This window comes from Actinomadura sp. NPDC023710 (assembly GCF_040639875.1).
Taxonomy (GTDB): domain Bacteria; phylum Actinomycetota; class Actinomycetes; order Streptosporangiales; family Streptosporangiaceae; genus Spirillospora; species Spirillospora citrea.
This window is the reverse complement of sequence record NZ_JBFAGB010000052.1, coordinates 1-55,833: the sequence shown is the minus strand read 5'-3', so window position 1 is coordinate 55,833 and position 55,833 is coordinate 1. Positions and strand designations below refer to the sequence as shown.

The window sequence follows — 55,833 nt, the reverse complement described above, 5'->3', positions numbered from 1 at the left end:
CCGTCCGGCGCGGGAACAGGTCGGCCAGCCCGGACAGCACGGGCCCGCCCACGATCGGCGGGATGTAGGTCAGCGCGTACATCAGGGCCGTGAGCAGCGTCGAACGCGTGTGGTCGTAGACCAGGACGGCGAGCGCGACCTGCGCGAGCTGGTCGCCGACGAACGACAGGGCCTGCGCGAGCCAGAGGGCGCGGAACTCACCCACCGCGAACACCTCGCGGTAGGTCGCCTGCTCATCCGGCGGACGACGATGCCGGCCGGTCTGCCTTCCCGCCACGCACGCTCCAGTTCAGCCCGCCCGGTGCCGGGCGCCCTCCCCTATTAACTCACGCTGCGTGGCAGTCGCGTGACCTACAGTGCGCATTTCCCGGATCAATATCCGAGTTCGTGCAGCCGCTCGTCGTCGATCCCGAAGTGGTGCGCGATCTCGTGTACGACTGTTATCCGGACTTCTTCCACCACGTCCTCCGCGGTGTCGCATATCCGGAGGATCTCGTGGCGGTAGATCGAAATGTGATCGGGCAGGACGGCCCCGTACCAGTCGCCCCGCTCGGTGAGGGGGACGCCCTGGTACAGGCCGAGAAGGCCGCGCTCCGGCGCATCGTCCTCGACGACGATGACGACATTGCGCATGTGCGCGGTCAGCTCGGGCGGCACACTGTCGAGGGCCTCCGCCACGAGGTCCTCGAACGCCTCTCGCGACAACTCCATCACACCGATCATTCTGCTCGACAGAAGGGGAACACGTGCCCAAGGTCCGCGCCGCGTCGACCCAGGCCTTCGCCGCCCTGCGCGCGCAGGCCGCGCGCGCCCGCGCCGCCTGCTCGCCCGTCACCCGCCGCGCCCGGCCCGTCCTCGGCAGCCGCTGGACGCGGTTCTCCCTCGTCGTCATCGTCGGGCTCGCCGGAGGCTACCTCGGCCTCCTCGCCGGCGGCAGCTACGTCACCCCCGTCGGCCCCGCCGACGTGCAGCTCACCCTCCACCCGTCCCTCCACGGGGGGACGACCCTGAAGCTGCCCCCGCTCGGCGCCCTCCAGCTCGACACCCACGGGGGCCCCGTCTCCCTGGAGGCCCGCCTCACCGACCTGCGTCCCGACCAGGCCAAGAAGCTGATCGAGGACGAGACCGAGCTCGACCGCCTCACCGACCAGATCGCCGGCCAGCTCCGGCACGGCCTGGCCGAGCTCCTCCTGCGCGCCGTCCTGATCGGCCTGGCCACGAGCTTCGTCGCGTCCCTCGCCCTCTTCCGCTCCTGGCGGCGCGCCCTGCTCGGCCTCGGCTCCGCCGCCGCCGGCCTCGTCGCCGTCACCCTCATCACCTGGGGGACGTTCAATCCCCAGTCCATCGCCGAGCCCCGCTACACCGGCCTGCTCGCCAACGCCCCCCAGGTCGTCGGCGACGCACGCAGCATCGTCGAGCGCTTCTCCGCCTACCGCGCCCAGCTCGCCCGGCTCGTCGGCAACATCTCCGAGCTGTACGCCACCACCTCCACCCTCCCCACCTACGAGCCCGACCCCTCCACCATCCGCGTCCTGCACGTCTCCGACATCCACCTCAACCCCGCCGCCTGGAACGTGATCAAGTCCGTCAGCACGCAGTTCAAGGTCGACGTCATCGTCGACAGCGGCGACCTGATGGACCACGGCAGCAAGCCCGAGGACAAGTTCGCCGACGAGATCTCCGGCCTGAAGGTCCCCTACGTCTACGTCCGCGGCAACCACGACTCCAAGGAGACCCAGAAGGCCGTCGAGCGGGAGAAGAACGCCATCGTCCTGGACGGCGCGACCCGCGAGGTCGCGGGCCTGCGCATCTACGGCCTCGGCGATCCCCGCTTCACCCCCGACAAGAGCACCCGCGACGACTACGTCGGCGCCGACCAGCTCCGCGCCGAGGGCCTCCGCCACGCCGACGAACTCCGCAAGTCGGGCAAACTCCCCGACCTCGTCCTCACCCACGACCCCACCGAGGGCGAGGGATTCTCCGGCGCCGCCCCCATGGTCCTCGCCGGCCACACCCACGCCCGCTCGACCAAGCTCCTGCCCACCGGCACCCGCCTCTTCGTCCAGGGCTCCACCGGCGGCGCGGGCCTCCGCGGCCTCGAACACGAGGAGCCCACCCCCATCGAGCTGTCCGTCCTCTATTTCAGCCGCGCCAGCCACCGCCTCCAGGGCTGGGACGACCTCCGCCTCGGCGGCCTCGGCCTCACCTCCGCCCAGATCGAACGCCACCTCGAACCCGCCCCGGACCGCGCCGTCACGCCCCAGCCCCCGGCCGCGTCCCCACCCGCGTCCCCGACGTCCCCGTTCCCCTCGGAGTTCCCGTCCGACTGGCCGTCCCGCACCCCGTCCCCCACCACCACCCCGTCCCGCACCCCCTCTCCGGGGTAACCGATTGCACGCCGCCCCGCCACGTCCTCTAGACTTGGCGAGTCAAGTGGCGCCCATCTCCGCCACCACGGGCCCCCTTCGTCTAGCGGCCTAGGACGCCGCCCTTTCAAGGCGGTAGCGCCGGTTCGAATCCGGTAGGGGGTACCACCACCGATAGGTGCAGGTCTCGCACCACTTTTCACCCGCCCCGCGTATGGGGGCGGCGGTCATCCACCGGCGGCCGCGTCGGTCTCCATCGTCCTGTGGCACGCCGGCGAGCTCTTGACGGCCCGGTCGAGCCTGCCCGCCGACGGGTCGGCCCGGCGGCCGGGGCCGCCGGGCCGAGGGGGATCCGTCAGGCCTTCGGAGTGCCGAGGGCGACGGGGAGGGAGAGCGGGCCGACGGTGAAGAAGGACGGGGAGTAGGGGATGTCGCCGGGGTCGATGCCGAGGCTGAGGTCGGGGAACCGCCGGTACAGCGTGGCGAGTGCCAGCCGGCCCTCCAGGCGGGCCAGCGAGGCGCCGATGCAGTACCGGGGGCCGTGGCCGAAGCCGAGGCGCGCGTTCTGCTCCCGGGTGATGTCGAACCGGTCCGCGCTCGCGCCGTGCTCAGCCGGGTCGATGCCGCTCGCCTGGTAGACGACGCCGACCGCCTGGCCCTTGGGGATGTGCACTCCGGCGACGGTCACATCCTGCGCCGTGAAGCGGAAGCTGGTCATCATGACCGAATGGCGGTAGCGAAGGGTCTCCTCGACCACGTCGTCCCACCGGTCCTCGGCCTTGGCCAGTTCGAACTGGTCGGGGTTCTGGGCGAGCGCCACGATGGCATGGCCGAGCAGATGGACGGTGGTCTCGTGACCGGCGACGAGCATCAGCCACAGCACGCCGACCAGTTCCTCGGTGGTGAGCCTGTCGCCCTCGTCACTGGCCTGCACCAGGCCGGAGGTGAGGTCGTCGCCGGGGTTCCGCCGCTTGCGTTCCACCAGGTCGTGCAAGTAGGCCTGAAGAGCGTTCTGGGTCGCGAAGGCCTCCTCCGGCGGCGTCGTGTGCGCCAGCAGGGTGGCGGTCCAGTTCCGCATCCGGGACCGGTCATCGGCGGGGACGCCGAACAGCTCGCAGATCACCCACATCGGGAGCGCCTCGGTGAAGGCGGGAACCAGGTCGACGCCGTCGCCGGCGGCCGCCACGTCGTCGAGCAGGGTGTCCACGATCTGCTGGACGCGCGGCTCCAGCGCCTGGACCCGCGCGGGCGTGAACGCCTTTCCGACCAGGCCGCGCAGGCGCCTGTGGTCGGCGCCGTCCTTCGTGGACAGGTGACCCCCCTGGACGATGGCGCGCAGCGGCCAGTCCTCAGGGATCGTTCCGTCGTGCAGGGCGGGCCAGTGTTCGGGATCCCGCAGGAAGGTCTTGTTGTCTCCGGCGAGGATCTCCTTTACCGCGTCGTGGGTCAGTGCCAGGTACGCGGCGACGCCACCGGGGAATTCCACCTCGACGACAGGGGCGATTTCTCGTAGCCGGACGCAGGTGTCGAGTGGGGCTTCGTCTGCGGCGGGGAAGGAGGGCAGGAGGGGTGACATTCGATCCAATCCGGGGGTGTGGGAGCGGGATGGGACTTACGAGGGTTGTCCTGTTTCGCGGCACGGCGCCGAAGCGCGCGGACGAGGCCCGTCACGCAGCCGTGGACGCGCCGCGGGCCGTCGCTCGCGTCCCGCGGCGCGGGGCCGCGGTCCTGACGCCGCCGCGCGGGCACCGGGCGGCGGGCGCGCTCAGCGCTGGGACACGGTCCTGGCGAGGACGTGCTGGACCATGGTGATCAGCACCAGCTTGGCCGACTCCCGGCTTCGCACGTCGCACAGCACCAGCGGCACGTCCTCGTCCAGGTCCAGCGCGATCCGCACGTCCTCGGGGTCCTTGCGCTCGGCGCCCTCGAAGCAGTTCACCGCGACCATGAAGGGGGTGCGGCGGTCCTCGAAGTAGTCGACGGCGCCGAAGCAGTCGGCGAGGCGGCGCACGTCGGCGAGCACCACCGCGCCGACGGCGCCCAGCACCAGTTCGTCCCACATGAACCAGAACCGCTGCTGGCCCGGCGTCCCGAACAGGTACAGCACCAGGTCGTCGGGGAGCGTGATCCGGCCGAAGTCCATGGCCACGGTGGTACTGGTCTTGCCGTCGACGCCCGTGGTGTTGTCGACGCCCACGCTCCGGTCGGTGAGGATCTCCTCGGTGCGCAGCGGGCGGATCTCGCTGATCGACCCCACCATGGTCGTCTTGCCGACCCCGAACCCGCCGGCGATGAGGATCTTCGCGGCGGTCAGCTGACCGCCGCCGGTGCCGGCAGCGCCCGGCTCGTGGACGGCGGTGTCAGAGTGCACGTAGTCCATTCAGCAACTTCCTTAGTACGAGCTCGTCCGGGACGTCGCCGGTGGGAGTCGGTTTCAGCACCCTGAGCACATTCTCGTCGCGCAGGTCGTCGATCAGGACCCGCACGACGCCGACGGGCAGGTTGACCTCGGACGCCAGGTCGGCGAAGGTGATCGGCCGCTGGCAGATCGCCAGCAGCCTGCGGTGCTCGGGGTCGAGCCGCGCCCGCCGGGAGACCGGCACGCCGGTCGCCTCCAGCACGGAGATCAGGTCGAGGCTGTCGTTGCGGAGCCGCGTCCGGCCCCGCGTGACCGTGTAGGGGCGGACGACGGGTCCCGCGTCCGCGTCGAGCCATCGGTCACTGCTCACCCGGTCTCACCTAACGCTCGACCCCGACAGCCGGGGAATGACCGGCGGCCGCTCGGCGAGTCCCTCGGCGAGTTCGGTCATCGCGTACACGACCGCACCCGCGTCCGCGTCCGGGGAGCTCAGCACGGCGAGGCACGCCTGCTCCCCGGCCGACACCATGAACACCAGCATCGAGTCCATCTCGATGACGCTCTGCATCAACTCACCGCCGTCGAACCGCCGGCACGCGCCGCGGGCGAGCCCCTGCACGCCCGCCACGAGTGCCGCCAGATGCTCGGAGTCCTCCCGGCCGAGGCCGGAGGAGCAGGCCACGACCAGCCCGTCTCTGGACAGCAGGACCGCACCGCCCACCAGCGCCGCGCCGCCGACCAGGCGGTCGAGGAGCCGGCGCACGTCCTCGGAGGTGATCGCGGGTTCCATCATCGCTCACCCTCGTCGTTCCGTCCGCCGGGCGGGGCCGGCGGCGGCTCGGCCCGCCCGCGCCGCCATCCGCTCTGCATCGAGGCCATGACCGAGCGGGCCCGCTCCGGCGAGCGCGCGTCCTGCCCGGAGGGCTTCTTCTCCTCCTGGGCGGGCGACGCGGCGTCGAGCAGCTGCGGGGCCAGGTTCGCGCGGCGCACGCGACGCGGCATTCCCGCATGGGTGTTCGCGGTCGTGGGCGCCGTCTGCGCGGGCTGCTCGGCGGACGCTGGCGCGGCCGTGCCGGGCGGCTCGGGCGGCGGCGGCATGCCGAACGGGTCCTGGTCACCGCGGGTCTCGGTTCTGCCGACGCGGTGTCGTCCAACGGAGTCCATCGCATACTCCTGGGTGTCGCGGCCGATGTTGTCCCGAGGGTCGGAAGCCGCCGGCGGCACGGTCCCGTCCGGAACGGTACCGGCCGGGGCGGTCGCAGGTACACCCGCCTGACGGGTGTCGGTGTCGTCCGCGCGGCCGGCCCGGTCCGCCGACACGACGAGCGAGCGCGGCAGGAGCACGATGGTCTTGAGGCCGCCGTAGGAGTTCGGCTCCAGCGCCACCTTGATCCCGTGCCGGTGCGCGAGGGTCCCGACGACGAACAGCCCGAGCTGGTCGCCGTTGGTCAGATCGAACTCCGGCTCGCGGCCGAGCTGCTCGTTGACGGCCGCCAGCTTGTCCGGGCTCATCCCCAGGCCGCGGTCCTGGATCTCCACCACGAACCCCTGGCCCACCAGCCCGGCGTCGATCTCGACCGGCGTGTTCGGCGGCGACAGGACGGTCGAGTTCTCGATCAGCTCGGCCAGCAGGTGGATGATGTCGGCGACGGCGGAGCCGATGATGGCCTCCTCCGCCGTGCTGACCACCTCGACGCGGGCGTAGTCCTCGATCTCGCCGATGGCGCCGCGCAGCACGTCCAGGATGCCGACCGGGTGGCGCCAGCCGCGACCGGGCGCGGCGCCGGACAGGATGATCAGACCCTCGGCGTGCCGCCGCATGCGGGTGGTGAGGTGGTCGATGGCGAACAGGTCGGCCAGCGCGTCCGGGTCGGAGGCCTTGCGCTCCAGCGTGTCCAGCATCGCCAGCTGGCGGTGCAGCAGCGACTGGTTGCGCCGCGCCAGGTTCTGGAACACCTGGTTGACCGCGGCGCGCAGCTCGGCCTGGCCGACGGCGGCCTGAACGGCGGTGCGCTGCACGGACGAGAACGCCGCCGCGACGTTGAACACCTCGGCCGTCCTGCCGACCTCCAGCGGCGGGGCCTCCGCCGCCACGTCGACCTCGTGCCCGCGGCTCAGCCGACGCACGACGTCGGGCAGCCGCTCCTCGGCCAGGGCGCGCGCGGTGCGCTGCAGGCCCAGCAGGTCGCGGCTGATGCGGCGGCCGAAGCGGAGCATGAGCAGCGCCGTCAGGACGATCGCGACCAGGCCGACGGCGCCGATGACGGCGAGGCGCAGCAGGGTCTCGTCAGAGGTCTTCTTGGCGTCCTCGGCGCCCAGCGCGCGCGACTTCCCGAGCGCACCGTCCACCGCGCCGATGGACGCCCCCGCGGCGTCCTTCCACATGGCCGGGCTGACCTGCAGCCTTGCTCCGGGAGGGGTCGCCAGGATGCCGTCCTCCACCGCGGTGAAGGACGTCACGGCGGGGGACGACAGCGCCTGCCGGAAGGGAGCGGCGGTGGCCCGCTTGAGCTGGGAGAGGCTCGAAGTCTCCAGGAACCGCCGCTCGTACACGAGCTTGCTGATCGCGGCGTGCTCGCCGGCGGTCATCCGGCCGCCGTCGCTGAGCACGCCGCCCACCAGCGCCACCTCGCGCCCGAGCAGCTCGATGGCGCGCGACATGTTGGCCAGGTGGTACGACTGCTGGAGGCCGTCGCCGGCGACCAGCACGTTGATGTACTGGAAGTGCGCTTCGAGGACGTCGTTGTAGGCGTTGAACGCCTCCAGCCTCGTCATCGCGCGGGAGTCGACCTGGCTCCGGAGAACCTTGATCCGGTTGAGCTTCCCCATCAGCACCGAGAGCCGCTGCTTCATCGGGCCGGTCAGGGTGGCCTGGAACTCGTCCGAGCGCACGGCCTTGTTCATCTGCACGATCGTGCCGTCCATCTTCGTGCGGACGGCGTCCATCGACGTGCGCGGCAGGAGGGTGTTGCGGCTCAGCCAGACGACCGACTCCTGCCGTTCCTGGGCCAGGGTCACCAGCAACGGCTGCGCGGCGCCGCCGTAGATCTCGTTGGTGGTGTCGAGGTTGCGCTGGTTGATGGCTTCGGACGCGGTGCTCTGCGCCGCGAAGGCCCACAGCGTGACCAGGGAGATCATCGGGATGATGATCAGGCCGGAGAGCGAGAACCGGATCGAGCGCCTGCGGCGCGAGCCCTTCACCGGGCGGACCGGCCGAGGTCGGCGCGGATGTGGCTGATGAGCTCGGTCATGGGTGGTGTCGTCTCCCAGACTTGGTGATGCACCGGACAGCCGAATCTCGTGTCACCGTAGCCACCGACTTGATCATTTGTCCGAGATTCTGTGGATCTTGCCGACCGTTCGGTGGAATCATGTGCCGACGTTCGGTGACCCCTGACGGTCAACGATGTCTCGGAAGAGGGGAACTCACGTGACGCCGCTGCGGGACGAATCGACCGACCGGCTGGACTGGCTGATCGACGGGCTCGTCAAACGCGTGCCGCAGGTGACCAGGGCGGTGGTGCAGTCGGCGGACGGGCTCCTCATGGGGGCGTCCGCCGGCCTGAGCCGGGAGGACGCGGAGTACCTGTCCGCGCTGGCCGCCGGCCTGCAGAGCCTGGCGCAGGGCGCGCGGAGCCAGTTCGACGCGGGGGAGGTGCATCAGACGATCATCGAGATGCGCAACGCGTTCCTCTTCGTCACCGCGGCGGGCGAGGGCGCCTCGCTGACCGTGCTCAGCGACGCCAGCGCCGACCCGGCGCAGATCAGCTACGAGATGACCCTCCTCGTCGGCCGAGTCGGCGACCACCTCGCCTCCCGCCCCCGAAACCACACCGGCGCCTGAACCCGGTCGCGCCGCCCAGCACGAGGGGGCGGCCAGAGCTCGGCCATCCGTACACCGGCGTTCCCCACGCCCGTGTTCCAGATGCCGCCGACCATGCCCGGCGCCGTCCCGGCGACGATGGCGTCGAAGACCGGGGACCCGGCCTCGCGGACCTCACCGGCGACCCCGCGGCCCTACTCGACTCGGGTGTTCCATTCCGACCCCGCACCGCCGCCCGCACTCAGCCGCCCGGCAGTGAATCCCGGATTCGGGAAAGGGGCGGATAGCGGGTGCGGAGATCTCGGCCCTATCCGGCTGCCCACCCGAACTGCAACCGGACGAGCGGCCGCAGCACCGGCTCCCCGGTGAATATGGTGCTCATTTTCGCGACCGCCGTTCTGGTAAGATTGCGGTGCAACATATAACTGAAAAGCCTCCCGGCTCTTCAGTCGTTCCGCGGAAGCGGGCGCGAAAAGGGCCGGGGACATGTTCCGGGATCCCTTTGCGCGCCCCAACAAACAAGGGGTTCCCGTGAAAAGGAAAAGTTGGCGCCCGCGAGAGTTCCTCGCAGGCGCCCGCAGGCATCTGGAGACGCTGTCAAGCGATCTCCGTGCGGCGGACAAAAAAGTGCTCATGATGGTCACGGCCGCGAATGCGGCGGGCCTCGCCAACGGCTACATCCTGGTGCTCGTGGGCGTGACCAAAAACGTGGGGCCGATCACGACGTCTTGCGTCGCGGTGCTCTTCGGAACGCCGGTCTTCTGGTTCTTCTTCAGGCCGACGCTGCGAAGTCGCTGGGACGTATGGATGCCGTCCATCCTCCTGGGCCTCGCCATGGGGGCGAACAATCTGGCCTACCAGTACGTTCTGAGGTGGGTTCAGTTGCAGCTCCTGCAGCCGCTCTCGTTCTTGTTCAGCGCCATCTTCATGGTCGGCCCCGATGCCGTGCGGGACGTCAGGAACGGGAGATATTCGACCGTCATGTGGCCGGTCCTGGGAGTGCTCGGCATCTGGGCCCTGGCGACCGACACGGTCGGCGGCGCCGGCGGAGGGGTCTTCACCGATGCGATCCCGCACGTCCATGTCCTGGGCCTGCCCGTTCCGATGTGGGCGCTGGGCCTGGGAAGCCTGATCATCACTGCGGCCAGCTACGCCTTCCACAACAGGAAGATGGAGGAGTACAAGGAAGCCGGCGGGAAGATCAACACTCTCGCCGGCATTCCCGCCCTCGCCATCCTCGGAGTGGGCGCGTGGGCACTTGAGGGCGGCTGGTCGGGCATGACCGGTGGGGGCTGGCCGTATCTGCTGATCTGCGCGGGCAGCGGATTCTTCCTCGCGCTGTTCAGCGGAGTCGTCATGGTGAAGGCCTACGGCAGGGGCCTTCGCGCGTCGACGACGGCGATGCTCCTACCGCTGCGGACCCTCCTTGGGACCTTCCTGGGGATGGTCGTGGCGCAAACGGCCCCCGGCCCCCTGGGGTGGGTGGCGATCGGCCTGATCCTCGTCGCCTCCTGCGGGGCGGCGGTGATCCAGAGTCGGCAGGCCGACTCTGCATGACCCGGCGGCGGGGAGGCTCACCCTCCCCGCCGTTCGCATGCCGCCGTTCGCATGCCGCCGTTCGCGTGCCGCCGTTCGCGTGCCGCCCGGCGCGGCCCTGGAGGAGCCGGCCCGCGCCGGTCGATCCCGGGATGCGGGCGTGGACATATTCGGTTGGCCGGACTGCCTACCCCGGCTAATGTTCGTCGCACCTCGCGGCTGCTGAACCTCGGGGCTTCCATCGCCTACGAGCGATGTCCCGTGCGTCCGCTCTGGACGATCACGTGTGTGAACCATGCCCGAAATCCAGCAGCCACCAAGGAAGAGCTCATGACCGCACCCCGACAGGACCCGCGCCTCGTCCGTACCGACGACGACTGGCTCCAACTCCCCAACCGGTGGGACGTCCCGGTCGACATCTGCGCCGGCGTCGACGTGCCGATAGAGCCCAGCGCGGTCGAGGAGATCCTCACCGTGCTCGAGACCGCCGACACCCTGGCGCGGCTCGCCGACGCGACCGGACATCGGCAGGCGAGCATCGACCGTGTCGCGCTCACCCCGGACCTGCACAAAGGCGCCGGGATCCCGATCGGCACCGTGCTGCGGACCAGCGGTGCGCTGATCCCGCAGGCGGTCGGCAACGACATCAACTGCGGCATGCGGTTGGAGACGACCTCGCTCACCGTCGACCAGGTTCGCCCCCGGCTGGACGCGCTGGAAGGGCGGCTGCGGCACCTGTTCTTCGAGGGCGGCCGGCGGATCGCCCTGTCGGGGGTCCAGCGCGAGGCCCTGCTGCGCGACGGGCTGCCCGGCCTGCTCGGGGTCCCGCGGGATTCCGCGAACGGCATCTGGTCGCAGCACCGGCCCGAGGACGGGCGGCCGGGCCGGATCCACGGCGAGCGGTACCCGACCACGACCGCCGAGTCGTTCCGCGACTGGATCGACAGTGCGGGCGGCACCAGCTACGACAGCATCATCGGCGGCGTCGGCGGCGGCAACCACTTCGCCGAGTTGCAGTACGTCGCGTCGGTCCACGACCGTCAGGCCGCCTACGCCTGGGGGTTCGAGCTCGGCCAGGTCGTGCTGATGGTGCACAGCGGCTCGCTGTCGCTGGGGCACCAGGCGAACTCCGACGGCCTGGAGCTGGCCAGGAAGGCGTGGCCCGCCTCCGTCCCGATGCCGGACAACAAGATCCTTCCGATCCTTTCCGGTGAGCGGAACGAGGCGGCGCTGCGGCGCTATCTCGACGCGTTCGGCAATGCCGCGAACTTCGCGGTCGGCAACCGGTTCTTCCTCTCGCTCATGCTGCGCCAGGGACTCGCCGCGGAGTGCGGCGACCTCACCGGCGATCTGGTCTACGACGCCCCGCACAACCTGCTGTGGCGGCACGACGACGGGTCGGTGGTGCACCGCAAGGGCGCGACGCCCGCGGGCGGGTACGCCGACATGGCGGGTGGACCGTACGCGATGTGGGGCGAGCCGGTCATCGTGCCCGGGTCGATGGGGGCGGCCAGCTACGTGCTGCGGGGGCACGGCAATCCGCGGACGCTGGCGAGCGCGTGCCACGGCGCCGGCCGCCGCGTTCCGCGCGGGGCCGCGTCCCGGGCCGGCGACGCCGAACTCGACGCATTCCTCGCCGAGTTCCGCGTGGTCACGCCCCTCGACCACCGCGATCCCGCGGTCACCCGCCGCGCGGACGTCATGGCCGCCTGGCGGCGCGACCTCAAGCAGGAGGCGCCATGGGTGTACAAGGACATCGGCCCCGTCGTGTCCAGCCTCGGACGGGCCGGCGTCGCGGACCCGGTCGTCGAGCTGCGGCCGCTGCTGACCGTCAAGGGATGACCCGCCGGCGGGTCCGGCATCCGAACGGCGAATGTCGGACTCGCCCCTTCACGCCGGTGGCCTCATGGTCGCTCTGGAGGCCGTCCCTGCGGCTGTCCCACGCCTGGAGCCGGATGGCCCCGTCAGTACGCTGACCTCTGCCAGACCGCCGACCGCCGCCGCAGCGGTGAGACCTCAAGCCGACAGGCACCCGCGAGGAGCCGACGCATGCACTCTGCCCCGAATGAGGGGACTCGCCCCGACGTCGCGCGGGAGCGGTTGCGGCACGTCTACTGGATCGGCGGCGGCAGCGGCGCCGGCAAGTCCACCATCGCCCGGCGCATCGCCGACGGGCACGGGATGCACCTGTACGACACCGACGCGGTCATGCCCGACCACGCCCGGCGCATGCCCGCGGAAGAGGCTCCCTACCTGCGCGACTTCGCGGCCATGGACATGGACGAGCGGTGGGTGGCCAGAAGCCCGCGCGAGATGCTCGACACCTTCCACTGGTACCGGGGCGAGGGGTTCGCCCTGATCGTGGAGGATCTGCTCGCTCTCCCCGCCGACCGTCCGGTGCTGGCCGAGGGGTTCCGGTTGCTGCCCGGGCTCGTCCGGCCCCTGCTCACCGAGATGGACCACGCCGTGTGGCTGCTGCCCACTCCCGGGTTCCGCCGGACGGTGTTCGACGGCCGGGGTGGCCCGGCGTGGGGGTTCGTCGCCAAGACGGGCAATCCGCACCACGCACTGCAGAATCTGCTCCAGCGCGACGCCATGTTCACCGACCGGCTGACCGAGCAGACCCGGGACCTGGACCTGAACGGGCTCAAGGTGGACCTCACCGTCACCGAGGAAGACCTTGCACGGCGAGTCTCCGCGGCGTTCAACCTTCGGAAGTAGGCGGTCACCACGCGGCCGCCCCGGGCGACGCCGCCGTCGCGGCGATAACGAGCGTGCGCTTCTGCTCTCCTCGAAGGTGACGGTCGTGGCCGAAAGCCGCCCCTCACCGGTCACCCTGGACGGAATGGTGATTTCTGGAATGATTCATTCTGAGTGCACGGAACATCACTCACCGCAGTAGTGGTCGACCCTACGACGTGGGAGACGGCGAGAGGGCGGGAACGGGACCGTGATGCCGCGACCGGAGCTGGTGCTGAACCGGCGATATCAGCTCGTGAAGGTGCTCGGTCAGGGTGGCATGGGGCAGGTCTGGTCGGCCCGCGATCTGGAACTGGGGCGGCAGGTGGCGATCAAAGTCGTCGCCGAGGGCGTGCCCGCGGACGCGGCGCCGGAGCTGATCGCCCGGCTGCGGCGCGAGGCCAGGACCGCGGGGAGGCTCCAGCATCCGGGGATCACCGCCGTCCACGACATCGGCAGTCATGACGGGGCGCCGTATGTGGTGATGGAACTGCTCGACGGGCGGAGTCTCCGGGAACTCCTGGACGACAGCCCCCAGGGCCTGCCCGTCGACCAGGTCGTGGAGCTCGCGATCAAGGTGGCCGACGCACTGGCGTACGCGCACGCCCAGGGACTGGTGCATCGCGACATCAAGCCGGCCAACCTGATGGCGCTGACCGGGGGCGGCGTGAAGATCTGCGATTTCGGGATCGCGCGGTTTCCCGACACGACGACCCTCACCGGCTGGGGTGTCCCTGGGACCCGGGCGTTCATGGCACCCGAGCAGTCCCCGGGCGTGGTCGACGCCCGTGCCGACATGTACTCGCTGGGCCGCACTCTCCAGGTGCTGCTGACGGGCGGGCCGGCATCCACCGCATCACCGGACGACGTATCCCGCGGACTCGCGGCCCGACCCGACATCCCACCGCGACTGAGGCATCTGCTGCTGCGGCTGCTCGCCTCCGATCCGGCCGCAAGGCCCGACGCCGCCACGCTCCGCGACCGGCTCGCCGCGCTTCGCGACGACCGGGACGGTCCCGTCGGCGTTCGGTCGCTTCCGGCTCGTGTGCGGGAGACCGTCTCGGACGGACACCCCGGCGACGCCTCCCCGCGGCCGAGGCCGAATACCCGCACGACGGCGAGAAGGCAGCCACCTGACCCGGACCTTTTCACGTGGCCCGAAGTCCGCGAACCGCGGGCGTGGCTCGCGCCGACCGCGATGGCGTCCGCTCTCGCATGGTTCCTGATCACCGCCGGCCAGGTCTGGTACCAGTCGCCGGCGGATCGGATCGTGTTCCCCCTGTTCCTCATCATCGTCGGCACGTATTCGCTGGGCGCGATGACGATCTCCGAGTGGGATTACCCGGACCAGCGGACTTCCCCCGGGAAGGAGGACGAACTGCCGGACAGGCCAGGCCTCTTCGGAGGGCTGCTGATCGGGTTCGCCCTGCTCGTGGCCATGGTGTTCTACGGCGTTCGAGTGGTGATCGGTGCCGGTGGCGATCGCTGGCTGATGCTGGTCTGGACCCTGGCCGGCCTGGTCTCGTTCGTCACCGCCTTCAGCACCAGGTGGATCCACTCCTACGAATCCGGGATGCGGTCCTTGATGCTGCGCAGCCTGGCGCGGTGCCGGGCGATCGCCGAGACCATGGCGAGCACGATCTGGTTCGGCGAGCCCTACGAAGACCCCCGGCTGCCGGACCTGCGAGATCTGCTGTTCGAACTTCCGGCCGCTCGCTTCTTTCGCCTGGAGAAGGGCCCCTTTCCCGTCGCCGTCGTGTGCGGGCCCAAAGTGCTGCTGGTCTCCACGACGACGTGGACCTCAGGGGTGTACCGGGATGTCGGTTACAAAGAACTGCTGCGAGACGGGCGGTCCTTCTCCTCGGGCGTGCGGGAGATCGAGCAACTCGGCAGAGCCCGGAGCGACTGGGTCTACCAGGTCAACAAAGGGCACCGGGGCTACGCCCCGTCGTATTCCGACGTCGAGGCCGTGCTCGTCGTCGGGCGGCCTGCCGACGACGCGGGTGAGGTGGTGCTGGGCGACGGCCCTTCCCTGTCCGTCTCGTTGATCAGATGCACGACGCCGGCCGGTTTCACCGAGGTCGTCCGCTCGCACTTCCGGAGGGCCGACCGCATCGATCTGCCGACGGTGGCGAGGATCCTCGACCACTACGACCGGACACAGAGCCCAGGCCAGGACGCCCGGTGATCGGATCCTGGCCTTGCGCCGCCCGCCGGCTCGCCCACGACAAGGGGTGTGACGATGGATGCTGCCCGCGTAGCAGCGGCGGCCCTTGTCATGGGCCTGCTGTCCACGCGTGCCTTCCGCACCTACCGGAAGCAGGCCTGAAGCAACCGGTCCGGCCGTGGGAGGGCACGGCGAGCGTGCCGGGCATGGCGAGGCGTCCAGGATGACCTTGCGGCGCGGCCCTCTCGGTCTCGGCCGCCGCGGAGGTCTGGGTACTCGTATGGGGGTTTCTACCCTCTTCATCCTGGACGCCCGGGAGCATGCTGGTGGGAACGCGGGATCTCACCGCAGCTCCCGCGCCGAGGAGAGCGATCCAGGCGCCGGTACCGGCCGCTCCGCCCGCGGGCGCACGCACCCGATCACGCACCGCGCCCGCCCGCCGCGACGACCCTGGCGGACGGGGAGGCCCGGTACCGGGGGTCACGATCTTCGGCTTCCCGATCCCGGTTGGAGCGGTTCGATGACCTACAGCTCGGAAGAGTTCCCCCTCTGGGGCGGTGTGGCCACCGTGATGGTGGAGAAACCCGACCGTCTCGGCGTCGCCCGGCGAGCGGTCGACCATGTGATCGATGACATCGACGCCGCGTGCAGCGCCCTTCGCGACGGTTCCGATCTGGCACGGGTCAACGCCGCCGCCGGCCGTCCGGTACGGGTGGGCGCCACCTTCGTGGCGGTGTTGTGGACGGCCCTGCACGCCGGCGAGCTGACCGGCGGTCTCTTCGATCCTCTCGTCGGCGCCGACGACGCCGACGACGCCGCGATCGTGATCGACGATCCGCCCGGAACGGTCACGATTCCCGCCGGAACGGCCCTGGACCTGTGGAGCATGGCGGTGGCGTTCGCCGCCGACCGGGCCGCCGAGTCCGCCGCCGGACAAGCCGGGTGCGGAGTCTGCGTCTGTCTCCCCGGCAGCGTCGCCACCGCGGGGCCGGTCCCGGATCCGGGGTGGCCGGTCCACGTGATCAGCGGCCGCGGCCGTGGGCCCCGCGGCGAGCCGTGCCACGCGGAGAAGATCATGTTGCGGTCGCCGGGGCTGGCCATCTCCTGCCCGCCCGCGCCGGGCCGCACGGCGGCGCGCCCACGGGGAGGCGCGGTCGCCGCCGATATGCGGCCGCTCGTGCGCGGGCAGCGGCCCTGGCGCACGATCTCGGTCATCGGCATGGGCTGCGTCGCCGCCAAGGCCGCCAGCATCGCCGCGCTCGCGTCCGGAAACGCCGCTGCCACCTGGCTGGGGTCCCGGGAGTTGCGAGCCCGGATGACGGACGCCGACGGCCACGTGACCACCGTCGGACGGTGGCCCGCCGTCTGCGTCTCCCGGCCCGTCACGCTGACGCGCGAACCGGGCGTTCAGCCGCTGATCGCGTACGCGACCGCGCCGTCCAGGGTCAGCTTCGCACCCGAGTCATAGGCCGCGTCGAACACCCGCCCCCCGAGCCCGCGGCGGGCCCGGGCCGCGCAGTCCCGGTGGCTGTGCCTGAAGACCTGCAGTCCGAGAGGCGGGATGTCGAAGGCCCGCAGGAGCCGGTTCGCCGCGCCGAGCAGCCGGGCCGCCCGGTCGTGATCTCCCTGCGCGCAGGCCGTCCAGGCAAGGGACTCCAGGCACTGGCTGAGTCCCCACCGGTCGCCGATCTCGGTCAGCAGACCGGCCGCCCGGCGCATCCTGGCCGCGGTCAGGCTCGGGTCCTCCTGCCACCAGGCCGCGTACGCCAAGGTGATCAAGGCGTACGCCTCGAAGATCGACGCGTGGTGGGCCTCCGCCAGGGCGAGGAGTTCCTCCCCCAGGGCCGCCCCCTGCCCCGGGCTCTGGGCGGCCATGCCGAACGAGGCGGCGTAGTAGAGGTTCACGGCGACGGCATGCAGGTCGCTCCTGGCGCGGTGGCGGGCCCGCGCGTCCTGGAGCAGCGCGAACCCGTGAACGGTGTCACCGCCGGCCAGCACCGCGATCCCGCGTGCCTCAAGACCGAAGGCGAGCGCCTTCTCGTCTCCGCTGCTCCTGGCGGCGGCGCCGCACTCGTCCGCACGCCGTCCGGCCGTGTCGAGATCGTGCTGGTAGGCGGCGAACAGCGCGTCGGCCCACAGCGCCTTGACGCGGCCGTCGTCGGTCGGATGTGACAGTTCGAGCGAGCGCTCCAGCCAGTGGCGGCCCTCCTGGACGGCACCCGCGAGCAGCCACGCCGACCACAGGCTGACCGCGATCCGCAGTCCGGAGGGGACACTGTCCTCCCGCAGGCACAGATCCAGTGCCAGACGCAGGTTGGGCATCTCCGCCAGCGTCGCCCGGTAGCGATCGAACTCGTCGGGCACCAGCAGATCGATCCGGTTCCGCTCGGCCAGCCGCCGGTAGTGGTCGCGGTACCGGCGGTGCAGTTCCGGCTCGTCCTCGTACGCCAGCCGCTCGCGCCCGTAGGCGCGAACGCTCTCCAGCATGCGGTAGCGGCTGCGGAGACCGCCGCGCTCAGTGATCAGTATGGACTTGTCGATCAGCCCTGAGATCAGGTCGAGGACGTCCTCGGACTCGATCCCGTCGCCCGAACAGACCGCTTCGGCGTCCTCGAGGTCCGCCCCGCCGGGGAACACCGACAGCCTCGCCCACAACCGTCGCTCGCCGGGCGTGCACAGACCGAAGCTCCAGTCGAGGGTCGCGTACAGGGTCCGGTGCCGTGGCAGGACCGTGCCGTCGGGGCCCGCGAGCCGGTCGAAGCGCCGATCGAGCTCCGCCGCCAGTTCCGCCAGCGGTATCGTGCGCAACCGCGCGGCGGCGAGTTCGATGGCCAGGGGGAGCCCGTCCAGGCGCCTGCACAGCCGGGCGAGCGCGGGCGCGGTCTCCGCGTCCAGCGTGAACCCCGGCCGCGCCCGGGCCGCCCGTTCGGCGAACAGGTGCACCGCATCGCTGTGCGTGATGTCCTGGACGGCGGCGCCGACCGGCGGCACCGCCAGCGGCGGCACCACCAGCACTTGTTCGCCGTCCACTCCCAGTGCCTGCCGGCTGGTGGCGAGGATGCGCAGCCGGGGCGCACCGCCGAGCAGCCTGGCGGCCAGTTCGGCGCACTCCGGGAGCAGGTGCTCGCAGTTGTCCAGGACGAGAATCAGACGTTTGTCGGCCAGATGGTCCACCAGGGCCGGAAGGGACCGCCGGCTGTTGCCGCGCAGTCCCAGAGCGGCCGCCACCGTCGTCTCCAGCAGCTGGACGTCCTGCATCGTGGCCAGATCCACGATCTCGACCCCGGCCGAGAACCAGCTCCGCAGGTCGGACGCCGCCCGGCGCGCCAGCCGGGACTTGCCGACCCCGCCGGCGCCGGTCAGGGTCATCAGCCGCGTTCTGCGCAGCAGGTACCGCACCTCCGCGATCTCCTGGACGCGGCCGACGAAGGCGGAACGCTCCCAAGCCCTGTCCGGCACGATCTCCCGTTCACCCATGGCGCCTCGTCACCCGGGGGGCCTGCGCGCCGGCCGCCCGTTCGTGATCGTTGAGCCAACCGGCGATCTGGACCCGGGAGTGGAAACCGAGCTTGTTCATGATGTGCTCGATGTGCCCCTCCACCGTGCGCTGGGAGATCACCAGATCGGCGGCGATCCTCCTGTTGCTCGCCCCCTGCGCCACCAGCTGCGCGATCTGCGTCTCCCGAGGTGTCAGGGGGGACGGCACGTCGAGGTCGCGGTCCCCCGTGTCCGCGGGCGGGGTCTCCTCCAGCGCGTAGGCGAGCCCGTCCTCGGCGGACATGCCGGCTCCGCGCTCGGTCTCCGACCGGAGGGCGGACGAGCCGAGCGCCCGGCGCGTGTCGTCCTCGCACGCGTCGTGGTACCGCACCAGGTGCCCGTACCCGGACAGGACCGCGCCCACCGCCTTCCACACGGCCCCGGCGATCCCGAGCAGCCGGGCCGCCCGCGTGAACTGCCTCTCGGTGGCGGCGACCCAGGCCAGCACCTCCAGGTTGACCCCGATGCCGAGAGGGTCGTCGAGCGAACGGTTGAACCGCAGGCTCTCCCGCTCCATCGCGGCGGCGCGCGCCGCATCGCCCTTCCGCCACACCTCCACGCCCAGGGCCATCATCGCGTACGCCCTGTGCCACCCTTCCCCGTGCGCCTCGCACACCGCGATGCCCCGTTCGCCGAGGGAGACGGCGCGTGTCGAGTCGCCCAGGAAGGAGTGCGCGAGCGAAAGTCTGATCAGCGCCAGCGCGTGGCCCACCGGGTCCCCGGTGGCGGTGTGGCGCTCCACCGCCTCCTCGTAGAGGCCGATCGCGGTGTCGGCGTCCTGCCGGTACATGGCGATCATCCCGGAGTACAGGGCGACATAGCCCAGGATCTCCTCGCGTCCCCGCCGCTCCCCGATGGCCCGGCTCTCCTTCAGCATCGCGGCGGCGTCGTCCAGGTCGCCCTGAATTATCGCCAACCAGCTGTTGGACCACAGCGCCCTGGCACGGATCTCGCTCTCCCCGGAGTCCAGGGCGAGCGCCCGGTCCATCCAGCGGCGTCCCTCGGCCAGGTAGAAACTGGTGATCCAGTGGTAGAGCAGGTCGGCGGCCATCCCCAGGCCGACCTGGATCTCGGCCGGGTCGGCGAGGCAGCTCTCCAGCGCGGTGCGCAGGTTGGCGTGCTCAAGCTGGAGCCTGCCGAGCCAGGCGATCTGGTCGGGGCCGAACAGCCGGGCGCGGGCCTCGGCGGCCATTCCCCGGTAGTAGTCGCGACACGCGCGCCGGATCCGCGGCGCCTGCCCGGATTCGGCGAGCCGCTCGCGGCCGTACTGCCGGATGCTCTCCAGCAACCGGTACCTGACCACGCCCACGTGATCCTCACGGCTCAGGATCGACTTCTCCATCAGGGCGGCGATCAGGTCGACGATCTCCGCGCGGTGGATCCCGTCCCCCGAGCACACCTCCTCGGCCGCCTCCAGATCACAGCCGCCGGTGAAGACCGACATCCGGGCCCACAGCACGCGTTCCTGCTCGGTGCACAGCAGGTGGCTCCAGTCGATCAGCGCGCGCAGCGTCTGGTGCCGCGGCAGCACCGCGCGCGAGCCCCCGGTGAGCAACCGGAAACGATCGCCGAGCCGTTCCAGCAACTGCTCCACCGACAGCGCCCGGAGCCGCACGGCCGCCAGCTCGATGGCCAGGGGGAGCCCGTCCAGCCGCCGGCAGACGCTCTCCACGGTGGCCCGGTTGGCGTCGGTGACGGCGAACTCGGGGACCACCGAGCGGGCGCGGTCGGCGAACAGCTGCACCGCTTCCGGCATCGGCCGCGTCCCGGCCGTCCCGTGTGCGTCGAGGGAGCTCAGCGACAGGGGCGGGACCGGGAACGTCCGTTCGCCCGCGATCCCCAGCACGTGCCGGCTCGTGGCCAGTATCCGCAGTCGCGAAGCCGAGCGCAGCAGCGTCTCGGCCAGCACCGCGCACTCCTGTTGGAGGTGCTCGCAATTGTCCAGCACCAGCAGCGCGTGCTCGTCCCTCAGGCGTTCGACCAAGACGTCCATCGGCGGGCGATGGGAGTGATCCCTGATCTCCAACGCCTCCATGATCGACGCGATCAGCAACTCCGGCCTCTCCACCTCGGCGAGTTCGACCATCCACACGCCGTCCGGGAACGCCCGCCGGAGCACGGTCGCCATCCGCGTGGCCAGCCGCGTCTTGCCGACCCCGCCGACTCCCGTCAGGGTCACCATCCGCGATTCCGACAGCATGCTTCTGGCCTCCGCCAGCTCCTGCCGCCGGCCCACGAAACTCGTCGTGTCCGCGGGCAGCCGCGACGATCGACGTCCGCCTGCCGCGTTCGATGCCGCTGAAGCCATCACCGCCCCACACGGCGCATTTAGCACCTGTTACGCACCCGAATACCTCCAATCTAGGCACGCCGCTCACCGATCCATCGCCATGAGCTGGTCAAAAGGTCCTAGGCAGGAGTGGGAGCCGTCAGGCGGTCCATGAGCTGGTGCATGCAGGAGCGGAACCAGGCAAGGGCCGCCGGGTCCATGGCGCTCACCATCCCGTGGCCGCGGGCGAACACACCGGAACTGATGAAGCCGTACACGCACCAGACCATGGGGGACAGGACGAAGTAGGGGTCGATCTCGGGTGGGACCGCATCGCGGATTCTGCGGGTGCACATCCGGAGGAGGGGACGCTGGTAGCGGTCCTCCAGATCGCGGATGTCGAGGGCGTCGGCTCCCCACCGGTGCATCCACACCGCATGGATGAGCGGGTGAGAGACGTGGTAGTCCAGGTAGGCGTCCAGGATCTGGTGAAGGGCGGCGCGAGGGGAATCGGTCGTGTCGACCGCCTTCCGGAGCGTCTCGTACTCGTCCTCGTGAGCGCGTTCCATGATGTCCAGGTAGAGCTCGCGCTTGCCGCCGACCAGGTCGGTGAGCCGTGCGGCCGGTACGCCCGCGGCGTCCGCGATGAGGCGCAGATCCGTCTCGTCGTACCCCAGCGCGGCGAAGAGCCTGGTGGCCGCCTCGATGATCCGGCCACGCGCCGCAGCATCGTCCATGCCCTCACGCTACGGCGGGCCGCGCGACGCCCTTCTACCCTGGAGGTAAAGGAACCGGAACGGGACCGAGCACGGCGCGCCCGCCCTGGGTAAGGGTCTCCCCATGAGCAAGGTCAAGCGGCTGCCCCGGCGCGTGTACGAGCCGGAGCTGGCCCGCCTCCAGTCGGACCTGGTGAATCTCCAGGAGTGGGTGCGCAGCGAGGGCGCCCGCGTCGTCGTGGTCTTCGAGGGACGGGACGCGGCCGGCAAGGGCAGCACGATCAAGCGGGTCACCGAGCACCTCAATCCCCGCGTCGCCCGGATCGTCGCGCTGCCCGTCCCGACCGACCGCGAGCGCACCCAGTGGTACTTCCAGCGCTACGTCGAGCATCTGCCCGCCGCCGGGGAGATCGCCCTGTTCGACCGTTCCTGGTACAACCGGGCGGGCGTCGAGCGCGTCATGGGCTTCTGCTCCAAGCAGGAGTACACGCGCTTCCTCCACCAGTGCCCCATCTTCGAGCGGCTGCTGGTCGAGGACGGGCTCCTCCTGCGCAAGTACTGGTTCTCCGTGAGCGACGCCGAGCAGGAGCGCCGCTTCCGCAGCCGCCTGGCCGACCCGATGAGACGGTGGAAGCTGTCGCCGATGGACCTGGAGTCCATCACCCGCTGGGAGGACTACTCCCGTGCCAAGGACGAGATGTTCGTGCACACCGACATTCCCGAGGCGCCCTGGTATGTCGTGGACGGCGACGACAAGCGGCGCGCACGGATCAACATGATCGCCCACCTGCTGTCGACGATCCCCTACCGCACGGTGGAGCCGCCGCGGCTGCCGCTCCCCGAGCGGCCGCCCCCCAAGGGCTACGAGCGGCCGCCGCGCGACATGCAGACCTACGTCCCCGACCACTCCGCCTCCCTCCTCCGATGACGGCGGTCCGCATGCCCCGAGCCGCCGCCGGTCCGGTTAGCGTCGCCGCATGCCGCTGACCGTCGCCGGCCGCTTCGCCGCGTACGGGCCCTCGCACTGGGCGGCGCTCGGGCTGTTCGCGATCGGCTGCGCCGGCCTCGTGCTCGTCGGCCGCGCCCAGCGGGCGGAGACGGAGCCGGGCGCGGGGTTCGGCGGCCGGGCGCGGGGCTTCGGCAAGGCGTACGCGCTGGCGATCGTGTACGTGATGATCGGCACGCAGGTCCACACGCTGCTCCCCGGGGAGTGGCGGATCGGCGGTTCGCTGCCTCTCCAGCTGTGCGACGTGGCCTGGCTGACCTCGGTCGGCGCTCTGTGGACGCTCGGCCGGCGATGGTTCGCGCTGACGTACTACTGGGGCCTCACCCTGTCGGTCCAGGGCCTGCTCACCCCTGCGCTCAACGGCGCGGACTACCCCGGCATCGACTATTTGGGCTTCTTCGGGATGCACCTGATGATCGTGTGGTCCGCGGTGTACCTGACCTGGGGGCTCGGGATGCGGCCAGGCTGGGGCGACTACGGGTTCGCGGTCGCCGTCACCGTGGCCTGGGCCGTCGGCACGTTCGTCTTCAACCTGGGCGCGGGGACGAACTACGGGTACCTCAATGAGAAGCCCGGCACCGGTTCCGTCCTGGACCTGATGGGTCCCTGGCCCTGGTACGTGCTGGTCGAGGCGCTGGTCATCCTGCTCGGCTGGGCTCTGATCACCTGGCCCTGGACCCGCGGGAGCCGGACGCGCCGATCCCCCGAGGCGTCCCGTCAGCGGCTGTAGTCCAGGAACAGCGTGCCGTTCTTCCCCCGCTCGACCTCGGCCAGCCCCCACGCCTGGACGCCGTCGCCGTCGAACACCCGCCGGCCGTGTCCGACCACCGACGGGGCGACGACCAGCCGCAACTCGTCGACGAGCTGGGCCCGCAGCAGCGAGCGGGCCAGTTCGACGCTGCCGTGGAGGCCGATGTCGCCGCCGGGCTCCTGCTTCATGGCGGTGACGTAGCCGTGGACGTCGGTGGTGACTCGGGTGGTGTTCGCCCATTCCTTGCTGAAGGCGCTGGAGGTGACGACGTGCTTGTGGGTGCCGTTGATGAAGTCGGCGAACGGCTGGAAGTCCGACGCGGGCCAGTGCCCGACCCAGTAGTCGTACGTCCCCCGCCCCAGCAGGACGTCGTCCTGCTTGGCGATGACCCGGCCGAGGTAGTCGACCATCTGGGGACCGTCGTCGGCGAGCCAGTCGCCGTCCTCGTAGGCGACCCCGTCCAGCGACATCAGGTGGTAGAGCACGACCTTGCGCATGTGGTTCCTCCGGTGATCGAGCGTGTGGGACGGCGGACGCGGCGCGGCGGCGGGTGCCGCTACTTCTTGACGGGGTCGGATCCGGCCCGCTTGACGATCTGGTCGCCGGGGCTCACCGACTCCCAGAGGGAGCCTTCGACGCGGACCTTCCTGGTCTTGCCGTCGGTGAAGGTGACCTTGAGGTAGTGGTAGAGGTTCGACCCGTCCGGCATGTTGCGGGACTTGCCGGCGACGACGCCTTCCCACGCCTCGTCCTTGTGCACCCGCCGTGACCTGAACATAAGCCCGCCTGCCCTTGGTGATGACGTTCTCACTTGCTGTGATCAGGTTAGGGCGCCGTGATCCCGCGGGGCCTCGGTCGCTGGAGGGGTCTTGTCGATGCGACTTCAGGGTGAGGGGCGGGGGCGGACGATACCGAGGTCGTAGGCCATCACGACGGCGTGGACGCGGTCGCGGGCGCCGAGCTTGCGCAGGACGGAGGAGACGTGGGTCTTCACGGTCGCCTCGGCGAGGGACAGATATCCGGCGATCTCGGCGTTGGAGGCGGCCCGGGCGACCAGCGTGAGCACCTCCACCTCGCGGTCCGTCAGTTCGGCCAGCCGTCCGGGCCGGACGGGTTCGGTCGGCTGGACGGCCACGAACCGGTCGAGGAGCCGGCGCGTCACGGTCGGCGCGAGCAGCGCCTCGCCCCGGGAGACCACCCTGACGGCGTCGGCCAGTTCCGGCGGGCGCACGTCCTTGAGCAGGAAGCCGCTCGCCCCTGCCCGCAGCGCGGCGTAGAGCGGCTCGTCCAGGTCGAACGTGGTCAGGATGATGACCTTGGGCGGGTCCGCGGCGGCGGTGATCTGCCGGGTGGCGGCGATGCCGTCGGTTCCGGGCATCCGCACGTCCATCAGGACGACGTCGGGGCGCAGCCGGGCGGCCTCCCGGACGGCCTGCTCGCCGTCGCCCGCCTCGCCGACGACCTCCAGATCCTCACGGGCATCGATGATCATGCAGAATCCGGCCCGGACCAGGTCCTGGTCGTCGGCGACGAGCACCTTGATCGTCATGGAGGCTCCCTCGGGGGCGGCCGGGCACGGCCCCGGACCCCCGGCCGGGTCGGGTCCCGCCGCCGGCGGCCCGCCCATCATCGCAGCGCGCCCGCGCGCCCCGGCGATGTCCCGCGAGAGGAGCGCCGCGGTCACCGGGTCGTCGTCTCCCAGAACCCGCAGCCGTGCTCCGCCGCGGCGTCGACGGTACGGATCGCACCCGGCGCGAGGCTCAGCGGCGCGGTGCCGGGCCGCCAGCGCGGTGCGCCCCGGTGGTTCGGGTCGCCGGAGCGGGCGAAGGTGCCCCAGTAGCCGACCATGGTCCGGGCCAGTCCCTTGCGGTCCCGGTTCACCAGCAGGTCCCTGCCTCCCAGGTCGAAGAGGTACGGCAGGTCGGTGGCGTGGGCGGCGCCTTGCGGGACGTCGGGCACATGCAGGCCGTTGACGTTGGGCGCGTTCTCGTCGGCGAACTCGTAGGAGTACACGGTCGTGCGCGCGGCGAGGTCCCGGGCGCCGGCCAGGGTGGAGCAGGCCCAGGACGCGTCGGTCAGGACCGTCGCCCAGGCCAGCCCGGCGGACGGGTACCGCGACAGCGGGTACCGGGCGGCGACCTTGCGCGCGTCGGCCCCGAACGCCTGCTCCAGCAGCCGGGGATAGGTCGTGGACGTGATCAGCTTCGGGTCGTACCGGATCGCGCCGGCGACGAAGGAGCGGGCCTCGTCGTGAGTCCCGCCGATGAGCACCGGAACGTGGGCGAACGCGCCCGCCCGCAGCGCCGTCGCCGGATCCCGCGGCAGCAGCTCGGTCCCGTAGGCGAGGTGGTCGGAGAAGGACGGCGAGTGCGGAAGGAGTTCGGCGTTGGTCTTGCCCCGCAGGCATGCCAGCGCGTCCTTGCCGGTACAGCCCAGCTCCTCGGCGGCGGCCAAGCCGTCGTCCTGCCCCTGGGCGACGGGGACGTAGGGCCGGTCGGCGGGCGCCCCGGGGAACAGGCCGCCGGCGGGCCAGCGCAGCCCGCACGACCCCGACGAGATGATCGCCTTGCTGATGAGCCCCTCGGCCTCGGGCGAGGTGAGCAGCGCGCAGGCCGACATCGCCCCCGCCGACTGGCCGAACACGGTGACGTTGCGCGGGTCCCCGCCGAACGCCGAGGCGTTGCGCCGCGCCCACCGCAGCGCCGCGATCTGGTCGGCGAATCCGAAGTCGCCCGAACCCGCGAGCCCGGGGAGCCCCAGGTAGCCGTATATCCCGAGCCGGTAGTTCACCGTGACGACCACGGCCTTGCCCTCGGTCGCCAGCCGGACGGCGTCGTAGTCCTTCCCGCTCCCCTGCGTGAAGCCGCCGCCGTGCCACCACACCATCACCGGCAGGGCACCGTGCTGTTCGCGCGGGGCGGTGACGTTGACGTAGAGGCAGTCCTCGCTGGGCGGCTTCTCGGTCTCCGGCGACGAGTCCTGCATGCAGTCGTTCCCCGGCCGTCCGGCGTCCCTGACACCGCTCCAGGGACGCGGATTGCGCGGCAGCGTCCAGCGGCGGGCACCGGTGGGCGGCTCGGCGTAGGGGATGCCAAGGAACTGCCGAGACTTCCCCTTCACGACGCCCCGCACGCTCCCGGAATCCACGCGCACGGTCAGCGGCGCTTGCGCGGGTTCATGCGCCGAACGGCACGCCATCAGCGCCCCCGTGGCCGAGACCGCCGCGAGCACCGTGGACACGCTTCGGACACCAGGGGACACGCTTGTGAGACCCGCCATCATCACGACCACCCGTCTGATCACGTCCGCCGTCCGGCGGCACCGGTTCGAGAGCAAGGACGGGATGACCCGCCGATTCGACGCTAGGGAACCCGGCGCCCCGTGGCCTCAGCCTGACGTTCGGTCTTGGACCCGCGACTTCGGACGGAGCGGCGGGCCCATCCCCGCCCACAGACGTAGGTGCGGCCCTGGACGTCCCGACCGTCCCGGCGAACGGGCTCGCGTCAGATCCAGCCTTGTTGCCAGGCTCGGTGGGCGGCGGCGTGGCGGGTGGGGGCCTGGAGTTTGGTCATGGCGGTGGAGAGGTAGTTGCGGACCGTGCCGGGGGCCAGGTGGACCTGGGCGGCGATCTCGTTGACCGAGGCTCCGGTGCGGGCGGCGCGCAGCACCTCCAGTTCGCGGTCGGTGAGGGGGCAGGCGTCCTCGGTGAGGGCGGCCGCGGCGATGTCGGGGTCGACGTAGCGGCGGCCGGCGGCGACGTCGCGGATGATCTCGGCGAGCCTGGACGCGGAGGTCGTCTTCGGGACGAAGCCGCGGACGCCGGCGGCCAGGGCGCGGCGCAGGACGGCGGGACGGGCGTGCCGGGTGACCAGGACGATCTCGGTCGGCAGTGCGGCCCTGATCTCCTCGGCGGCGCGCAGGCCGTCGGCGGGGGGCATCTCCAGGTCCAGGACCGCGATGTCCGGAACGTGCTCGCGGGCCAGGCGGACCGCGTCGGTGGAGGTGGACGCCTCGGCGACCACCGCGAGGTCGTCCTCCAGCGCGAGGAGGGACGCCAGGGCACTGCGGAGCAGGTCCTCGTCGTCGGCGATCAGGAGTCGGATCATCGGCCCTCGCCGTTCCCGGCGGGCAGGGACGCCGTGAGTTCGAAGCGGTCGGCGTCGCGGGTCCAGGTGAGGTCGCCGCCCGCGGCCCTCAGACGTTCGGCGAGGGCGTTCAGGCCGGTGCCGGGGGCGGCGCCCGGCTCGGACGCGCCGTCGTTGCCCACCCGGAGGCGGGCGACGCCGCCGGTGACGCGGTAGTCGACGGACGCGCGGTTCGCCCGGCTGTGGCGGAGGAGGTTGGTGGTCGCCTCCCTCATCACCAGGCCCAGGAGGTGGCGGGCGGTGTCGCCGACAGCGGCGGGCTCCGCGGTCGTGCGGGCGTCGATGCCGGCGGAGGCGAGGATCCGGGTGGCGTTGGCGATCTCGTCGTCCAGGCTGGTGCGGCGGTAGCCGAGGACCACCGCGCGGGTGTCGCGGAGTGCGTCGGCGGCCAGTTGCCGGACGTCCCGCATCTCGGTGGCGGCCCGCGGCGGGTCGGTCTCGGCGAGCCGGGCGGCCAGTTCGCTCTTCAGGGCGATGACCTGCAGGTGGTGGCCCTGGATGTCGTGCAGGTCGGCGGCGAACCGGAGGCGCTCGTCCTTGACGGCGAGTTCGGCCGACAGGCGGCGCGCCTCGTCCAGCCGTCCCGCGATGTCCCAGGCCCACAGGGGGCCGAGCATGGCCCAGACGACGAACGCGGTGATCCCGGGCGGGAACAGCGCGGCGTACGCCAGGTCGCCGTCCCCGCTCAGGAGGCTGACGGCGCCGCCGGGCAGCGCCGCGGCGAGGACCGCGCCGGCGATCAGCCGGCGGCGGTGCCGGCGGTCGAGGTAGGTCGCGGCGACCGCCGTCATGATCGCGGGTGCGATCGGCCACAGCCCGTAGTTGCGCACGGCGAGGGGGCAGACGGCGAGCACGAGCGCGGCCAGCGCCCCGGCGGCCGGCCCGCCCGCGGGCGGACGGGGCCGCGCACCGGCCGACAGCCGCGCGTTCAGCAGGGCCACGACCGCGGCGACCTCGACCGCCAGCGCGGCGGCGCTGAGGACGCGCGGCTGGATCGGCACGTCGCCGTCCAGGATCCATTCGCCGGTGAAGAGGATCAGGACGCCGACGTTGGTGCCCGGCACCGCCCACCAGGTGTAGCGGCGGAACCCCGCCAGCCCCGTCTCGTCGGCTCCTGTGCGCACGCCGTCATTGTTCCAGCGGACGGCCTCCCGGGCGGGGGTCATTTGTCCGGTATCCGCATGACAGATGTCATCCGCGCACGTGGTGGTCCGTCACTACCGGGGACCTTCGCGCTGCCCGAGGGTGAGGGCGTCGCCGACCGGAGGAGGAACACCGTGCAAGAACAGGAGATCGCGCACCATGGCCGGGGCCGCGCGCTGCTGCGACGCTGGCCCACGGCGGTGGCCCTGGCCGCCGCGGCGCTCATCGTGGGCGGCGGTCTCGGAGACCTGGACGAGGCGGTGTCCGGGTTCGGCGAGCTGATGCTCCTGCTGCCCCTGGAGTACCTGATCCTCGACCGGATCGGCCGGCGCGGAGCGTCCTGGCCCGTCGTCGGGTCCCTGGTCGTGGCCATCGTCGCGATCGACATTCTGGACGTGGTCCCGCTGTCCGCCGTCATCGTGGCCGCCGCGCTGGTCCTGCTGGTCTGGGGAGTGGTGGCCGGGACGCCGGACGGGCGGGCGATCTTCGGGGCGCAGGCCGCGGGGATGCTCGGGTTCGGTGCGATCGCCCTCGTGGGCCTGGCGGTGGACCCCGACCTCGGCCGCTACCTGGTGGCGGCCGGCTGGCTCCTCCACGGGGTGTGGGACGTCGTCCACCTGAAGCTCGACAAGGTCGTCTCCCGCTCCTACGCCGAAGCCTGCGGCGTGGTGGACGTGGCGGTCGCCGCCATGCTCGTCTTCCTGCTCTGACCGCCACACGGCCCCGCGGAGCCGATCTGGATCAGCACCGGCCCGCGCCCCGGGAACGGAAGGCCGACGAGGACCGGAGGGGGGAGGTGGACGGTGAGGTGACGGTGTCGCCGAGGGGGGTGCGGGTGTAGAAGGTGCGCCCTGCGTGGCGGGCTTCGGTGATGAGGCCGTTGTCCCTGAGCACGGCGGCGTGGCGGGACAGCTGCGAGGCGGAGATCCCGGTGCGCCGCAGGATGGCGGTGGTGGGAGTGCCGAAGGTGACGGTGGCGAGGATCGCCGCGCGGGTGCCGCCGATCAGCTTGGACAGCGCGTCCGGGACGGGGCCGGGCGCGGGGGTGTGGTCGATCGGGTAGACCAGCAGCGGCGGCAGGTCCGTGTCGGCGAACGCCACGGGCGAGCCGGAGCAGAACCATGACGGGATCAGAGTGAGACCCCGGCCGTCCAGATGCACGCTGTGCTTGATCGGGTAGGGGGTTTCCAGCACGCGGTCGCGCGGGTGCCAGATCGCGGCGGGGAACAGGTTCGCGAGCATCGTGTGGACGCCGCGGGTGGCGTGGACGGCGGCGAGCCGGGTGCGTTCGGTGGCGATCCGGTCGGTGATCGCGGGCCAGAGCGGGACGAGTGCGCTGTTGAAGTAGGCGCGCATGGTGTCACCGAGCAGGTGCAACGCGGAAAGGCGGCCCTGGGCGAGTTCGGTGCCCCAACTGGGCGCTCCGCTCCGCGTGGTGAGCCGGTGCAACTCGCTTCCGATCCGGCCGCGAGGAGTGGAGAGGACGGCGTCCAGACCTACCTCGAAGCCGTACATTCCCTCATAGGGCGTTAGGAAGTCCGGAAAGTAGGACGAGGCCGGCACCAAGGGCAGCAAGTGGCGGTGGACGCGCAAGCCGAGACTCTGCCCGGAAAGGGCTGCCAGAGTGTCGGCCCGCCACTGCGCCACATCGGCCGGAGACGCGCCGGGCGCGCTTCCGGGCTGGAGTTGGTGCAGGCTGAGCACCAGTTCCCACTGGAAGTGCGGGTCGGAGCAGACCCGGACGCGCGCCAGATCCTGCATTGTGAAATGTACCGATAACCGTGACATCGTTCCCCCGGTCGCGGTGACCACTCCGGCCAGTATGGTGCGGGCCGGCCTTTTGCGCGAGGATACAAACGGGTGGACCGGCTGACAGTTCTTTGTCCAAGCTGATATGCGTCCGAACCCGGACGATCATTCAGAACACAAAGAGCCAGGAGAGAACATGTCGAATCCGATGACGCGGTTCCGGGCGGCCGGGGTCGTGCTGGCGGCGCTGGCCGGTCTGGGCATCGCGCCCGCGCCGGGGGCGAGCGCCGAGCAGGCGGCGGCGACGGGCTACATGCACCTCTGCCGGAACAACAACGGTACGGCGTGCACCGCCTACTCCCCCGCGGGCGCCTGCCGCCCGATGGCGCCCGCGGTCTTCAAGTCCGCGATCAACGGCTCGAACCAGGGCCAGTACGTCTACCCTTCGCACAATTGCCAGGGTCCGGGCCGGTACCTGCCGCCGAGCGCTCACGTGAACGATTACACGATTCGCAGCTACCGGCACAGCTAGGCCTCCGGTGGGTGGTCCGCGGTGGTGCCGCGGACCACCCACCGTCTCCGGGCCGGCGACGGACGCCGCGATCGGGCTATTCGTCGTCGGATTCCGTGGGGGCCAGGTCGGTGGAGGTGCCGGTGAGGGAACCGTTCGACGAGCCCGGGGACATGCCGCTGGACGCGCCGCTCACCTCGTTGATGATGTCGCTTCCGGGGCTGCCGTCGCCCTTGGCGAAGTTGAGGGAGCGGTCCATCTCCAGCCAGCTGTCGTTTCCGGCGTCGTCGCCGCTGTTGTAGGTGTTCAGGGCGTTCACCCCGATGCTCGGAGGGTTCGTCGCCGAGGCCGAGGCGGTGTGCGCGCCGAAGGAGGCGAACGCGGCGATGGCGAGGAGGGACGCGATGAGGAGGCGGTACATGATGTCCTTTTCAGGCTTTCGCGGGGCTCGGCTCGGGAGCTGCGAAGCGTTGTGCGAGCCAGGAGCACACCAGTAGCTGGAGCTGGTGGTAGAGCATCAGGGGGAGGACGACCGTGCTGACACGGGCGTCCTCGAACAGGACGGTCGCCATGGGCAGGCCGCTCGCCAGGCTCTTCTGGGAACCGCAGAACAGGATCGCGACGTGGTCGGGCCGGGAGAAGGCGCCGAGGCGTGAGACGAGTCCCGTGGCGGCGAGCGCGAGGGCGAGCAGAGCCGCGACGACGAGGGTCAGGGCGCCGAGTTCCGCCGGCGCGAGGTCGTTCCACACACCGTTGACGACGCCTCGGCTGAAGGCCGTGTAGACCACGAGCAGGATCACCGCGCGGTCGTAGCGGGACAGCGCCCGGCGCCGGGCGCGGACCTGGTCGCCGATCCAGCGCTGGGCGACCTGGCGGAGCAGGAAGGGCAGCAGGAGCCGGACCGCGATATCGCGGACGGTGCCGAGCGAGAACCCGCCGTCGCCCGCCGAGAACAGAGAATCGCCGCGATGTAGAGGTCGATGTGCAGCCGCGTCAGCGTCGCGGAGATGGTGCGCATTGGCCCTCTGCTTCTGGTGACGTGCCGCCATCGGCCAGCGGACGGGGTCAGGCGAGAAGGCCCGCCGGCTCCGGATCGGAGTGGTTGCGGCTGATGTTGCGCTCCAGCAGGGCCAGCGACTCCCGGACCCCGACGCTGTTCGCGGTGTGCTCGGGCAGGCGGCCGTCGTCGCGCTTGAGCCGGACGATCGCCTCCTCCATGGCGCTCTGGGCGGCGAACAGGCACGGGGTGCTGTAGATCGCGACCTTCACCCCGAGCTCGGTCAGCTCGGGCAGCGAGATGCGCGGCGACTTCCCGCCCGCGATCTGGTTGAACAGCAGCGGCTTGTCGCCGATCACCGACCGGACCCGGCGGATCTGCTCGACGCTCCGGACGCCGTCGACGAGGACGACGTCCGCGTCGGTCCGCGCCAGCGCCTCGGCGCGGGCCAGGACCTCGTCCTCCTCTCCGGCGTCGGTGCGGGCGACCACGACGAGGTCGCGCCGGGTCCGCAGCACCATGTCGAGCTTGTCGAGGTACTCCTGCAGCGGCAGGATCCGCTTGCCGTCCACGTGCCCGCAGCGCCGCGGCCGCTGCTGGTCCTCCAGGATCACGCCGGACGCGCCGATCAGCTCCAGCTGCTCGATGACGTGGCAGGCGACCTCGGGGTCCACGTAGCCGTCGTCGATGTCCACGAGCAGGTGCCGCCCGGGGAAGGCGAGTCGCAGCCGCTGCACGAACGCGACGATGTCGGGCCAGGCGATGAAGCCGATATCCGGAAGGCCGTAGTGCGACGCCGCGAAGCCGAAGCCGGACACGAAGAGTCCGTTGTAGTGCTGTGCGGCGACGGAGGCGGAGAACATGTCGAAAACCCCGATCAGCGGGGTGGTCCCCTCCGACAGGATCTCGCGTCGCAGCTCTTCTCCGTAGTTCACCTTTCTCTCCTTTCGTCGTGTTGGGCGCGGGCGACTTGTCCGTCTAAGACGGAACGCCACACTTTGTGGCGAGCACACGGCAGTCGGTATTCCGTGTCGTGAATAGTTACCCATGCATCAAGCAAAACGCGGGTAAAGAAAGTCGAGGGAAGAGGTAAAAAGGTAAAGGATTCAGTCCGCTTTGAAGGACATTAGGGGGAATTGCTCTTTTACTCGCCGAAGCCGTTCACGGAAGTGCGCTTGACCGTGCCGGCCCCGTCAAGAACGCCCCGCCGTCCGCCGTCGAGCGGATGCTCCCGGTGAACACCAGGTGAACGCACCGGAACCGACGGATTTCTATGCCCCTCGAAATACACATTGAATATCTAGTGCTTTTCACGTGCTAGAAGGAGGCCGTTTCCCTCAACTACTCTCCCGTAGCTGTGGTCCCCGCGAGAAGGCCAATACGCCGGCGCATGCACAGGAGCATGCGGGTCCGGCTCATGTCGGTCGCCGCCATCTTTCTCGCGAACGCATTTCCCCGCAAGCCCGCCAAGGAATTCATGGCGAGCGCGGCCCGCCGTGCGCGGGACAGGACGGCCCCCGGCGGCATGAACCCCCCGATTGGAGAACCGTCATGCGCAAACTGCTCCAGGCGACGCTGGTCGCGTGCGCCCTCGCGCTCGCGATGTGCGGTGTGACGTCCGCGAACGCCGCCGAGCCCGCCGGTGAGGGCGGGGTGCCGATCATCGGCGGCCACAACGCCACCGAGACGTACTCCTGGATGGTGTCGCTGAGCAACGGCTGCGGCGGCAGCCTGGTCGCCGCCCAGTGGATCGTCACGGCGAACCACTGCGGCGCGGCGTCGCAGGCCCGGATCGGCTCGACGTACAAGAGCTCCGGTGGCGAGGTCCGCCAGATCGACCGGCGCACCACCCGGTCCGGTACCGACCTCACGCTGATGCACCTGTCCACCCCCGCCCAGTCGGCTCCGGTGAAGATGGCGCAGTCCAACCCCGCCGCGGGCACGCCCGTGCGGCTGCTCGGCTTCGGCTGCATGAGCTGGCCCAGCTGCAGGACCGCCTCCGTCCTCCAGGAGATCGACCTGACGATCCTGTCCAGCGGCCGGTGCGCGGCCGGCGGCGGCACCGCGAACGACGTGTGCGTCTCGGGCGACCGGACGCACTCGGCCTGCCACGGTGACTCCGGCGGCCCGGCGGTCGTCGGCACCCGCGGCGACTGGACGCTCGTCGGCGAGACCCACGGCCCCGGCGACAACATGGGCGAGTGCGCCACCACCACGCTCTACACCGGCATCGCGCCGTACCTGTCGTGGATCAACCAGCAGATCGGCCGTTGACCCCGGTCCCCCACCCCCGTAGGAGTTCCCCCATGTCACTTCGCAAGATCATGGCGGCGCTGGCCGTCACGCTCGGGTTGTCCTTCCTGGTGCCCGCGCTGGTCGTCGAGCCGGCGTCGGCCGCGGCCCCGGCCGCGGTCCGCACGATCTACTACGACGCCAGTGCCGCGCAGGAGTTCAGGGCGGCCGTCGACCAGGGCGCCGCCGCCTGGAACGCGGCCGTGCCCGCGATCCAGCTCAGGGCCGCGACCGGTGCGCAGGCCACCGTCAAGGTGTACGCCGACAACGGCTGGCCCCGCACCTACATGAACGGCTTCGGCCGCGCCACCATCTATATGGGACGCGAGGCGGTCAACGACGGCTTCTACCCGCCGAGGATCGCCGCGCACGAACTCGGGCACGCCCTCGGCCTGCCCGACAACCGCAACGGACGCTGTGACTACCTGATGTCCGGCCACAGCTCGCCGACGTCCTGCCAGAGCACCACCCCGCACTCGACCGAGGCGGCCCAGGTCACCCGCAACGCGGGCGGCCTGGTGCCCGCGGCGCTCAGCCGGGAGACCCGGTACGCGGACTGCTTCGTCTTCTGACCGTTCACCTCTCTCCTGACCGCGCCGCACCGCGGGCACACCGGCAGCACGTGCCCGCGGTGCGGCGCGTCCGGCCCTCCCCCGGGCGTCGCGGGCCCGCGGAGTCGTCCCAAGCTGGTGGCGGCGGGCCTCATCGGGTAGGGAGGAACAAAAGGGGAGTTCGGTCCTGGCCGAATCGCGGGGCGGGCTCCCGGTCGTCGCGGGGGCGAGTCGATGCGAGGTGGGTGGCGATGTGCAGGTGGATGGCCTACTCCGGGGATCCCGCCCTGGCGGAGGCCCTGCTCTTCCGGCCGGCTCATTCCCTGATCAACCAGAGCCTGCGCTCCCGGCTGGGAGCGGAGACCACGAACGGGGACGGCTTCGGCATCGGCTGGTTCGGGGAGAGCCGGCTCCCGGTCGTGTACAAGAGCGTCCTTCCCGCCTGGAACGACCCGAACCTGCGCGAGATCAGCCGGGAGATCCGCACGCGGATGCTGTTCGCGCACGTCAGGGCCTCGACCGGCGCCTCGGTGCAGCGCAGCAACTGCCATCCGTTCCGGCACGGGCAGTGGCTGTGGATGCACAACGGGGCCATCGCGGACTACCCCAGGCTGAAGCGGGACGTCATGCTCGCGGTCGACCCGTCGCTTTACCCCGAGATCGAGGGCACGACCGACTCCGAGGCCCTGTTCTACCTGGCGCTCACCTTCGGCCTGATGGAGGATCCGCCGGGCGCCGTCGCCCGCACCATCGGCCTCGTCGAGGACCTCGGGCGGCGCCGCGGAGTGCCCGATCCGCTGCAGATGACGGTGGCCACGAGCGAGGGTGAGTCGATCTGGGTGTTCCGCTACTCCAGTCTGGGACGCACGAGGTCGCTCTTCTACTCCACCGACATCGCCCAACTGCGCGGGCTCTATCCAGGGCTGGACGTCCTCCAGGGGCTCGGGACAGACGCGCGGTTCGTCGTGTCCGAGCCGATCCACCATCTTGAGGGCGCGTGGAGGGAGGTGCCGGAGAGCTCGTACGCGATCGTGCGGCCCGGCACGCACGAGCTGCACCCCCTCGTCCCCGTCCGGACGCGCCAGGAGACCACCGCCTGACCGTTCCGGCGGCGGTTCCGGCGGCGCTCCCTCAGGCGGGCTTGGCCGGGGCGATCAGCCGCCAGGCACGGGGGTGCAGGGTCCAGGTACGGCTGGTGTAGGGGCCCGACACCTCGCCGTCGCTGTTGCTCCGGAACTCCTGTCCGCTGATCGTGACCTTGCGGGCCGTGGTGTGCAGGACGTCGTCCCGGTAGCGGTGGCTGCCGTCGCGCAGGTGCAGGGCGTAGGCGATGCGCGCGACGGGTCCGGTGGCGGCGGAGACGACCAGTTCCAGCTTCCCGTCCCCGGGATGCGCGTCCGCGGCCAGCTGGGCGGAGCCGCCGGCGATGCCGGGCGCGTTGCTGAGCGCGACCATCAGGAACTTGCCCTCGGCGACGAGTTCGCCGTCCGCCTCGACACGCTGCCGCCACCCGGAGTGGCGCAGGCCCGCGATGATCGCGCCCAGCGGGAACGCCGCGACCTTGAGCCTCCTCTTGAACCGCGTCGCGCTCTCCGCCGCCGAGGCGCCGATGCCCACGTGCACGGCGTTCAGCGTGACGCGGTCGTCCTCGTCGACGATCATGTCCAGCTCGCGGTGCCCGCCGTCCAGCAGGAGGCGGACGGCCTCGTCGGGGTCGAGCGGGATGCCGAGGTTGCGGGCGAGGTCGTTTCCGGTGCCCATCGGCAGCAGCCCGACCGTCCGGTCGAGCTCGCCGCGCCGGTGCAGGGTGCGGACCAGGCGGTTGATGGAACCGTCCCCGCCGGCGGCCACGACGACCGCCTTGCGGTCCTGGTCCAGCGCCTCGTCGAGGTCGTCGGGCGCGACGCACGGGCAGACGGTGACCTCCTGCCCGGCGTCCCGGATCAGCGCGGCGACCCGGTCCAAGGTCTGGGCGTCGTGCGTTCCGGCCTTGGCGTTGGTGAAGAGAATCATGGTCCTCAGATCGGCCGTGCGGAGCCTCCGGGGGGCATGGCACGGCGACGGAGGCCTGGGGGGTTCCCACACCGCTTCTGCCTTCCCTCCCGCGTCCGGATGATGCAGGTCGCGGGGTGTCGGACGGGTCACGGCGTCAGGGCGCCGGGGAGTAGCTCTGCAGGTCGCCCTGGCGGGCCTGGACCGGGGCGTTCAGGGACCCGCTGCCCGCGTGCTGGAAACGCAGGGTGAGCGGAACGAGCTCGCCGGACTGCAGCGGCTTCCTGAGCCCGCGCAAGATGATCTTTGGCGCCGGCCCGACCTGGACGTCCCGGCCGGCCGGGAGGGCGATGGTCCCGCCGACGATCTCGGCGGACGCGGCCTGGGGCGAGGAGACCGACGTCAGCGTGTCGGTCCCGGGCCGGGGGGCCGGGCTCCCGGAGGCGTTGAAGCTCTCGACCTCGCTGGGCGAGTTGACCATGGTGAGGTAGACGGGCGCCGACCCGCCCTGCGCGATCGTCCGCCCTTCCTCGCCGCCGAGGACGAAGAGGTTGCGGATGGCGACCTGCCCGATCTGCCCGGCCACCCCGGCCGCGGGCGACACGTCGGTCTCCGTGGGATCGTCGCTGCAACCGGCCAGGAGCGCGCTCGCCAACAGTACCGGCGCGGCCGTGACGAGCGCGGCGCGTGCGGTCCGAGCGAAGTTCATCGTCTCCCCGATCTGACGTCACCCCGACCTGCCGAAGATCCCGCAGGGCGGAGCGGACCAAACCCTCGCGGACGTAAAGCCGCGGGAACCTCCGCACGAGCGGCGCCGCGCCTCCCCGGCCTCCTCACCGGGTGACGCGGATCTTGGATTGGCCGTGCGGGAGCTCTTCCCAGTCGTCCATGAAACGGGCGGTGAAGCCGTGGCTTTCGGCCAGGGACGTCAGGGTCTCGGTGCGGTAGTAGAAGTCCTCGCGCAGCACGTGGTGCTCGGTTCCGTCGGTGCGGTCGAAGGTGAAGTCGAAGAATCCGCCGGGGGCCATGACGCGCCCCACATTCGCGAGGCATTCGTCGATGACCTCCAGCGGCGAGTGGCTGAAAACGCTGTGCGCGTGCACGACCGTGAAGTGCTCCGCCGGGAGGAAGCGCAGTTTCAGGTCGCCGACCAGCGTCAGGTGCGGCAGTTTCTCGCGGAGGTCGTTGCGGACGAGGGTGTGCTGCGCGGCGAGCAGGATGTCGGGCGAGATGTCGATGCCGTAGTAGTTGCCGGCGTCGAGGTGGTCGATGAACCGCCAGCCGGCGCGCAGGTTGCCGCAGCCGATCTCCAGGAGGCGGTCGTCCGGCTTGAGACCGTGCCTGAGCAGGTAGTCGAACTGCATCTGGCCGAGGGCGAGCCAGCGTTCGCGGGTCGGGCTGCCGACGGCGGCCTCCGGGCTCCTGGCCGCGTCCGCCTTCATGACGGCCCGGTAGTAGGCGACGTGGTCACGGCTGGAGACCCGGAATTTCAGATCTCGTGCCACTCGTGACAGATATGTGCCGATCTTTTCCGGGTTCTGCGCGGCATAGCGAAGCCGGTACGCCAGGCTCGCGCGATTCCGGCTGGTGGGCGGCAGTGCTTTCGTCATCGGGCTCGTCCCCCAAAGAGCACCTGCGGTGATGCCCCGTGACCTACCCGTCCGCCGCGTTCCGTAAAAGCGGGGACGCGGCGGACGGGGCGAGCACGATCACACGTGGACCCGCGGAAGGTCGAAGTCATCGAAAAGGGACGGGTCCATAAAACTCGAAATGTGCGCGATTCCGGAATGGGTGGGAGTGATGACCATGATGGAATGCGCGTGCAGAACGCCGTCGTCGCCGCGCAGGTACGCTCCGAAGGCGGGCTGGCCGTTCGCATGGACGGGGACGAGCAGGTTGGGATCCCGGCCGGAGGGCAGCCGGGCGGCGAGCAGCCGGCCGATGGCCTCACGGCCGCTGAACCAGTGCGGAACGGGCGGCATCTCCCAGGCCGCCTGCTCGGTGAGGAGCCGGGTGAGCGCGGGGATGTCGACCGTCTCGAAGGCCCTGGCGAACCGGTCGAGCAGCTCGCGGCGCCCCGGCTCGTCCGGCTCGGTGATCTCGTCGCTGGCGGGGACGAGCCGCTCCAGGCGGGACCGGGCGCGCAGCAGCGTGCTGTTGACCCCCGCACCGGTCATCCCGAGCATTCCGGCGACCTCCGCGGCGGGCCATCCCAGCACGTCCCGCAGGACCAGCACGGCCCGCTGCCTGGCCGGCAGGTACTGCAACGCCGCGATCAACGCCAGCCGCAGCCCGGCCCGCTCGGCGACGACCGTCGCCGGATCCTCCGGCACCCCGCCGACGAGGCGGTCGGGCAGGGGCCCCAGCCAGGGCACCTCCGGGACGCGCGACCCGGGCGGCGGCACGTCGTCGGTCGGCGACGCGAGACCGGACGGCAGCACCCGCCGGCTGCTGTGCTCCAGGGCGTTCAGGCAGGCGTTCGTCGCGATCCGGTACAGCCACGTGCGCAGCGACGCCCGGCCGTCGAAGGTCGCATACGACCGCCACGCGCGCAGGTACACCTCCTGGACCAGGTCCTCGGCGTCGTGGACGGAACCGAGCATCCGGTAGCAGTAGGCCAGCAGCTCCCGCCGGAACGGATCCGTCATCCGCCCGAACTCCTCGGGCCCGGCATCTCTCTCATCGGTCTTCATCAGGACGCACCTCCCCATGTACTGACCGGAGGCCAGGGCCGGACTCGTCGGCTTCCGCCCGCTGAATATCGCCCGCGCGGCCGGTTTGTACAGGCGATGGCGAGCCTCGCCTGACTACCTGGAGGGAACGCGCATGGCGCAGAGGACAAGCGGCAGGCTGCTCGGCCTGACCGCGACGGCGTCGCTGATGGTGGCGCTGGACGCGACGGTGGTGACGACCGCGCTGGCCAGGATCCGGCTGGACCTGTCCGCCACCATGGAACAGCTCGAATGGACCGTGAACGCCTACGGCCTCAGTTTCGCCGTCCTGCTGATGACCGGCGCCGCGCTGGGCGACCGTTTCGGGCGCCGGCGGATGTTCGTGAGCGGGCTCGGCCTGTTCACGGCCGCCTCGGCGGCCTGCGCGGCGGCGCCCGGCATCGGCTGGCTGATCGCCGCCCGCGCCGTCCAGGGGTGCGGGTCCGCGCTGGTGATGCCGCTGGCGATGGCGCTGCTGAGCGCCGGGTTCCCGCCCGAGCGGCGCGCCCGGGCCCTCGGCGTCTTCGCCGGGGTCACCGGCCTGGCGGTGGTGGCCGGGCCGGTGGTCGGCGGAGTCGTCACCGAGGGGCTGGCCTGGCAGTGGATCTTCTGGCTCAACGTGCCGATCGGGCTGGTGGTCGTCCCGCTGGTGCTCCGGTACGTCCCGGAGAGCCGGGGCGGCGGCGCCTCCTTCGACCTCGGCGGCGTCCTGCTGGTGACGGGCGGCGCGCTCGGGCTGGTCTGGGGCCTGATCCGCGCCGACGGCTCCGGCTGGGACGCCTTCGAGGTGGACGCCGCGCTGGCGGCCGGGGCCCTGCTGCTGGCGGCCTTCGTCGCGTGGGAGCTGCGCGTCCGGGAGCCGATGGTGCCGATGCGGCTGCTGCGCTCGCGCGGTTTCTCCGCGGGCAACGCCGCCGGGCTCCTCATGTACGCGGCGCTGTACGGCTCGCTGTTCTTCATGGCCCAGTTCCTCCAGACGGTGCTCGGGGCCGGGCCGATGACCGCCGGGCTCCAGCTCGTTCCGTGGACGGCGACCGTGACCGTGGTGGCGCCCGCCGCGGGGGCGCTCGTGAACCGGGTCGGGGCTCGTCCCCTCACCGCCGCCGGACTGGCCCTGCAGGGCATCGGGCTGGGATGGATCGGCCTCACCGCCGGGCCTTCGACCGCCTATCCGGAGCTGATCGCGCCCATGGTCGTCGCGGGGGCCGGGATCAGCATGGCGATGCCCGCCGCGCAGACCGCGGTCATCAACTCCGTCGCGGCGCGGGAGATCGGCAAGGCGTCCGGCGTCTTCAACGCCCTGCGGCAGCTCGCCGCGGTGCTCGGCGTCGCGGTCGCCGCCGCGCTGTTCACCGCCAAGGGCGGCTACGGGACCGCGGAGACCTTCTCCGACGGCTTCGGACCCGCCCTCACCCTCACGGGCGCGCTGTCGCTGGCCGGTGCTCTCGCCGGCCTGTTCATGCCCGGACCGGACCGGACGGCCCGGACGTCCCCGGCGCCGCCGGTCCCGCGGCGCGCCCCCGAGCCGACCCGCTGAGACGCGGAGACGCCGCGCCGTCAGGCGGGTTCGCGGCTCACCGGAGTCCGGCGGCGTAGTCGGCGAAGCGCTCGTCGACCTGCTCCGGGGTGAGCCCGAAGTCCGCGAGCGAGTACCGGTGGGCGGGTTTCGCCGCGCCGGTGGAGCTCTCGCCGTGGAGCCTCGTCATGGCGGCGCGGGCGTCGTCCGTCAGCGGCAGCCCGAACTGCGCGTAGACGGACTCGACCGTGCCGATCGGGTCGCGGACGAAGTCGTCGTAGTGGACGTCCGCGAACCGCGCGGGGTCGTGCCGCCCCCGTTCGGCGCGGAACCGGTCGAGGCCCCGGCTCCACAGGTCGAGCTGGTCGCGGCCGATCGTGGCGCCGGTGAACACGTCCGACCATCCGGCGGTGGCGTGCGCGGCGAGGCTGCACATGGACGCCATCGCGGTGCGCGGCCTGCGGTGCGTCTGGACGATCAGCGCGTCGGGGTAGACCTCCAGCAGCGCGTCCAGCGCGAACAGGTGGCTGGGGTTCTTCAGCACCCAGCGCCGGCCGGGGTCGTTCAGGCCGATGAGCCGGAGGTTGCGCCGGTGCCTGCGGTAGGCGTCCGTCCAGTCCTGCCCGGCGAGCCAGGACGAGTAGGTCGGCAGGTGCGCCAGGCACTCGAACGAGATCGACAGCATGCTCTGGCGGAGCAGCTGCCAGCACTCCTCGACCGAGTCCGCCGAGATGTAGTGGACGCCCATGAACTCGGGGTTCTCCACGTGGTGCCGCCGGTATCCGGCGTCGATCGCCTGGAAGACCGGGTCGTCGGCCCAGGTCCCGCGCGGCGGCCGCGGCTGCGGCACCTCGGCGAGCCACAGGTCGAGTCCCTGGTGCGCGGGGTCGGCGGTGAGGAGCCGGTGCAGCGCCGTGGTCCCGGTGCGGGGCAGGCCGGTCACGAAGATCGGCCGCTCGACGGCGACGTCCGCGTGTTCGGGGTGCCGCCGCCAGGCCGTCTCGGAGAACTGCCGGGCCACCAGGGCGCCGCGCAGCAGCGCGCGCTGCGCCTTGTTGCCGAGCGGTGTGAGCCCGGCGTCCCCGGCCAGCGACTCCAGCAGCACCTTCAGACCGTCGAGGTACTCGTCGCCGCCGAAGTCGTCCGTTCCGGTGATCTTGCTGGCCGAGGCGTGGAGGTCCTCGACGGTCCCCACGCTGTCGCGACCGTTCGTCATCGGTCCGCCCTTCCTAGTGGTGCCACTCGCCGGAGTTGACGTCCAGGCACTGACCGGTGACGGCGCGGGCCAGCGGCGACAGCATGAACACGGCGGCGTCGGCGACCTCGTCGGGCTCGGGCAGCTTGCGCAGGTCGGTCGTCGCGGCGTTCTCGTCGTAGACCTGCTGCGCCGTCACGCCGCGCTTCTCCGCGAGGTGGTGGAAGTACCACTTGAGGTTGGGCGCCCAGATGTAGCCGGGCGCGATCGTGTTGACGCGGATCCCGCGCGGCCCGAGCTCGGTGGACAGGTTCTGCGCCATCGCCAGCAGCGCCGCCTTGGCCATCTTGTAGGCGCCGAACGTCCGCCGGGAATGCCGCAGCACCGCCGAGTTGATCATGACGACGGAGCCGCGGGTCTCTTCCAGCGCCGGGACGAACAGCCTGGTCAAATGGAGTGCGGCGAGGACGTTGGTCTCGAAGCCCGCCCGCACCGCGTCGAGGTCGACCTTCGTCAGATCGGTCAGCGGCGGGGTGGCGAAGGCGTTGTTGACCAGGCCGTCCACCCGGCCGAACGCCTCCCGCGCGGCCTCGGCGAGCCGCTCGCAGGCCGCCGCGTCCCGGATGTCGGTCGGGACGGTCGCGGTCCGCCGCCCGAGCTCCTCGACCTCCTTGGCGACCTCGGCGAGCCGCTCCTCGTTGCGCGCGGCCAGCACGACGTCGGCCCCGGCCTTGGCGCACTGGAGCGCGAGCCCCCGGCCGAGTCCCGGGCCCACGCCGGAGACGACGACGACCTTGCCGTCCAGCAGTCCCGTGCCCATCAGCCGAGCATCCTCTTCGCGACGGCGGTCTGGCGGGCGGCGATCCGCTCCGCCCATTCCTCTCTCCCGACGCGCTGGCCCTCGTGGAAGGGCAGGGCGCGCGGCAGGTCCTCGAACGGCACGACCTCGACGCTCGGCCCGTCCTCGGGCGTGAGGTCCCGGGTGAGGCGCTGCCAGCGGAACTGCAGGTAACCGCGGCGGTGCCCGGTCCGCTCGATCCAGTTGGCGAGCCCGGGATCGCGCTCGCTGACGACGTACCGGATCATGCCGTCCTCGTCCACGCGGGCCTGGTCGGTGGTGAGGCTCGTCTGGTGGTTGATGTAGTCGAGCGAGACGTACCACATGCTGCCGAGCTGGAAGCCCTGGTAGGGCGCCACTTCACGGTCGGCGGCCGGGGCGGTGATGACCATCGCCTCGTCCTCGTCCAGGTCGTAGTGACCGACGGACGAGAACTGCGTCGCCAGCCCGCCGGGCGTGGGCCGCGGCTCGGTGAGCGTGTTGACCGGCAGTTGCAGGTAGTGCCATTCGGGGAAGGCCAGGAAGGTGCGGATCCGGGACACCAGCATTCTGCCCGCTATCTCGTACCGCCTGGCCATCCGGTCGGACGGGACGGGCAGCGGCGAGGTCCCGAGCGTGTCCGCCCGGTGAATGCGGATCTCCCCCCGTCTCTCGCTCTCCCAGTCGCTGAAGACCTCGCGCACGATGAGCATCGCGGAGCCGGGGGCGAGCGCGACGTATCCGGGCCCGGCGTCCCGTCTCGGCGGGCCGAACCGCAGCTGGAACGTCCCGTCCTTCGCGATGTCCAGCTCGCGGTCGTCGAACGCGGTGAGGCTGTCGGGCGACTTCGCGGGCGAGTAGTCGCCGTTCATGATCTGGAAACTGAGGTCGGCGGTCGTGCCCCGGCGCCCGGTCACGACGTATTCGGCGTCGTCCCGGATGTACGCGTGGAAGTACAGCGTGTCGGGATTGTCGAGCCCGAGCTTGGTGTACGGCCCGGTGGACGACGCGAAGAACGGATAGTCCTGCTGGTAGGCGCCCACCATGTGCAGCGACGCCTTGATGCTGCCGGCCAGGTAGTCGAGGCCCTCGGCCAGGTCCTGGTCGGTCTTGACGTGCGGCGCGGCGCGGACGATCCGCTCCGCCTCCACGACCGCGTCGGCGAACGAGCGCGTCGCGGCGCCCAGGCGGTCGGTGCTGCCTTCGGCTGGGTCGGTGGCCACCGGGCTCTCCTCGGTTCGCGGGCGCGAGGCCGTGCTCTGGCGGAACGGAGATTAGAACGCGTTCTAAGTGGGCGGCAACACCCGCGTCCCGCTCAATGGGAGGTGGTGAACTTCAGGCTCGGCGCGTCGTCCAGCGACACCATGTACTCGTAGGTCCGCCGGTGCCCGGTCTTCTCGACCCGCCATCGGCCGCCGTCCCGCCGGTAGACGTCGTGGTAGAAGGCGGCGCCCCGGATGAGCAGCCGGTCCCCCGGGAGGACGATCGTGTCGTCCAGCGACCAGATCCCCGTCGCCCGGTCCCCGTCGAGGTCGATCTCCGGGCATCCGGCCGTGTGCGCGCTGATCTTGTCCGGCCCGAGGTTGGACCGCATGTACTCGACGATCGCGTCCCGCCCCTCCAGCCTGAGCGTCTTACCGAGCACGGGCGTGTCGTACTCCGCCACCGCGTCCTCGGTGAACACCTCGGCGAACTCGTCCCACAGCTTCAGGTCGACGCACCGCAGGTACCGGTACTTGAGCCGCCGAATCTCTTCCAGGGCAACCAGGTCCATGCGCCCAGCCTCCTAGCTCCACCCGCAAAACACAAGAACACGTTCTACCCTGCGCCCTGCGCCCAGCAGGCGGGGGCGCACCGCTCCGGCCGGGCCAAACATCCGGCAAAAGGTTGGAATCGGTTGATCGGCACCCACCGGACCGACGCCCACCGACCGGGCAAGATCCCCGCGCCCGGATTCCCGTGCCCGGCAGGGGAGGCAGGCGCCGGGCGTCCCAGGCGACGGACCCGGCCCCCGGAGGCCGCCCCGCGCCCGGACGGCCGCGGTCGCCCTTCCGGTCCGGCGGCGGCGATTACGCTGGTAGAGGTGATGGCACCGGTCATTCTCGTGGTGGATCACGACGCGGGTTCGCGGCGTGTACTGCTCGCCGACCTCACGCGACGGCTGGGCGAGGCGTTCACGGTGAAGGGTGCGAGTTCGCCCGGGGAGGCCCGCGACGCGCTGGAGGAAATGGCGCAGGCGAAGGAATCCGTCGCGCTGCTGATGGTGGACGACGCCTGCGCCGACGTCCTCACGCGGGCGCATGAGTCGTATCCCAATGCCAAGCGCGTGCTGATGGTGGACCGCGACTACACCTCGACCAGTCCGGCCGTCCAGGCGATCGCCCTCGGGTACGCCGACTACCACCTCGTCCGGCCGTGGACGAACGACGAGACGATGCACCGCGCGGTGAGCGAGTTCCTGTCCTCGTGGACGGAGGAGCAGGAACCGACGTTCGAGCTGTTCCGCGTCGTCGCCGAATTGGACGACCCCCGGGTGCTGCGGCTGCGCGACGTGATGGCGCGCTTCAACCTGCCGTTCGTGGTCCACCCGCCCGGCGAGGAGACCGGGCGGCGGCTGCTGCGGGAGGCCGGCGTCGACGCGTCCCGGCTGCCGGTGGTGATCCGCTACGACGGCCGGGCGTACGTGGACCCGCAGGTCTCCGATCTCGCCTGCGCGATCGGCGTCAGCGTCGTGAACGACCTGGAGGTCTGCGACATCGCGATCGTCGGCGCCGGGTCGGCCGGGCTGACGGCGGCCGTGTACGCGGCGTCCGAGGGGCTCGACACCGTGCTGCTGGAGCGCGCCTTCTCGGGCGGGCAGGCCGGGACGAGCCCGATGATCAGGAACTATCCGGGGTTCCCCCACGGCATCGCCGGCGGCTACCTGATGGAGCGGACCTGCGAGCAGGCGTGGCTGATGGGCGCGCACATCGTCTTCGCCCAGCAGGCGGTCGCCCTCGAAGGCCGCGGCGACCGGCGGGTGGTCCGCATGGCGGACGGCTCCGAGGTCAGCGCACGCGCGGTGCTGATCTCCACGGGCATCGACTGGCGGCGGCTCGGCGTCCCCGGCCTGGAGGACCTCGTCGGCACCGGAGTGTTCTACGGCATGGCCGTGGGCGAGAGCCGCGCGATGCGGGGCCAGGACGTCTTCATCGTGGGCGCCGGGAACTCGGCCGGCCAGGGCGCGCTGCACCTGGCCAAGCACGCTCGCACGGTCACGCTCGTCGTCCGGGGCGACAGCCTGGCGAAGTCGGCGTCGACCTACCTGGTGCGCGCCATCGAGACGACGCCGAACATCGTCGTCCGCCAGCGGACCGAGGTGGTCGGGTGCGGCGGCGGCGAACGCCTGCGGTCCCTGACGCTCGCGGACCGGGCGGCGGGCACCACCGAACGCGTCCCGGCCGCCGCGCTCTTCATCATGATCGGAGGGGAGCCGCACACGCGGTGGCTCCCGGACGGCGTCGCCGGCGACGAGCACGGCTACCTGCTCACGGGCCGCGAGATCTACGACCGGGACCCGCCCCGCTGGCCCCTCGACCGGGACCCGATGCCGCTGGAGACGAGCATGCCCGGCGTCTTCGCCGCGGGAGACGTGCGGAAGGACTCGATCAAGCGGGTCGCCTCGGCGGTCGGTGAGGGCGCCACGGCCGTCCGCTCGGTCCACGAATACCTGGCGCTCTGAGCGCCCACGCCGATTATCGGCCGTTTTCGGGGACGGTTGGCGGGTTCCGGGGACGGGCACGCGCTCGGCGCGGCACTCTGAGGCGGTCGAAGTCGCATGAAGGGCGCGGCGGCGGAGCGTCCTTCCGCTTGTCTTGGAGTGTGGTCCTGTGGTGGACGGTTCGGTTGAGGACGTCCCATCGGAAACGGCTGAGAGCGCCGAGACCCGGGACGGGGAGGCGTCCTGGCTCGGACGTGGAGTCGCGTTGTTCACGCCCGTGTTCGCCGTGGCGGCCGGTTGGCTCGCCGGAGTCGTGGCGCAGCTCGTGCCCGGGGCTCACCTCGACGAGACGCAGGTGACGACGTTCATGGTGGCCGCGACGACCGCGGCGCTCGGTTCCGGGTGGAAGTGGCTCCAGGGATGGCAGCAGCACGAGCGGCTCGTCGCCGACGGAAAGGCCGCGCCCGTGAGGAGCAGCCGGGAGCGGCGGAGTCGCAAGGCGACGTGAGGCGGGTGCCGGGAAGGTAGGCATAGCTCTACCGCGATGCGGGGGGCACGCCCACGGACAGGCCGTGTCCCGCCCGGCAAAGTGTTCCGCGGATGCCGCCCCCCACTCGCACTTGAGAAAGGCACTCTCGTGGACACAGTTCTCGCCCGGCGCTTCACCGGATGGTCGTGCCTCGCCGCCGCCGTCGCCCTCATCGTCGAGGTTCCGCTGTACTTCGTCTACTCGGGCCCGCCGCCGGACTCCAATGTCCTCTCCCGCCTTCTCCTCGGAATCCTGGCCCTCGGATTCCTGCTCCTCTTCGTGACGGGCTTCCGCGAACTCGTCAAGAGCGTCGACCCGCGGTACGAATGGGCCGGGAACTTCGCCTTCGCCGCCGGGCTCGCCTACGTTCTGGTCACCCTCATCTCCAGCGGCCTCGAGGCCGGGGCCGTCATCGCCGCCGACCGTCCGATCGACCCGACCATCTCCGTCAGCGGGACGTACATCCTGTACGGGTCCATCGGTCGCATGCTGCTGGGGTTCTTCCTGGTCGCGCTGGGCTACGCGGTGACGAAGACCGGTGCGCTGCCGCGCTGGACGGGGAAGTCCGCCTACGTGCTGGCCGCGGTCAACTTCGCCTTCATTCCCTCGCTCTTCTTCGGCAACGACCCGTCGTTCTTCTACGCAGCCAACGGCTGGGGCACCACCGCCTCCCTGGGCGCCATCCTCAGCTACTGGCTCCTCATGATGGGCGTCGTCACGCTCAGGGGTAAGCGAGGCGCCACCGGCCGCCTGGCGCAGGGGATGCACCGAGTCCACGGCTGACTTCAGCGAAGTGCGCCTGACGGCCGCCGGAGGCATATCGCCTCGGCGGCCATCAGGCCATTTGGCGACCTGGGCGCGTGCGACGGCGGTAAGGGTGCCGAGAGGTTCACCAGCCGGCATTGGAGGGTCGCCTCACGTTCATCCGGCGGCCGTTTTCTCTCGCTAGTCATGGTTCGTGCGCGCCATTTTCGTGCTTCTAGCCCTCGCACTCGCACTGGTGGGATGTGCGACCGCCAAAGCCTCGATCCACAGCCAGGACGTCATCGTGGTCGGGGTCAAGGCGGACCAGCCCGGGTTAGGGCTGAGGAAGAACGGGGTGCTCCAGGGGTTCGAGGTCGACGTGGGCGGCTACATCGCCCGCCGCCTCGGGGCGTCCCATGTGACGTTCCGCGAGGTCAGGTCCGACGACCGGGAGCAGCTGCTGAACCAGCACGCCGTCGACCTGGTGCTCGCGTCCTACTCGATCACACCGGACCGGGCCAGGCTCGTCCACTTCGGCGGGCCCTACTACGTCGCTCACCAGGACGTCATGGTGCGGCGGAGCGAGACCCGCATCCAGAGCGTGCGCGATCTGGCAGGGCGGAAGATGTGCCAGGCCAGCGGGTCGGTCTCGACCGAGCGGGTGGTGGTCGGTCTGAGCATCGCCGCAAGGCCCGTCCCGGGATCGTCCTACAGCGACTGCGTGGCGAAGCTGCGGTCCGGGACCGTGGACGCCATCTCCACCGGCGACCTGGTCCTCGCCGGGTTCGCGGCGCCGGACCTGAGGATCGTCAACGCGCCCTTCACCGACGAGCGGTACGGGGTCGGGATGCGCAAGGACGACGCGGACGGGTGCGAGGCGGTGAACCGGGCCATCACGACGATGTACCAGGACGGGACGGCCGGCCGCCTGCTGGACAAGTGGTTCGGGAAGAGCGGGCTCACGCTCGTCCGCGAGGTCCCCGAGTTCGAGGGCTGCGCGTAATGTCGGCGGCTCTGGCTATGGTCGGGACGTGGCTGAGGACAGGGACGCTTGGGACGAGCTCTTGGCAGCGGGCTTCCTGCACGCCCTGCGGGAGGCCCACCGCGAGGCGACGCTGGCCGTCTTCGGCGGGCTGAGCCGGGCGGCGGGGTTCACGGAGCGGACGTACGGGGTCGGCGCCTTCGACGCGCTCGCGTCGCAGATCGACCGGGTCTTCGAGGCCGAGCCGCAGGTCGTCCGCGACGATCTGAACGGCTCCCCCGGCTGGCGGTACGGGCCGTACCGCGTCCTTCTCAAGCGGCACGAGTTCGGGAACGTCAGGGGCATCCGGTGGGACCGCGACAGCCCCACCAAGCAGGCCGTGGCCAGGCAGACCTACGTCGAGGACCCGCAGCTCGTCCTCCCGCTGGGCATCGAGGCGCGCGACACGCCCGGGGTCGTGACGCTGGTGCTCGCGCACAGCGCCACCGAGGCGCCGCTGGAGATGGAGCTCTTCCTGGGCCGCCCCCGGTGGAACGCCGACGGCGGCACCGCCTGGCACTGGGTCACACCCCTGGACGACACCATCGGGCCCGATCCACGTCGTAAGCTCGTCGAGCGGACGATGCCGCTGTGGGACGACCGGGAGGACGACGTCCCGATGCGGCTCCGCAGGGAGACGAAGACGGCCTAGCAGAAGGTGGCGCGGGGTGCTGTTCGACTGCGAGCGGCTGACGCTCGCCCGGCGGCTCAGGGGCCTGCGCAAGAACCAGCTCGCGCAGGCCGTCGGGACGACGCCGAAGGCGATCGGGCAGTACGAGGCGGGCGTGCAGCGGCCCGAGGAGCCGACGGTGCGGCGGTTGGCGATCGCGCTGGGCGTGCCCGTCGAGTTCTTCCAGAGCGGCCGCAGCCCGGTCTCCATGGACGGGGCCCATTTCCGGTCGCTCCGGTCGACGACGCAGATCGAGCGGGACCAGGCGCTCGCCTACGGGCGGATCGCCACCGACGTCGTCGCCGTCCTCGAACGGCTCGTCGCCCTGCCCGAGGTCGACCTGCCCGAGTACCCGGTCTCGCCGGAGGAGATCGCCGGCCCCGGGCCCGCCGAGGCGGCGAGGCTGACCCGCAAGGCGCTGGTCGAGCGGGCCGGGCCGGTGCCGCACGTCGTCCGGCTGCTGGAGTCCCACGGCGTGCTCGTCCTCGTGCTGCCGCGGGCGGCCGAGCGGGTGGACGCGTTCAGCGTCGGCGTCCACCCGAGGCCGATGGTGTTCTTCAACCCGGCCAAGGGCGACTACTGGCGCAACCGGTTCGACGCGGCCCACGAGCTGGGGCACCTGGTGATGCACGCCGACGCCGAGCCCGGCGAGAAGATCGTCGAGGACCAGGCGCACCGGTTCGCGGCGGAGTTCCTCATGCCGGAGGCCGACATCGCGGGCGAGCTGCCCGCGGGCCCCGACTGGGACCGGCTGGCGGAGCTGAAGGCGTCCTGGGGCGTCAGCATGGCGGCGCTGCTCTACCGGGCCCGCACGCTCGGGATCATGACGGAGTCCGTCTACCGCAACGCGATGAGCGCGCTGAGCTCGCGCGGCTGGCGGCGCCAGGAGCCGGGCCCGGCCCGTCCGCTGGAGCAGCCGACGATGCTCACCCGCGCGCTGGAGGTCGTGGAGGGCGCGGGCACGGATCGTGACCGGATCGCCGGGGACGCCCGGGTCACGCGCGCCGATCTGGACCTGCTCGTCCCGCGGCGGTGACCCCTACTGGAACGCTCCCGCCCGCGCGTTCCACACAATGGCGGGATTTGTAAAGCCGCTGCGCCAGATAGGTATCCCTGTCGAGGGGTTTCCTGCGCGTTCGCCATTGCCTGTGAGACCCTCCGAGAGTGTTGCCGGACCACGTACGGAACGCTGGAGACCTGGTGCTTGACAATCGGCTGGCGAGTCCCACCGCGTTGCGCATGCAACTCGGGGCGCGGTTAAGGCGGATGCGCGAGGAGAGCGGTCTCAGCCGGGCGGAGGCCGGCGAGGTGATCCGCGGCTCGGCGTCCAAGATGAGCAGGCTGGAGCTCGGACGGCACGGCTTCAAGATCCGCGACGTTCTCGACCTGCTCACCCTCTACGGCGTCGAGGACGAGGACGAACGGAATGGTTTCGTCCAACTCGTCCGGGAGGCGAAGAAGCCCGGCTGGTGGCAGGGCCACGGCGATATCGTGCCGGGCTGGTTCGAGCAGTATCTCGGCCTTGAACAGTCGGCGGCGACGATTCGCACTTACGAGGTGCAATACATCCCCGGCCTTCTGCAAACGCGTGACTACGCGCGGGCCGTCATCGGCCTGGAACACCATGACGCGGCCTATGGCGGCCTCGAACGGCGCCTCGCCCTGCGGATGCGGCGGCAGGAGGTCCTGCACCGCCCGACCGGCGCGACCACGCTCTGGGCGGTGATCGACGAGGCGGCGCTGCGGAGGCCGATCGGGGGCCCGCGGACGATGCGCGGCCAGGTCGAGCACCTGATCGCGGTTTCGGAGGACATGGCCAACGTGAAGGTGCAGGTCCTGCCCTTCGCGGCGGGCGGGCACCTGGCGCTGGGCGGGCCGATCACCATCGTCCGGTTCGCCGAGCACGACCTGGACGACGTGGTCTACCTGGAGCAGCTGACCGGCGCCCGCTACCCCGAGGGCCAGGAGGCCGTCCGCTACCAGAAGATCATGGACCTGCTGGGCATCCGCGCGGCCCGCCCCGCCCGTACCGCGACCTTCCTCCGGGACCTGCTCGGCGAGCTCTGATCCCCCGTCAGGACGAGCCGCTCCCCCGCTGGCGGGAAGAGCGCCGCCCCCGCGCTCATTAGCGTCCCCCGTGACGTAAAAGGACGATTCTGCGGGCGGCGGAAAATGGACGGTTCGGCAACGATCATCGCTTTCCTCATCGGAACGGCGATCAACACCTGGGTCATGGCGTACGGGGCGAGGAGCCTTCTCGACACCCGGTTCCCCCTGTTCCGGACGCTCGTGGCGGGCGCGGTCGGGCAGGCGGTCGCGAGCCCGATCATCAGCGCGCTGATCGGCGACCTGCGCGCGAACCGGGACCCCGCGCCGCTGGGGTGGTTCGTCTGCCTCGGCTTCGCGTGCGCCCTCCTCGTCTCGATGACGATCCTGGTGCTGTGGGAGGCGTTCGTCCCGACCGGGACGGTGCCGTCACCGCTCCACTGGTTCGGCAACGTGCGGTCGCGGATCGCGCGCACCCGCCGCTACCGGCGCATCTCGTTCATCTTCCTGCGCCACGGCCTCGGTCCCTACCTGCGCGGCCGCGCCCGCCCGAGCGCACACACCGCGCGCTCGTTCACGCACGCGCTCGAACAGGGCGGCGTCGTGTTCGTGAAGCTCGGCCAGGTCCTGTCCACACGGAGGGACGTCCTGCCGCCGGAGTTCGTCCAGGAACTGGGACGGCTCCAGGACAGCGCCGCCCCCGTCCCGTGGCCGCAGATCGAACGCGTCCTCCGCGAGGAGCTCGGCGACCCGCACGAGGTCTTCGCCGCCTTCGACCGGATCCCGCTCGCCGCCGCGTCCATCGCGCAGGTGCACCGGGCCGCCCTCCGGTCCGGCGAGGAGGTCGTGGTCAAGATCCAGCGGCCGGGCGTCCGCGCGGTGGTCGAACGCGACCTCGACATCGTCGGCCGCCTCGCCCGGACGCTCCACGACCGCGCCGGATGGGCCAGGTCGTTCGGCGTCCTCGACCTCGCGAACGGCTTCGCGACCGCGCTGCGCGAGGAACTCGACTTCCGCGTCGAGGCCCGCAACATGGCCTCCGTCGCGGCCACCGCGCGCAGCGGCGACGTCGTCATCCCCCGTCCCCACGACGACCTCTGCACGAGCCGCGTCCTCGTCATGCAGCGCCTCGACGGCGTCGCGCTCAGCAAGGCCGGCCCGCGCGTCGACTCCGCCGGCCTGGACCGGACCGCCCTCGCGCGCACCCTCCTCGACACGGTGCTGCGCCAGATCGTCCTGGACGGCGTCTTCCACGCCGACCCGCACCCCGGCAACATCCTCCTGCTCGACGACGGCCGCCTCGGCCTGATCGACTTCGGCTCCGTCGGGCGGCTCGACACCGAACTGCGCGGCTGCCTCCAGCGCATGCTCGTCGCCATGAACCGGGGCGACGCGGTCGCGGTGACGGACGCGTTCCTCGAGGTCGTGGCCCGCCCGGACGAACTGGACGAGCAGGGCCTCGCCCGCGCGCTCGGCGCCTTCATGGCCCGCCACCTCGGCCCGGGGGCCGCCCCGGACATGACCATGTTCACCGACCTGTTCCGCCTGGTCGCGAGGTTCGACCTCGCCGTCCCGGCCGAGATCGCGGCGGTGTTCCGGGCGCTGGCGACACTGGAGGGCGGCCTGAGCGAGCTCGCCCCCGGCTTCGGCGTCGTCACCGAGGCGCACGCGTTCGGCGAGTCCTACCTGCGAGAACGGCTCCACCCGGCCTCCCTGCGCGATGCCGCGAACGACGAACTGCTCAACCTGCTGCCGATCCTGCGCCGCCTCCCCCGCCGTCTGGACCGCATCACCGCCGCGGCGGAGGCGGGCCGCCTGAGCCTGAACGTCCGCCTGTTCGCCGACGAGTCGGACCGCCGCACGGTCACCGGTCTCCTCCAGCAGGTCCTGCTCACCATCCTCGCGTCGACCGCCGGCGTGATGGCGGTGATGCTGCTGGGCCTGAAGGACGGCCCCGCGATGACCCGGGACGTGACCCTCTTCCAGTTCTTCGGCTACTGCGGCCTGGTCATCTGCTCGGTCCTCTCCCTGCGCGTCCTGGCAGTGGTCTTCCGCCGCTGACCCCGTCTCACGGACCCGCCGATCGAACATGTGTTTGACCCGGGTGGGTACAGTGGGGGGATGTTTCAAGGGTCGTTGCTGGACGACACGGATGAGAGCGGTCCGCGGTCTCTGAGCGCGGCGCGGCGGACACTGTTGGAGCGCGGCGCCTGGGTGGACGTCCTGCCCGGGTGGATTCCCAACGCGGACGCGCTGTTCGAGCGGTTGCTCACGTCCGTCCCGTGGCGGGCCGAGCGGCGGCGCATGTACGACAAGGTCGTGGACGTCCCGCGCCTCCTGGCGTTCTACGACGAGGATGCGGAACTGCCCGATCCCGTACTGGACGAGGCGAAGACGGCGCTCGACGAGCACTACGCCGAGGAGCTCGGCGAGCCGTTCCGGACGGCCGGTCTCTGCCTCTACCGGGACGGACGCGACAGTGTCGCGTGGCACGGCGACACCATCGGGCGCGGCGCCACGCACGACACGATGGTGGCGATCCTGTCGGTCGGCACGCCGAGGAGCCTGCTGCTCCGTCCGCGCGGCGGCGGGCCGGCGATCCGCCGCGAGCTGGGGCACGGCGACCTCATCGTCATGGGCGGAAGCTGCCAGCGGACGTGGGAGCACGCGATCCCGAAGAGCGCGCGCGTGGCGGGTCCCCGGATCAGCGTCCAGTTCAGGCCGCGCGGGGTCCGCTGAGCGGGGCGGGCACGCCTCACCTCATGGCACCATGAACGGTGATTCGTGAGGAGGCCCGTTGCAGCGTCTGGTCGTGTCACACTCCTCCCCCCGGGCGTATCGGACGGTGCTGGAGGCGCTTCAGGCGCCACTGGCGTACGCCGCCGCCGGGCGGCACATCCTGATCGAGCCGGGGTTGTATCCCAACACCGGGTTCCGCAGTTCGGGCGACTTCGTCATGACGGCCGTGGGCGGACCGGGTTCGGTCACGCTGGACGGCGCCACGGACGCGACGGTCGAGGTCACCGGAAAGGTGACGCTGCAGGGACTGATCGTCCGCAACTGGAGCGCCGAGGGCCTCGCGCTCGAACTCGCTGAAGGCAGCGTCCTGGCGGAGCACTGCGAGTTCACGACCCGCTCCGACCTGGCCGTGCGCGCGTCCCACGGCGCGCAGCTGGCGCTCAGGGAGTGCCAGGTGCAGGACGGCGCGGTCGTGTACAGCGCCTCGTCCGGGGTCATGGAGGGCACCTCGGTCGGCGGGACGGAGGGCAACGCGGTGGCGATCCGCAGCGGCAGCACGGTGACCCTCCGGGAGTGCCGGATCAGCGACGCGGGCGGGCACGGCATCTGGGTGACCGAGGGGTCGCGCCCGCTGATCGAGCAGTGCACGATCAGCGACCCGACGAGCGCCGGGATCCGGGTGGACGACCGCGCGGACGCGGCCATCCGCAACTGCGCGTTCCACGGCTCGGGCCAGTCGTCCCTGATCGCCCTGGAGAAGGGCAAGGCGGTCGCGGAGGACTGCCTGATCCAGGACGCGGGCGCGGACGCGCTGTGGGTGGCGACCGGCGGCTCGCTGACCGCCCGGCGGATCAAGATGGAGTCGCCGCAGCGGACCGGCGTGGTCGTCGAGAAGGGCGTCGCGCTCCTGGAGGACTGCGACGTCAGGAATGCGGGCACCAACGGCCTGTCCCTCACCGCGCACGCGGAAGTCACGGTCGTCCGGGGCCGGATCACCGACGCGGGAAAGATCGGCGCAGGGCTCGGCCCCGGCGCGCGCGTCGTGCTGGACGGGACGAGGATCAGCGGCAGCGGGCTCGCCGGGGTGAGCGTGGAGGCGGGCGGCCGGCTCACCCTCCGCGACTGCACGGTGGTGGACAACCACGGCGCGGGCGTCATCGCCGGCGAGGGCGCGCACATGGACGTGACCGGCCTGACCAGCGAGCGCAACCAGAAGCCGGACAGGCTGGACGGCAGGCCGCGCGGCGGGACGACCACGCAGGTCACCGAGCCGACACCGGCGGAGGAGCCGCCGAAGCCGGACGAAGAGCCCACGGCCTCGAAGGGGCCCGAGGCGGCGCCGCCGTCCGGCGAAGGGGCCGACGGGAAATCGGCGGATGTGCTGCTCGCCCGGCTGGACGGGATGGTCGGTTTGGCGGGGGTGAAGCGTGAGATTCGTAAGTTGACGAATTTGCAGAAGGTGGCTGAGCGGCGGCGGTTGGCGGGTTTGCCGCCGG

The 55,833-nt window shown here is 71.3% G+C and carries 53 protein-coding genes and 1 tRNA gene (1 of these 54 only partly in view); 26 read left to right on the top strand and 28 right to left on the bottom strand.

Translation table 11 applies throughout. The features are described 5' to 3' along the window. Both AB0H37_RS39630 and AB0H37_RS39625 read right to left on the bottom strand, forming a co-directional pair. Positions 1-277: the start of an MFS transporter gene (locus AB0H37_RS39630; RefSeq protein WP_360617783.1), read on the bottom strand. The gene continues 1,052 nt to the left of window position 1, outside the view; only the first 277 of its 1,329 coding nucleotides appear in the window; it begins with the start codon at positions 275-277; the stop codon falls past the left edge of the window. 95 nt (positions 278-372) lie between these two features. After that, the gene (locus tag AB0H37_RS39625) at positions 373-714 is read right to left on the bottom strand and encodes a metallopeptidase family protein (RefSeq protein ID WP_360617782.1); all 342 of its coding nucleotides are present in this window, start codon (positions 712-714) and stop codon (positions 373-375) included. A gap of 32 nt (positions 715-746) precedes the next feature. On the opposite strand from AB0H37_RS39625, the gene AB0H37_RS39620 reads away from it, so the two are divergent. Then, positions 747-2,387: a metallophosphoesterase gene (locus AB0H37_RS39620; protein WP_360617780.1), complete on the top strand. Its 1,641-nt coding sequence runs from the start codon at positions 747-749 to the stop codon at positions 2,385-2,387. Positions 2,388-2,458: 71 nt separating this feature from the next. Then, positions 2,459-2,534 (top strand) — tRNA-Glu (locus AB0H37_RS39615). 187 nt (positions 2,535-2,721) lie between these two features. Here the strand turns inward: AB0H37_RS39615 and AB0H37_RS39610 are convergent. From AB0H37_RS39610 to AB0H37_RS39590, 5 genes are all read right to left on the bottom strand, one after another. Then, entirely contained in the window at positions 2,722-3,852 is a 1,131-nt protein-coding gene (locus AB0H37_RS39610; RefSeq protein WP_329096220.1) for a cytochrome P450, read from the bottom strand. A 279-nt stretch (positions 3,853-4,131) separates the two neighbouring features. Continuing rightward, positions 4,132-4,746, bottom strand: a complete 615-nt coding sequence (locus tag AB0H37_RS39605) for an ATP/GTP-binding protein (protein ID WP_179832055.1) — start codon at positions 4,744-4,746, stop codon at positions 4,132-4,134. Continuing rightward, entirely contained in the window at positions 4,727-5,095 is a 369-nt protein-coding gene (locus AB0H37_RS39600; RefSeq protein ID WP_179832054.1) for a DUF742 domain-containing protein, read from the bottom strand. Before AB0H37_RS39600 ends, AB0H37_RS39605 begins: the two co-directional genes overlap by 20 nt. Positions 5,096-5,101: 6 nt before the next feature. Further along, positions 5,102-5,518: a roadblock/LC7 domain-containing protein gene (locus AB0H37_RS39595; RefSeq protein ID WP_360617778.1), complete on the bottom strand. Its 417-nt coding sequence runs from the start codon at positions 5,516-5,518 to the stop codon at positions 5,102-5,104. Then, positions 5,515-7,926, bottom strand: coding sequence for a nitrate- and nitrite sensing domain-containing protein (locus AB0H37_RS39590; RefSeq protein ID WP_360617777.1), 2,412 nt, complete (start codon positions 7,924-7,926; stop codon positions 5,515-5,517). Before AB0H37_RS39590 ends, AB0H37_RS39595 begins: the two co-directional genes overlap by 4 nt. Positions 7,927-8,155: 229 nt before the next feature. On the opposite strand from AB0H37_RS39590, the gene AB0H37_RS39585 reads away from it, so the two are divergent. From AB0H37_RS39585 to AB0H37_RS39560, 6 genes are all read left to right on the top strand, one after another. After that, positions 8,156-8,569: a roadblock/LC7 domain-containing protein gene (locus AB0H37_RS39585; protein ID WP_229810243.1), complete on the top strand. Its 414-nt coding sequence runs from the start codon at positions 8,156-8,158 to the stop codon at positions 8,567-8,569. Between the two features lie 465 nt (positions 8,570-9,034). Next, positions 9,035-10,105, top strand: a complete 1,071-nt coding sequence (locus AB0H37_RS39580; RefSeq protein WP_360617776.1) for a hypothetical protein — start codon at positions 9,035-9,037, stop codon at positions 10,103-10,105. 309 nt (positions 10,106-10,414) lie between these two features. Beyond that, the gene (locus AB0H37_RS39575) at positions 10,415-11,926 is read left to right on the top strand and encodes an RtcB family protein (protein WP_360617774.1); all 1,512 of its coding nucleotides are present in this window, start codon (positions 10,415-10,417) and stop codon (positions 11,924-11,926) included. Between the two features lie 207 nt (positions 11,927-12,133). Next, on the top strand, positions 12,134-12,805 hold the full coding sequence (locus AB0H37_RS39570; protein WP_360617772.1) for a hypothetical protein: 672 nt from the start codon (positions 12,134-12,136) through the stop codon (positions 12,803-12,805). 232 nt (positions 12,806-13,037) lie between these two features. Next, positions 13,038-15,011: a serine/threonine-protein kinase gene (locus tag AB0H37_RS39565; RefSeq protein ID WP_360617771.1), complete on the top strand. Its 1,974-nt coding sequence runs from the start codon at positions 13,038-13,040 to the stop codon at positions 15,009-15,011. Between the two features lie 499 nt (positions 15,012-15,510). Further along, complete coding sequence (locus tag AB0H37_RS39560) at positions 15,511-16,458, top strand: FAD:protein FMN transferase (RefSeq protein ID WP_360617770.1); 948 nt, start codon at positions 15,511-15,513, stop codon at positions 16,456-16,458. Here the strand turns inward: AB0H37_RS39560 and AB0H37_RS39555 are convergent. From AB0H37_RS39555 to AB0H37_RS39545, 3 genes are all read right to left on the bottom strand, one after another. Beyond that, entirely contained in the window at positions 16,398-18,467 is a 2,070-nt protein-coding gene (locus tag AB0H37_RS39555) for an AAA family ATPase (protein WP_360617768.1), read from the bottom strand. The genes AB0H37_RS39560 and AB0H37_RS39555 overlap by 61 nt on opposite strands. Continuing rightward, complete coding sequence (locus tag AB0H37_RS39550; protein ID WP_360617767.1) at positions 18,460-20,727, bottom strand: LuxR C-terminal-related transcriptional regulator; 2,268 nt, start codon at positions 20,725-20,727, stop codon at positions 18,460-18,462. The genes AB0H37_RS39555 and AB0H37_RS39550 overlap by 8 nt, the downstream gene beginning before the upstream one ends. Before the next feature lie 209 nt (positions 20,728-20,936). After that, positions 20,937-21,533 carry a TetR/AcrR family transcriptional regulator gene (locus tag AB0H37_RS39545; RefSeq protein WP_329096249.1) on the bottom strand — a complete coding sequence of 199 codons (597 nt, stop codon included), beginning with the start codon at positions 21,531-21,533 and terminating at the stop codon, positions 20,937-20,939. A 103-nt stretch (positions 21,534-21,636) separates the two neighbouring features. Here AB0H37_RS39545 and ppk2 point away from each other — a divergent pair, with 103 nt between their 5' ends. Then, entirely contained in the window at positions 21,637-22,440 is an 804-nt protein-coding gene (gene ppk2, locus AB0H37_RS39540) for a polyphosphate kinase 2 (RefSeq protein WP_179832041.1), read from the top strand. A 49-nt stretch (positions 22,441-22,489) separates the two neighbouring features. Beyond that, positions 22,490-23,248, top strand: coding sequence for a TIGR02206 family membrane protein (locus AB0H37_RS39535; RefSeq protein ID WP_360617765.1), 759 nt, complete (start codon positions 22,490-22,492; stop codon positions 23,246-23,248). On the opposite strand, the gene AB0H37_RS39530 is transcribed toward AB0H37_RS39535, so the two are convergent. From AB0H37_RS39530 to AB0H37_RS39505, 6 genes are all read right to left on the bottom strand, one after another. Continuing rightward, positions 23,236-23,766, bottom strand: coding sequence for a dihydrofolate reductase family protein (locus AB0H37_RS39530; protein ID WP_360617764.1), 531 nt, complete (start codon positions 23,764-23,766; stop codon positions 23,236-23,238). The genes AB0H37_RS39535 and AB0H37_RS39530 overlap by 13 nt on opposite strands. A 59-nt stretch (positions 23,767-23,825) precedes the next feature. Further along, positions 23,826-24,047: a hypothetical protein gene (locus tag AB0H37_RS39525; RefSeq protein WP_179832038.1), complete on the bottom strand. Its 222-nt coding sequence runs from the start codon at positions 24,045-24,047 to the stop codon at positions 23,826-23,828. Positions 24,048-24,152: 105 nt separating this feature from the next. After that, positions 24,153-24,818, bottom strand: a complete 666-nt coding sequence (locus AB0H37_RS39520; RefSeq protein WP_179832037.1) for a response regulator transcription factor — start codon at positions 24,816-24,818, stop codon at positions 24,153-24,155. Between the two features lie 131 nt (positions 24,819-24,949). Continuing rightward, the gene (locus AB0H37_RS39515; RefSeq protein WP_360617762.1) at positions 24,950-26,509 is read right to left on the bottom strand and encodes a carboxylesterase family protein; all 1,560 of its coding nucleotides are present in this window, start codon (positions 26,507-26,509) and stop codon (positions 24,950-24,952) included. Between the two features lie 263 nt (positions 26,510-26,772). Next, positions 26,773-27,375 carry a response regulator transcription factor gene (locus AB0H37_RS39510; protein ID WP_179832035.1) on the bottom strand — a complete coding sequence of 201 codons (603 nt, stop codon included), beginning with the start codon at positions 27,373-27,375 and terminating at the stop codon, positions 26,773-26,775. Beyond that, positions 27,372-28,580 (bottom strand): histidine kinase, encoded by a 1,209-nt coding sequence (locus AB0H37_RS39505; RefSeq protein WP_360617759.1) that lies wholly within the window; start codon positions 28,578-28,580, stop codon positions 27,372-27,374. The genes AB0H37_RS39510 and AB0H37_RS39505 overlap by 4 nt, the downstream gene beginning before the upstream one ends. Positions 28,581-28,691: 111 nt before the next feature. On the opposite strand from AB0H37_RS39505, the gene AB0H37_RS39500 reads away from it, so the two are divergent. Beyond that, entirely contained in the window at positions 28,692-29,267 is a 576-nt protein-coding gene (locus AB0H37_RS39500; RefSeq protein WP_360617758.1) for a hypothetical protein, read from the top strand. A 31-nt stretch (positions 29,268-29,298) separates the two neighbouring features. Here the strand turns inward: AB0H37_RS39500 and AB0H37_RS39495 are convergent, their stop codons facing one another. Then, positions 29,299-30,318, bottom strand: coding sequence for a winged helix-turn-helix domain-containing protein (locus AB0H37_RS39495; RefSeq protein ID WP_360617757.1), 1,020 nt, complete (start codon positions 30,316-30,318; stop codon positions 29,299-29,301). A 184-nt stretch (positions 30,319-30,502) separates the two neighbouring features. Here AB0H37_RS39495 and AB0H37_RS39490 point away from each other — a divergent pair, with 184 nt between their 5' ends. Continuing rightward, positions 30,503-30,838, top strand: a complete 336-nt coding sequence (locus AB0H37_RS39490) for a hypothetical protein (RefSeq protein WP_179832031.1) — start codon at positions 30,503-30,505, stop codon at positions 30,836-30,838. Positions 30,839-30,914: 76 nt separating this feature from the next. Here AB0H37_RS39490 and AB0H37_RS39485 read toward each other — a convergent pair whose 3' ends face one another. The 3 genes from AB0H37_RS39485 to AB0H37_RS39475 are packed head-to-tail and all read right to left on the bottom strand — an operon-like array spanning position 30,915 to position 32,749. Continuing rightward, positions 30,915-31,238, bottom strand: coding sequence for a hypothetical protein (locus AB0H37_RS39485; protein WP_329096265.1), 324 nt, complete (start codon positions 31,236-31,238; stop codon positions 30,915-30,917). Positions 31,239-31,248: 10 nt separating this feature from the next. Next, a complete protein-coding gene (locus tag AB0H37_RS39480; RefSeq protein ID WP_360617756.1) occupies positions 31,249-31,866 on the bottom strand; it encodes a bile acid:sodium symporter in 618 nt (205 codons plus the stop codon). A 16-nt stretch (positions 31,867-31,882) separates the two neighbouring features. Then, positions 31,883-32,749 carry an isocitrate lyase/PEP mutase family protein gene (locus AB0H37_RS39475; RefSeq protein ID WP_329096270.1) on the bottom strand — a complete coding sequence of 289 codons (867 nt, stop codon included), beginning with the start codon at positions 32,747-32,749 and terminating at the stop codon, positions 31,883-31,885. A gap of 616 nt (positions 32,750-33,365) precedes the next feature. On the opposite strand from AB0H37_RS39475, the gene AB0H37_RS39470 reads away from it, so the two are divergent. The 3 genes from AB0H37_RS39470 (at position 33,366) to AB0H37_RS39460 (ending at position 35,757) form a co-directional block, all read left to right on the top strand. Beyond that, positions 33,366-34,088 carry a trypsin-like serine protease gene (locus AB0H37_RS39470; RefSeq protein WP_360617755.1) on the top strand — a complete coding sequence of 241 codons (723 nt, stop codon included), beginning with the start codon at positions 33,366-33,368 and terminating at the stop codon, positions 34,086-34,088. Between the two features lie 32 nt (positions 34,089-34,120). Then, on the top strand, positions 34,121-34,678 hold the full coding sequence (locus tag AB0H37_RS39465) for a snapalysin family zinc-dependent metalloprotease (protein WP_329096273.1): 558 nt from the start codon (positions 34,121-34,123) through the stop codon (positions 34,676-34,678). A gap of 230 nt (positions 34,679-34,908) precedes the next feature. Beyond that, positions 34,909-35,757: a class II glutamine amidotransferase gene (locus tag AB0H37_RS39460; RefSeq protein WP_360617754.1), complete on the top strand. Its 849-nt coding sequence runs from the start codon at positions 34,909-34,911 to the stop codon at positions 35,755-35,757. Positions 35,758-35,788: 31 nt separating this feature from the next. On the opposite strand, the gene AB0H37_RS39455 is transcribed toward AB0H37_RS39460, so the two are convergent. The 4 genes from AB0H37_RS39455 to AB0H37_RS39440 all read right to left on the bottom strand — a co-directional run bounded on the left by AB0H37_RS39455 (position 35,789) and on the right by AB0H37_RS39440 (position 39,342). Continuing rightward, positions 35,789-36,670 carry a diacylglycerol kinase family protein gene (locus AB0H37_RS39455; RefSeq protein WP_360617753.1) on the bottom strand — a complete coding sequence of 294 codons (882 nt, stop codon included), beginning with the start codon at positions 36,668-36,670 and terminating at the stop codon, positions 35,789-35,791. Between the two features lie 136 nt (positions 36,671-36,806). Continuing rightward, complete coding sequence (locus AB0H37_RS39450) at positions 36,807-37,358, bottom strand: hypothetical protein (RefSeq protein ID WP_360617752.1); 552 nt, start codon at positions 37,356-37,358, stop codon at positions 36,807-36,809. A gap of 124 nt (positions 37,359-37,482) precedes the next feature. Further along, the gene (locus AB0H37_RS39445) at positions 37,483-38,259 is read right to left on the bottom strand and encodes a class I SAM-dependent methyltransferase (RefSeq protein WP_179832023.1); all 777 of its coding nucleotides are present in this window, start codon (positions 38,257-38,259) and stop codon (positions 37,483-37,485) included. A 99-nt stretch (positions 38,260-38,358) separates the two neighbouring features. Further along, complete coding sequence (locus AB0H37_RS39440) at positions 38,359-39,342, bottom strand: sigma-70 family RNA polymerase sigma factor (RefSeq protein ID WP_329096283.1); 984 nt, start codon at positions 39,340-39,342, stop codon at positions 38,359-38,361. Positions 39,343-39,475: 133 nt separating this feature from the next. Here AB0H37_RS39440 and AB0H37_RS39435 point away from each other — a divergent pair, with 133 nt between their 5' ends. Then, positions 39,476-40,897, top strand: a complete 1,422-nt coding sequence (locus AB0H37_RS39435) for an MFS transporter (protein WP_360617751.1) — start codon at positions 39,476-39,478, stop codon at positions 40,895-40,897. 37 nt (positions 40,898-40,934) lie between these two features. On the opposite strand, the gene AB0H37_RS39430 is transcribed toward AB0H37_RS39435, so the two are convergent. From AB0H37_RS39430 to AB0H37_RS39415, 4 genes are all read right to left on the bottom strand, one after another. Then, positions 40,935-42,092 (bottom strand): sulfotransferase, encoded by a 1,158-nt coding sequence (locus AB0H37_RS39430; RefSeq protein WP_360617750.1) that lies wholly within the window; start codon positions 42,090-42,092, stop codon positions 40,935-40,937. A 13-nt stretch (positions 42,093-42,105) separates the two neighbouring features. Next, positions 42,106-42,891: an SDR family oxidoreductase gene (locus tag AB0H37_RS39425; protein ID WP_360617748.1), complete on the bottom strand. Its 786-nt coding sequence runs from the start codon at positions 42,889-42,891 to the stop codon at positions 42,106-42,108. Then, positions 42,891-44,111: a hypothetical protein gene (locus tag AB0H37_RS39420; RefSeq protein WP_229810248.1), complete on the bottom strand. Its 1,221-nt coding sequence runs from the start codon at positions 44,109-44,111 to the stop codon at positions 42,891-42,893. Before AB0H37_RS39420 ends, AB0H37_RS39425 begins: the two co-directional genes overlap by 1 nt. A gap of 92 nt (positions 44,112-44,203) precedes the next feature. Continuing rightward, positions 44,204-44,662 carry a nuclear transport factor 2 family protein gene (locus tag AB0H37_RS39415; RefSeq protein WP_360617746.1) on the bottom strand — a complete coding sequence of 153 codons (459 nt, stop codon included), beginning with the start codon at positions 44,660-44,662 and terminating at the stop codon, positions 44,204-44,206. Between the two features lie 312 nt (positions 44,663-44,974). On the opposite strand from AB0H37_RS39415, the gene AB0H37_RS39410 reads away from it, so the two are divergent. The 10 genes from AB0H37_RS39410 to AB0H37_RS39365 form a co-directional block, all read left to right on the top strand. Next, complete coding sequence (locus AB0H37_RS39410) at positions 44,975-46,609, top strand: FAD-dependent oxidoreductase (protein ID WP_360617745.1); 1,635 nt, start codon at positions 44,975-44,977, stop codon at positions 46,607-46,609. Positions 46,610-46,853: 244 nt separating this feature from the next. After that, the gene (locus AB0H37_RS39405) at positions 46,854-47,096 is read left to right on the top strand and encodes a hypothetical protein (protein ID WP_179832016.1); all 243 of its coding nucleotides are present in this window, start codon (positions 46,854-46,856) and stop codon (positions 47,094-47,096) included. A gap of 129 nt (positions 47,097-47,225) precedes the next feature. Continuing rightward, the gene (locus AB0H37_RS39400) at positions 47,226-47,900 is read left to right on the top strand and encodes a hypothetical protein (protein WP_360617743.1); all 675 of its coding nucleotides are present in this window, start codon (positions 47,226-47,228) and stop codon (positions 47,898-47,900) included. A gap of 175 nt (positions 47,901-48,075) precedes the next feature. Next, positions 48,076-48,864, top strand: a complete 789-nt coding sequence (locus tag AB0H37_RS39395) for a glutamate ABC transporter substrate-binding protein (protein ID WP_360617741.1) — start codon at positions 48,076-48,078, stop codon at positions 48,862-48,864. Positions 48,865-48,892: 28 nt separating this feature from the next. Continuing rightward, complete coding sequence (locus AB0H37_RS39390; RefSeq protein ID WP_329096304.1) at positions 48,893-49,534, top strand: hypothetical protein; 642 nt, start codon at positions 48,893-48,895, stop codon at positions 49,532-49,534. Positions 49,535-49,550: 16 nt separating this feature from the next. Then, positions 49,551-50,588, top strand: coding sequence for an XRE family transcriptional regulator (locus AB0H37_RS39385; RefSeq protein ID WP_360617738.1), 1,038 nt, complete (start codon positions 49,551-49,553; stop codon positions 50,586-50,588). A 203-nt stretch (positions 50,589-50,791) separates the two neighbouring features. After that, the gene (locus tag AB0H37_RS39380) at positions 50,792-51,619 is read left to right on the top strand and encodes a helix-turn-helix transcriptional regulator (protein WP_329098427.1); all 828 of its coding nucleotides are present in this window, start codon (positions 50,792-50,794) and stop codon (positions 51,617-51,619) included. Between the two features lie 105 nt (positions 51,620-51,724). Next, a complete protein-coding gene (locus AB0H37_RS39375; protein WP_360617736.1) occupies positions 51,725-53,659 on the top strand; it encodes an AarF/UbiB family protein in 1,935 nt (644 codons plus the stop codon). A gap of 60 nt (positions 53,660-53,719) precedes the next feature. Continuing rightward, on the top strand, positions 53,720-54,337 hold the full coding sequence (locus tag AB0H37_RS39370) for an alpha-ketoglutarate-dependent dioxygenase AlkB (RefSeq protein WP_179832010.1): 618 nt from the start codon (positions 53,720-53,722) through the stop codon (positions 54,335-54,337). A 73-nt stretch (positions 54,338-54,410) separates the two neighbouring features. Beyond that, positions 54,411-55,833, top strand: a 1,423-nt coding sequence (locus tag AB0H37_RS39365; protein WP_360617734.1) for a right-handed parallel beta-helix repeat-containing protein, incomplete at its 3' end; no start/stop codon positions are given.

Excerpts from the sequence above, each read along its gene's own strand:
- AB0H37_RS39605 (WP_179832055.1), bottom strand. The coding sequence starts at position 4,746 with ATGGACTACGTGCACTCTGACACCGCCGTCCACGAGCCGGGCGCTGCC.
- AB0H37_RS39595 (WP_360617778.1), bottom strand. The coding sequence starts at position 5,518 with ATGATGGAACCCGCGATCACCTCCGAGGACGTGCGCCGGCTCCTCGAC.
- AB0H37_RS39580 (WP_360617776.1), top strand. The coding sequence starts at position 9,035 with ATGTTCCGGGATCCCTTTGCGCGCCCCAACAAACAAGGGGTTCCCGTG.
- AB0H37_RS39575 (WP_360617774.1), top strand. The coding sequence starts at position 10,415 with ATGACCGCACCCCGACAGGACCCGCGCCTCGTCCGTACCGACGACGAC.
- AB0H37_RS39570 (WP_360617772.1), top strand. The coding sequence starts at position 12,134 with ATGCACTCTGCCCCGAATGAGGGGACTCGCCCCGACGTCGCGCGGGAG.
- AB0H37_RS39565 (WP_360617771.1), top strand. The coding sequence starts at position 13,038 with ATGCCGCGACCGGAGCTGGTGCTGAACCGGCGATATCAGCTCGTGAAG.
- AB0H37_RS39560 (WP_360617770.1), top strand. The coding sequence starts at position 15,511 with ATGACCTACAGCTCGGAAGAGTTCCCCCTCTGGGGCGGTGTGGCCACC.
- AB0H37_RS39555 (WP_360617768.1), bottom strand. The coding sequence starts at position 18,467 with ATGGGTGAACGGGAGATCGTGCCGGACAGGGCTTGGGAGCGTTCCGCC.
- AB0H37_RS39550 (WP_360617767.1), bottom strand. The coding sequence starts at position 20,727 with ATGCTGTCGGAATCGCGGATGGTGACCCTGACGGGAGTCGGCGGGGTC.
- AB0H37_RS39545 (WP_329096249.1), bottom strand. The coding sequence starts at position 21,533 with ATGGACGATGCTGCGGCGCGTGGCCGGATCATCGAGGCGGCCACCAGG.
- ppk2 (WP_179832041.1), top strand. The coding sequence starts at position 21,637 with ATGAGCAAGGTCAAGCGGCTGCCCCGGCGCGTGTACGAGCCGGAGCTG.
- AB0H37_RS39535 (WP_360617765.1), top strand. The coding sequence starts at position 22,490 with ATGCCGCTGACCGTCGCCGGCCGCTTCGCCGCGTACGGGCCCTCGCAC.
- AB0H37_RS39530 (WP_360617764.1), bottom strand. The coding sequence starts at position 23,766 with ATGCGCAAGGTCGTGCTCTACCACCTGATGTCGCTGGACGGGGTCGCC.
- AB0H37_RS39525 (WP_179832038.1), bottom strand. The coding sequence starts at position 24,047 with ATGTTCAGGTCACGGCGGGTGCACAAGGACGAGGCGTGGGAAGGCGTC.
- AB0H37_RS39520 (WP_179832037.1), bottom strand. The coding sequence starts at position 24,818 with ATGACGATCAAGGTGCTCGTCGCCGACGACCAGGACCTGGTCCGGGCC.
- AB0H37_RS39510 (WP_179832035.1), bottom strand. The coding sequence starts at position 27,375 with ATGATCCGACTCCTGATCGCCGACGACGAGGACCTGCTCCGCAGTGCC.
- AB0H37_RS39505 (WP_360617759.1), bottom strand. The coding sequence starts at position 28,580 with ATGACCCCCGCCCGGGAGGCCGTCCGCTGGAACAATGACGGCGTGCGC.
- AB0H37_RS39495 (WP_360617757.1), bottom strand. The coding sequence starts at position 30,318 with ATGCAGGATCTGGCGCGCGTCCGGGTCTGCTCCGACCCGCACTTCCAG.
- AB0H37_RS39490 (WP_179832031.1), top strand. The coding sequence starts at position 30,503 with ATGTCGAATCCGATGACGCGGTTCCGGGCGGCCGGGGTCGTGCTGGCG.
- AB0H37_RS39485 (WP_329096265.1), bottom strand. The coding sequence starts at position 31,238 with ATGTACCGCCTCCTCATCGCGTCCCTCCTCGCCATCGCCGCGTTCGCC.
- AB0H37_RS39480 (WP_360617756.1), bottom strand. The coding sequence starts at position 31,866 with ATGGCGGCACGTCACCAGAAGCAGAGGGCCAATGCGCACCATCTCCGC.
- AB0H37_RS39470 (WP_360617755.1), top strand. The coding sequence starts at position 33,366 with ATGCGCAAACTGCTCCAGGCGACGCTGGTCGCGTGCGCCCTCGCGCTC.
- AB0H37_RS39465 (WP_329096273.1), top strand. The coding sequence starts at position 34,121 with ATGTCACTTCGCAAGATCATGGCGGCGCTGGCCGTCACGCTCGGGTTG.
- AB0H37_RS39460 (WP_360617754.1), top strand. The coding sequence starts at position 34,909 with ATGTGCAGGTGGATGGCCTACTCCGGGGATCCCGCCCTGGCGGAGGCC.
- AB0H37_RS39455 (WP_360617753.1), bottom strand. The coding sequence starts at position 36,670 with ATGATTCTCTTCACCAACGCCAAGGCCGGAACGCACGACGCCCAGACC.
- AB0H37_RS39450 (WP_360617752.1), bottom strand. The coding sequence starts at position 37,358 with ATGAACTTCGCTCGGACCGCACGCGCCGCGCTCGTCACGGCCGCGCCG.
- AB0H37_RS39445 (WP_179832023.1), bottom strand. The coding sequence starts at position 38,259 with ATGACGAAAGCACTGCCGCCCACCAGCCGGAATCGCGCGAGCCTGGCG.
- AB0H37_RS39440 (WP_329096283.1), bottom strand. The coding sequence starts at position 39,342 with ATGAAGACCGATGAGAGAGATGCCGGGCCCGAGGAGTTCGGGCGGATG.
- AB0H37_RS39435 (WP_360617751.1), top strand. The coding sequence starts at position 39,476 with ATGGCGCAGAGGACAAGCGGCAGGCTGCTCGGCCTGACCGCGACGGCG.
- AB0H37_RS39430 (WP_360617750.1), bottom strand. The coding sequence starts at position 42,092 with ATGACGAACGGTCGCGACAGCGTGGGGACCGTCGAGGACCTCCACGCC.
- AB0H37_RS39425 (WP_360617748.1), bottom strand. The coding sequence starts at position 42,891 with ATGGGCACGGGACTGCTGGACGGCAAGGTCGTCGTCGTCTCCGGCGTG.
- AB0H37_RS39415 (WP_360617746.1), bottom strand. The coding sequence starts at position 44,662 with ATGGACCTGGTTGCCCTGGAAGAGATTCGGCGGCTCAAGTACCGGTAC.
- AB0H37_RS39410 (WP_360617745.1), top strand. The coding sequence starts at position 44,975 with ATGGCACCGGTCATTCTCGTGGTGGATCACGACGCGGGTTCGCGGCGT.
- AB0H37_RS39380 (WP_329098427.1), top strand. The coding sequence starts at position 50,792 with ATGCAACTCGGGGCGCGGTTAAGGCGGATGCGCGAGGAGAGCGGTCTC.
- AB0H37_RS39375 (WP_360617736.1), top strand. The coding sequence starts at position 51,725 with ATGGACGGTTCGGCAACGATCATCGCTTTCCTCATCGGAACGGCGATC.
- AB0H37_RS39370 (WP_179832010.1), top strand. The coding sequence starts at position 53,720 with ATGTTTCAAGGGTCGTTGCTGGACGACACGGATGAGAGCGGTCCGCGG.